Below are 53635 nucleotides of genomic sequence, written 5' to 3'. Positions count from 1 at the left end.
TTTAAGGACGGCGATTATCTGGTGCTCTGTGAATCGGATTTTACGCATGGTGATCTCCTCAGGGGACATAATCAGTATGTCAGAAGATCTCTAAAAGTGAATGGGTCGTTTTGATGGGATACTTACAAAGTATGCTCACTTATCAATCAGTCACTTGCACTCTATCGCCGACAACGCAAGTTCTGACACAAAATTGACACAGAAATTTATGCAATAAAAAAGGCACTCTGCCAAGTGCCTATAATGTACTGATTTACTGCTAGAATTTGGTGGAGCTAGGCGGGATCGAACCGCCGACCTCTTGCATGCCATGCAAGCGCTCTCCCAGCTGAGCTATAACCCCAAATATCATATGATGCGTGTCTGGTAACAACATCATCAGGACGGGCGCATAATATGAAACATCAGGGAGGTCTGTCAACGGCTAATTTGCAGAATTAATCTGAATGCTGAAAAAGAGAGCAACGCTGTGAATTTATAGACAGAAAAACACAAAAAAATCGGACTTTTTACAGTCCGACTTTCATTGTTCATCTAATAACCTTTATGCCATTAGGTTTATTATTGTTGTGATTCACGCTCAACAATAAATGCCAGTGCACGATCGATACGAGCCAAACTACGAGATTTACCCACGGCATGAACAGTTGCATCAACAGCTGGTGACTGACCGCATCCGGTTACCGCCACACGCAACGGCATCCCTACTTTACCCATACCTACTTCCAGTTCTGTAGCTGTGCCCTCAATCGCCTGATGCACATTTTCAACACTCCAGTCACTAATCGCACTTAACTTCGCTCTAACCAGTTCCAGAGGCTCTTTGGCTACAGGACGCAGATGTTTCTTCGCGGCATCGGCATCAAACTCATCAAACTCTTCATAGAAATAGCGACAAGATTCCGCCATCTCTTTCAAAGTCTTACAACGTTCACCTAACAATTGCACGATTTCTACTAACTGCGGGCCATTTTGAGTATTAAAACCTTGCTCATGGATATGCCATGATAAATGAACCGCCACATACTCTGGAGGCAAATGATTAATATAGTGATGATTTAGCCATTGTAATTTTTCAGTATTGAATGCGCTGGCTGATTTGCTAACGGCGTCCAGAGTAAATAGCTGTTTCATTTCATCAACGCTAAAAATCTCCTGATCGCCATGAGACCACCCCAGGCGAACCAGATAATTCAGCAACGCCTCAGGTAAATAACCCGCATCACGATATTGCATTACACTGGCGGCGCCATTTCGCTTAGACAGCTTTTGCCCATCATCACCCAGAATCATTGAAACGTGGGCATATTCAGGAATAGGTGCACCCAGCGCTTTTAGAATATTAATTTGGCGAGGCGTATTATTAATATGGTCTTCCCCACGGATCACATGGGTGATTTCCATATCCCAATCGTCAACCACGACACAAAAGTTATAGGTCGGAGCACCATCGGTACGACGGATAATTAAATCATCCAGTTCCTGATTGCTGATTTCAATCGGGCCACGGATTTTGTCATCAAAAATAACCGATCCTTCCTGTGGGTTCAGGAAACGCACCACATGAGGCTCATTATCCGCATGATTACATTGATCGTGACGACAATGACCGTCATAACGCGCTTTTTCACCACGAGCCATTTGTTCTTCTCGCAATGCTTCCAGACGTTCTTTAGAGCAATAACATTTATATGCAGTGCCCGCCGTCAACATTTCATCGATAACGGCATTGTAGCGATCAAAACGCTTGGTTTGAAAATAAGGGCCTTCATCCCAGTCAATACCTAACCAGTTCATGCCATCCATAATCGCATCTATCGCTTTCTGGGTTGAACGTTCCAGATCGGTATCTTCAATTCGTAGAACAAACTCACCATCCAAATGACGAGAGAACAGCCAGGAATAAAGCGCTGTACGGGCACCACCAACGTGCAAATCGCCGGTTGGACTTGGAGCAAAACGTGTTTTTATTTTCATGGACATTGAGCGTTAGCCTTGTTACAAGATTTAATCAGCAAAGATCAATTTAATATATGTCCTTCGCAATAGTGGGCACATTCTATCATTCCATGCTGAATCCTCAATGTTCAAGGCACACTGAAAACAGAGATAAATTTAAAAAGTATTTACTATACTGTCTAAAATTACGACGAACAGTCAGTTTCATTCAAAAAATCATTGACTCAGTTGGACGGTTCCCTATAATGCACCTCCACACGAGAAGGGTGATTAGCTCAGTTGGTAGAGCACCTCCTTTACACGGAGGGGGTCGGCGGTTCGAGCCCGTCATCACCCACCATTCTTTGTGTTGCGTAGTAAAAACGATGTAAAATAACTGCATGTAGTTTTGGGTGATTAGCTCAGTTGGTAGAGCACCTCCTTTACACGGAGGGGGTCGGCGGTTCGAGCCCGTCATCACCCACCATTCTTTAATGTGGTGTAGCAAAAACGCAGTAAGATAGCAGTATGTAGTCTCGGGTGATTAGCTCAGTTGGTAGAGCACCTCCTTTACACGGAGGGGGTCGGCGGTTCGAGCCCGTCATCACCCACCATTAATTGGGTCGTTAGCTCAGTCGGTAGAGCAGTTGACTTTTAATCAATTGGTCGCAGGTTCGAATCCTGCACGACCCACCAATTATGGATAGTTTGTAGTAGTATGAAATGGCGCTCAGAGCGCTTTTTTTATATAAACTTCCAGCGTGGCCCGGGTGGTGGAATCGGTAGACACAAGGGATTTAAAATCCCTCGGCGGCAACGCCGTGCGAGTTCAAGTCTCGCCCCGGGCACCATCTTCTTACAATAGATAAATCAAACATTTACCCACTATTCACGCCATCCTCTTCAATACCCCTTTTCTTCCTAAAATCACCCTTTCCTAAGATGTTCCTAACATGTTCTGTCAGTTCTGCATACCTACCCAAGCCATCCGAATATATAAAATTAAACCTATGAATAAACTTGATATATAAACGTGATAATTAAACTTCAATTTTTTTATACCCTTCTGATAACATCAGGATCCATTTTTATTATTGGCAAGGGAAAAGAAGATGAGAAAATTTTTATTGGTCTGTGCTGCAGTATTTGCCCTGGCAGCATGCGGAGACAGTTCACCAAAAATCGATACCTCTACTCCAGAGTCATATACTACTTCTGTGCAAAAAGTTAGTGCCTCACTCACTCCGGAGAAAAAGGAGGCTTTCGAAAAAGCTATTATGGCCATCGTTTGGGATGCATCAGTTAAAGCTGGAGGCGGAGAAAAGAGCGAAAAAGCGGCTATGGATGCCATCAACGGAAAGACTGCGGATGACATAATCAAAGCTGCAACTGATATCAAAAACTAATAAAAAAGGCGCACTACCTGCTTGGCGGTGCGCCCCGCAATCTACTTCATGACACTAAGGTTTGATATGGCGCTGCACTCTGTACGCCCACGATTTAAGGTTGTGTTTGAAATAGACCATTACAGAACACGTTCCTTTGAACGCCTCACATAATGAATGCTCTGTGATCGCATCACCATTCTCAGTAACGCACAAACTCACGAACGCGAAAGCATCTGTCACGTTATCAGCAATATCAACATAACCAAGCTTATCAACCACTGTATATTTATAGTTGTTTATCATTTTAATTCCCCAAATAGCCTGTCAAAGACTGCCCAGTATCTTGGCCACATCTTCACGGCTGGTAACGATGTACCCTGCTTTCTTGGTCAGATGGAAAAACGTATCCAGAGAACCGACAAGTTCATTCTTCTTCAGCACTCTGGAACTGGTAACGCCATGCTTATCGACCGTCAGCAATATCTGACACGCTGGCAAAGGGACATTAAACGAACTATCAACGCGCTCTGTTGATACTGTATCAACCGGCGTATAAACGGCCTGTTCACTATGGGTCAACTTCGGTATCAACTCATTAGTAAACCAGCGTTTAAACCTGTGTTCCAACGATCCGGTTTTGAGTACATCACGACACCGCAGAACCATAGTGTAAACGCCGGATACTGACACGATATTCATGCTCTGTATGCCGGATGTTGTAGCCAGTAAACGCTGGCGTCTTTCATCATCATCAACTCTGGCTGTGGTCTTAATCGTATCGTTCAGACGAAGCGCTTTGCATACATCATTCGCGACCAGCCAAGGCTTGCCGTCGATGTATGTCACGCGAATAGGGGTATTTTCGAAGTGGAATTGAATAACATCACTATTGGTCATAATGACCTCCTGCAATAGGATTTATTAATCATCGCAATCGCTGCTAAACAATTAACGATGAGCTGAACAGGGTTAGCAGACCAGGCACCTATTAAACCCGGCGAGCCTTTCGGCTCCCCTGTCCAGCTCGCGTGGACTGTATCATAGTGATACTGGTTTGTCAGCGGCACGGTGGCTATAAACCCCGGTTCCGAGATTAATCAGAACACTATAATTATATGAAAAATCAGTCTTTTTGTACACTTTTGGTTTGTTTGCAGACCACTTACTTATCCTCTCCTCTGCTGCCCACCGACTACCGGCACAACCTGCGTCTTACGGTCATACCTGGCGGTTTGGCTCGGCGTCTTGTGTCCTGAAATCGCCTGCTTCTCTGACAACGATCCTTCAAGGTCAGATATACCTTTCGCCTTCAGGTCATGGAATGTGAAATTAAAACTCAGCTCCGGATAAGTCATCGCTGCCACTTCCCGGGCTGTCGCCCAACTGCTATTAAATCCATCGCGGGTATACCGTTGGCCTCTCCGCTGGTGGATTACGTACATGCTGATAACGTCATTTACTAACGGCAACGTTGATGCCAATTCGATTGCCGAACGCAGCCGATCGCTCCATGCCTTAATCTGTTTCTTACCGGTCTTGCCCTGACGAATGAAAATACCTGCTTCCATTAACTGTGCCTTCGTCAGAGACAGAATATCGCCCTGCCTGGCACAGCATAGATACGATAGTTCCATAGCCACTTTGACGATGGTTGGCGCTACCGAGTAAACGGCCTGATACTCTTCATCAGTAACATACCGCTCCCTGATTGCCTCCTTGAACTGGCGGACGCCTTTACATGGATTAACCTCAAGCATGCCGAGATCAATTGCCCAACGGTAAGACCGGGATAAAAATGACTTCTCCCTGTTAGCCTGAACCTTGCTTCTAACACCGCGCAAATCAAGGTACTTCCTTATGTGGCTACGCAGGACTGAATCAGCAGACATTTTACCAAAGACCTTGTTAAGGCGTTTCGCATACTTCCGGTAATCGTCTTTCGTATCCTGTGCCAGTTCGCTAAAATCCTGTGACGCAAAGAACCCATCCATCATGCTGGCCACGCTCAGTACATCTTCCTTCTTCTCGTTGTGCTTGTGATACGCCAGCCAGATTTCTGGTACCGTCGCATCCAGAGGGCACAACGAGATAGAACCACCAGCAGGGGGATGGAATTCATACTTAGACTTGCCGCGGTACACTCTAACTGGCAAATCATTATGTGCGGGATTCTTGCGCTTTCCGGCCATGGCTCACACTCACTGAATAGCGTTAAAATTGGGTTCGTCAGAAACGGGCTTACTGACTATTCCCCTGAGAGGGATCGGGTTGGCCACGTGGTACCAAGTTGTTGAAGGAGTGCCGTCACGCCGAGGCGTGAACCAGATACCGGCTTTCGTTAACCACTCGCATTGCTGTGATGAGTAATGGCATCCGGTTAACTCAATCAGGTCATCCTTCTTCAAAATATCGTGATCTTGTTTCATTGGTTATGCCTCGATAACCGGCCAACACTATAGGAAGTTGGCCGGATGGTTTCTGATTCTAAAAAATCAATTCATGTATTCCGGACGCATATCGTCCAGCATGATTTGGAAGCTTTCCATATCGTCTGGCGTGATATTCCGCTCGGAGCGGCGCAGTAGCTCTTCAACTCGCGCAAACTCTTCTGCAGCATCTGCCAAGTCGGGTGACAGGTTATTAATAGCAACTTGCACCTTACCTGCTGCTTCAATGCTGTAGTAACGCTTAACCGCTTTATTCTTCAACTCGGTGTAAGCATCAATACTCATTGAAGATTTCAGGCTTTCAATCTCCTTACGGATATCGACTGCAGCGTTAGTTGTTGTTGCTAATCCAATAGACTCACGAATACTGGCGATACGGTCATCATCAAGAATTGATTTTTCCGTTTCAGATTTATCACTTTTGGCCATATCTGCCCGATCGCTTACTTCGGACTGGCTGGTGATATCCTTAGGTGCTCTCACCTCCTCACTCTCAAATTCTTCAGGACTATAGACGCCAAGGATCACTTCTGGACAGTACAGGCGCGCCCAGTATTTAACAGCAAGATAGGCTATCTGCTGCTTCGGGTTAGAAACCCACAACGGAGAATTCCGGGTAATTACGCCAGACAGGTATAGCTGCTCACCCCATGTGATTTCTGATTCCCCTCGTAAGATGGCACCAACCCGGATGAATAAACCATGTTCATCTTTATCATCCCAGGCACGAACACGCTCTTGCACTTTATAACTACCATTCCGGCCCATCTTTTCACGAGTCACTTCTTTGGTACCGGTGCAACGTGACCAATCACCGCCATACTCATAATGAAAACGACCTTTCACTGCATTGGAACTGGTGACAACCGCGTTAACCAACTGAGCTTCATAGCCCAAAGTACCGTTAACCAGATGCGTTTTCTGAGCCACCGCATAAGGATTCATTCCCCACTGCGCCGCCTGCATGACAACCGCCAGACAATCTGATGGTTTGCCCCGCAAATGTTCTGGTACCGTCACGGTGGAGTTAGACATGAAATCGGCAACAGCAATAACTCGGTCCATCACATCAACATTCATCATCAATGAAACGTTGCTCACCTGCTGCTCTTGGTGCTCGATAATTTCTTTCTTCATTGTTCAGTTTCCTTATGCAACGCGCAGCATTTCTAAACGGCGCAGGTCATAGTCATTCAGCCCTTCCACGATCTCCTCGGTGATCGGTGCTGGCCATTCATCAGTATCAAAAGCATGTTTGATATCGCGGGTAACTTTCTTGTATTCCAGTCGGCCAAGCTCCAGCAACTCCTCGGATGCTTCGATTACAGCCACCCAGTGATAGCCCGGTTCCTTATTCACAAACACCCAATAAAACTCGTCCAGTTCGGCAACATCACAATACATGGCTGCGCTCAAGTGATAATCGCGATCAATGATTTCCCTGTGTAACCTGGCACGTAACGAATCCTGCTTCACATTGCCAAGGCTGATTGATTTCAAATCGCTACCGATACGAATCCCACCGTTATCAATCTCCGAGTCTGGACGAACACGAAGTTCAAGGCCGGTATCTTCATCTATGCCAAAATAGCTACACTCAACGGTACGGGATGGGTGAAACAGTAACTGCATTGCTGAACCGTGATTAATAACCGCCTCACACATAGCCTTGGCTATATCCAATTGTTTTTGAGTTATCAGCTCACGATCGTCATCTTCCTTAACGTTCTGGCTGATAACATCATCAGCAAAAACAGCATCGGGTTTAATTGAGCGAACAAGCGCAGTTAGATCATCTTTGCTGCCACTGGTATTAAGCGGCTGCGGTTTTGATCTCTCTACTGCAGCAAGCTCAGGTTGTATCTTTTCCAACTGTTCAAGCAATACGTCGCGGCTGCCACTGACTTTTAGCGGCTGCGGAAGCGTGGAGTTAAACTCCTTAATACAAGCTTTCATAGCCGTAGCCGTATGCTTGCCGTCTTCTGGTATACGGCGGAACTCTTCCGGTAACTCAGAATAAATTGCACCGGTACCGGCCGAGTCCTCACTTAACGAACACGGTACCGGTAAGCCGCTGTTGTAATGCTCAAGAATGGTCTTGATTTCCTCGCTCGACATGAGCGGTTCAAGTGATGAGTTATAAGCCTCAATCACCGCCTTCATTGATGACGTAGTAGTCAGCGCATTTTCTGGGATGAATGGGGGAAGTTTGAACTCACTACCAACCTTATGAGGTTCTAAAACCATCGTGTGGAACAACGAGCCAAACGTAAGCGCGTCATTTCTTTCACGCTGGATAGTTTTGGCCACATGACGGGCATGAAAGTACATCAAGCTAATACGGGCGTCTTTCAGTTGCGTACTGCTCAGACCGTTGGCTGAGTGATAAACGGAGTTAGGAATATCAGGATACCGGCCAGGCTCGAAGTATGGTGGCTCAATACTGCCCTCATCATCCTTTGTTGCTTCTGGTACCGGAGTGGGTTCAACTGCAGCATCATTCGCAGCTGGTTCGATAATGTTCACGCTGAACTTGCCACTACCAAGATTCACAACCTCAGGCTCAGGCTCAGGCTCAGGCTCAGGCTCAGGCTCAGGCTCAGGCTCAGGCTCAGGCTCAGGCTCAGGCTCAGGCTCAGGCTCAGGCTCAGGCTCAGGCTCAGGCTCAGGCTCACCAGCATTATCTAAAACCTCCTCAACAACACCAAAGGTTTCGTCTTCTGGTTCGAACTGGCCATGTTCAGCAAGCCATAACTCAACGTGAGCACGGATATCACTGGCGATTAAATTAATATCATGAGGAGCGCTACGGATAGCACCAAAAATTGATTCCCGGGAATACTTTTTAATATCGGTAATGAATGATAATGCGTTTGACCATACTCGCCATTGCTTATCATTATCTTCAATTTTTTCACGAGCGATGCGGATCACTGATGATGGGATATTCCATGGATTAACATCACCCGGATACAGCGCACAGGCAATCTCTGTGTTAAGCGTTTCAGACGTATGTTTGAACTCCCGACAAACAATCTTATGCTCTGGTTCTTGCTCGGCGTTCGGCTCTAGATCTGTAGACTCTTCGGACTGGCCAGCGTCTTCATCATCCGGAATCATCACATTCTTCGCTGCGTCATAAGTACCTGGCGCGAACTCGTATGATTTGGTTTCATCGTTCCACTGGGCATAAACCAAAAACGCCTCGCTGAACACACCGATTTCGGGGCGCATAGCACAAAGGCTATTAACGTCCGATTCGTCCACATTATCGGGGCATGGCCAGATTTTCGGATCGAAGTATTGACCTGCGAAGTCAGGGAACGCTTCTTCAATAGCCACGAGCGCCTTCATCTTGGCCATTCGTGGTGAACTTGCTTCTACGGTGGTAGCAACCGGCTTCGCGCCTTTCTCTGCAGCTGGTGCTTTGGGTATGTGGCCTGTTACATATAGAGCCATTTTGAAACTCCTTTCTTTGTACTGATAGTCGCTGCTATACTCACCGCACTGATGAGTGATAGCTCATTGGTAATGCCTCGCGGCGGGGTGGTACCCGCCACGACATCCCCGGGATGTTAAGCCGGGTAATCAAGCCAGCCCCGAGCTGGCTTTTTTACGCTCCTCTTCTAACTTCTTATACAGTTCATCCATACAAAACTTGCCCTGAGCGATATACTTTCCAGCCTCTTCGCCTCGTCCATACTTATGTCTAACCAGATCAATGAATGTTTCTAAATCACCCAAAAAACAACCTGCAGCAATATTCACGCTACCGTTAACATAAGCAGCGAAAATTGTTCTCTTGTGTTCACCGCATTCATCTTGAAAAACCACGTTTTCAATATCGCAAGCCGAGAGAAAGAGGCTTTGTTTAACAACAAGATCATTACTCAATCGAGTGACGCGAGTGCCTAAAATATCAAGATAACCATGCACACATAAACCCGTAGGGATTTGGTCTAAAGGACACCCTTCAAAATTGGCACAACCACGAATAATTAAGTCGTTGGGTAACTTCTTCAAATGACTTTCAAACGCATGTAATGAATTACCAATCTTGGTGCCTTCGGGTATTTCTTCGATTTTGGTACGAGGCATATATAAAGACCCGGCGATGCTGAGATTATTGGGCAACACCTCAACCAAGCTTTCTGATAAAAACAAAGAACCGTATACCCTCAGGTTGTCGGGTAACAAAGTTATCTTGGTGCATCCAAGATTAAGATCGCCATGGATATCAATCGAACCATCATCCTTAATAAAGCAGGTGACATAAGGAATGGTTTTACCTTTCACCAGTTCGATAAACTCTGCTCTGATTTCTTCTTGGCTTTTCATGTTCATCTCCCTGACCTTAGATGTGGCAGTCGTAAACAGATAAAACGGTGTCATCTGGCAGTGCAGCAATCATCTCTGCGACCTTCTGATTCCATTCAGTTTCAGTCATCTCATTGCTCGATAGACCAAACCACCCCATTTCTCCACGGGCATACCACTGACCATCCATGGTGACGGCATAAGTCGTTAAGCATTGGGCTTGGCATTTCTTGACATACTCGTCAATATTTCGACCGTAATAGTCAAAACTGCACTGAAACGTAAAAGGAAGTTTCTTATCCCTTACGGCCTGTCTCACTGCTTCAACAGCTGGCTGAGAAGCATAAGCTTTGCGTAGTTCGTCAATACTTCCGGTATTTCCTAACATCATCTCTGGCCAAGTTTTCGGAAACTCCATACCAGCAATAGCATCAGCAAATGCCTGATACTCAGTTTTTGCATCTTCTGCAGCCTGAGATGTCATGCCATCAAAATCGATATCAATCTTCATGGCGCTGTCAGCAAATCCGCCATTCTTCAACTTAAAGAAATCACGCCAGCGGCCACCAAGAACAAACCAATCCCATTTGGCGTTCGGGTTAGTGCGCCGAACCACTTTCGCGACCTCCCCATCCTCATCCAATTGAATCCAACCGTACTTGTGTGCATCGTCAATATCCGGAGCCTGGCCAAACTCAACAACTGAGTAATCATTATTGTTCTTTGCAAATTCAAGAAAGGTTTCGGAGCGGTCTTCTTGACGCTCATAATCAAGCCGATACTCATCAGTAACATCAATGTCCTGAACATACTGGTCATTGATACCAGTACACTCGAATTCATGGTATGGAGCTAACTGCTGCTCAGGGTTTTGGCCAACAACTAACACAGTAAAATGACTCATAACTAATTCCTTATTGGTTGATTTCGGGCAAAGCGAAGCCCTGCCCATTACTGGCAAATAAAATCAAAAGTGTTGTTTAAATATATTTAATCGATACTGACTTTCGATTTACGGAAATAATCAATCAAGCTCACGCTCTCATCTCCACGATAAACACGGAAAGACCACTGATTCCCATCCCATATGTAAAAATAATCCTCACCACAAAAATCACTTACAATTGGTTCATCAGTAACCTTGAACCCTATATTGGACTCTCCACGATCCCGGCCATAATAGATCGTGCAACCCTCAACTGGAGACTCAAACGAATGACCTTCCGGCTTGTCAAATCGCTCATATAAGCATGAGATATCACCGTAACTAACTAGCCCTTCGGCTTTACCCTGAGTGTTATAATGGTCGAACAGAATACGACCAACGTGCTCCGGATAACCATCATAATGACAATATACAGAATGGTATTTATTGCCGACTTTTACATTAATACGTGAGCGTGTAGCCATAGCACTTTCCTTATTCCATTTCTGGACGCTTAGTTAAAGATTTGTCCCACTGAACATTATGCAAATTCAGTTTCAAGGGACACTGTGAATAGGTCGAACCATCCTGATTGAGCCAGCCATCACCCAGTAAGAAAGGTTCTTCTTCATAAAAAACCACTGCACCATCACTATCCATTGCAGCGAATTGCCAGCGGTCATCTATCAGTTCCCACACTTCCCGGGTGATATGAAGACGATCCATGTCAGCAACGATACTCATCAGTTCTTCGGCGGTGAACTCATCCAGTTGCTTCAGCGCTTGCTGCAGTGTTAAACCAGTTGGAAAACTGAGAGCCACTTTCTCGACTATCAAAGCCCTGTCGATAGCCTTCTCTTTTGTTTCAAACTGGCCAAACTCATCACCATGGATGCTGGAAACGAACCAAACCCTTTGGGCTTCGCTGCGAGTTAAGGGGATGAGGGAGCCACGAACCTGAATATCGTTTCGGTTGAAAACGCACTCAGGCGCGGTATTCATAACGGCTTCACTACCAATCCGGACAATTTCAAAGCTCATAATGCAACTCCTTATTTCAGTGCCGGATGAGAATAGATTTCATCCAGAATCAGGTTCAATTTTGGCGTTCCGAAACGCGCCTCGATGATGTCGCAGATACGCTGAGATACTTCACCCGCCTCTTCTGTTGCATCAAAAAAAACAGCACGCAGAATGTTGCATAAACCTTCGTACTGCAGATTTGCCGCTATGACTGCCAGACCGTCCCGATTTGCCATTTTCGTTACTCCAAAATTTGTTTTCCTGATATGTATATTAAACTACATGTTACTCATTAAGTAAACTTAATGTTTATATTTTTGTGTAAAAAAACCGGCACAAGGCCGGTCAAAAAATGCTTGTTACCATCTCAAGTGATCAAACTCACCATCATCATCCAGACGACTCATACAGTTACGGAAGATGCGCATGACTAAACTATTGTCGACTCTCTCCCTATCGGTAACGTACTTAATGAGGTCTTCCCCAGTACCAATAAAAACATCTTTCTCTATCTGCGTACTGGATATTACCTCTCCATCACATATCTCAAGTACCACCCGAGTTACGACAAACTCCTTCTTAACTAATTGAACGGACTTCTCTTTTTTTAAGCAAAAATCGACAACATTACTATTCATAAGTGAATCCTTTTATACAATTAGAGGAACTCACTCACTCTGAACGGGATACTTCTGTTATCTGACTGTACTCAATCTCGGCCTCCATAGACTCCTGATAGCACCACGACAACAACAGGTCATAGAACGGCTGCCATTTTCGCGACCATGTTGATTGAGATAGGCTCGGCATAAGCTTTGCAATCGACATTCGGGCGCGGCTTTTGGGTACTGGCTTTAAGCCTGTGCCACGGCATCGCTTACACTTTATCATTACCAATTTCCCGGTAACTTCGGTTTGCTCCCTGTCGCAGACTTGGCCACCGCCGCCACACCTGCATTTGGCGTTCGGCGTATCTGCAGTCCGACAAAACTCCTCAAGTACCAGTTTAGACATAAGTATCAATATTGATACACCTTTTCGCCCTGTAAGATTTCCGACATACAACCCTGATTGCGACCTGGCGAATTTGATGATTTCTTCCAGCGCCATTTGGCCAGATGAATGGTCTTTCGTGAACTTCGCATAAAGCAGACACAATCCAACCCGCTGACGTGCCTGAGTCATACCAAGAGCGGTGCAAATATCTTCCCGGGTAAGATGGCTATTGCCGGTCGTTCTGGACTGATAAGCCACTATCTGTGAAGACTTCGGGTCGCAAACTGTGAGGGCGTACTTTAATCTCATATATCCACCAGTTAAAAAATGCGGCATCCCTGCCGCTTATGGCATTAATGAACCTTACTAATAAAAAGCGAAACGGTCCGGTCAGTAAAATGAAGTGTCAGACTATCCTTCTTGGAATTATCAAGATGAACAGCGCAGGCAAACATCATCGCATCCATTATTACTTCACGGCTTTCACCTTTAGATTCCCAATCCTCAACCATTTTGGCCACTGAACTCAAAGCGTTTGATAACTTTCTATCGTTCTTACTCATCCTCATCACTCCATCCACATATCGGGCACTGATAAAATGAGTTGACACAATACGAGCAAGGAGCAACTCGAAAGCAAGTACACCCGTCATCATGAGTATGCTCCAGTCGAATAACGCCCTGGCATCCATCACGAAAACATTTATCACCCTCTTTGGTACCGAAAGTAATAACATCCTGATTGGCCATTATTGCCCCTCCGGTACCGGCGATGCAGCCACCATCACGTCATAGATATCTTCGTGGTGAACATATGTAATCTCTGCGCCGTCGATAACTTCAACACTAAGATCATTGGCTGAAACCCTGGCGGCCTGAATCATCTCCGGAGTAGATTTAATCGGTACCAGCTTCCACTTCTCAGGGTCATATACCGACCGTTTGACTTTCTGAAATCCGGCGCTGGTCATTAACGAATCAAGCGATTGCTTCATTCGTTCTGTTTCTTTAGGGGTAGCATTTTCAGTCTCCCGTTCATATTCAGCGCGGCGGTTTAACGCCGTAATTAAAGTGCTTGTCGTAACGCCTTTACGCAGCCTAAATCCCGGTTCGAGAAGAACATTGCAGGGGAGGGTTTCTGGTATTGCTGCAAGGTGCGGAAAACCGTTCGATTCAGCTTGTTGCTTTTCCAAGCGTTGCAATAACTGACCATTACCAATTGAACTATCAGGCTGTGCTGGTGATGTGGATAGAATTGCAGCGCGGTAAGCGTTCCAGCCGTCAACTCGTCCAACATCGACACCAATTTGATAGGTTCTTGGAAGCGGGCGGCGAGGGTATTTCATCTCATCCAGCACTACCGGTACAGGCGTGGATTCCAGCTCAGCAATCTTTCTCTGGTCATGCATCACCTTTTTTTCAGCGTTATCAATCCAATCACGCCAGTTAACTGCGTGTGGAATTCCTATGACTTGCAGGAAGGCAGCTAAACGAACAAGGGTTTCCTCCGCTTCATTTCTCCAGCTTTCTAAGTATTCATTCCGCTTCTGTTCTGCTTCCAGAGCATCGATAATAAGAATGATATTTCTGATGCTTGCAACATCATTCCACCCGTCAGTCATAAAGCCGCCGCTATTTCTATATTCCTGCTCCAATATCGCGGCTGTTTTCATTTCCTGCACAATTGCGTTGATATCATTACTCATGGCTAACCACCTGTTCTTCAGATATCAGTTGATTGAATCGATCCTCATCAATGACATAAATACGGTTGTAATTGACCATATACTGGGTAACAGTTTGTTTTTTATTCCACTCTGTTATAAATGCGTATAGCCCGTCATAATCGGTGATGTGGTCCTGAGCATCTTCAAACCAGTCCTGAAATTCATTTTCTAAGCAGTCCCCAATATCAATACCGCCCCAATTCTGTGAATCACAGTCATAGACATAACAAGGAAGCTCTACATCATCTTGTGCAGCTTCTTCCTCCAATTCATCAACCGTCATATAGCCTTCATTACGGCTAAAATCTTCGGAGTAGATAAAATCAGTCGTTGGTTTGGTGACTCGCTCGGCGTTGCGCAGCTTGTCTTTTTTATTTCGTTCACTGTTTACTGATCGGCAATTACTACAAACGGATTGAAAATCGTATTGAGGATCAATAATTTGATTGTTGCATTGCCGACATAAACAACAGTTTTCTGCCAGTCCTTTAATTGAGTAAATTTTTCGGCATCCAGAACAAAAATAAATACCAGTAGGCTTATTGTCTTTTGTGTATAGCTCTTCTGCTTTCATGATTATATTTCCCAGTTAATAGAGGTTGCCGCATCCCACAAAATCAGGTCGATGCATTCCAGTTTGCTCAAGCCACTACGTGACAAACCCAGTGACTTAACGATCTTCTTGAGCTGGTGCTTTTGATAATCACGAAACTGAGGGTAAACCTGAGCGATCACTTCCTCATATTTGGGATCGTCATAATCAGCAGAGCTACCGAACTCCTCGATAATGCTGCATTGAGCCTGCGTGAGAGATAGCGTTAGCTTTCCATAGCTGTAAGTCTTAACTTCTTCATTCGATGAGGTGCTAATCATGGCTTACTCCATCTTTTACAAAAGAAATCCAATGTGTATCTGAGCGCTTTCCGCTACGATGACCAACAGCTGGCTTTTGATCTGTTAATTCTAAAATCTGACTGATTGGGATTTGAGTTTCATTCCATTTGAAGATTAAAACACCATGAGACCTCAACACCCTGAATCCCTCTCTAAACCCCGCCTTTAGGTCATCTCGCCATGTTTTTTTATTGAGAACACCATACTTCTTTCCTTGCCAACCATTCGGTCCACACCGACTTAAGTGAGGTGGATCGAATACAACAAGACTGAATTGCTCATCATCGAATGGTAATTTTCGGAAATCAGCCACAATATCAGGCTTAATCTCAAGTTTGCGGCCATCACATAGAATGTGGCCTTCGCTTCTAATGTCGCTGAATACAGCGCGGGTATCTGACTTATCAAACCAGAACATGCGAGAACCGCAGCACATATCAAGAATGGTTTTACTATCAAGGTTTACGTTCATTGGTAATGCCTATTAACTTTCTTCTTCAAACAAATCACCTTGCGACCAGTCGCAGGCAAAAGCCTCACATGACTCTGAACAGGATCCAGAATCGTTACCGCCATTACCTCGGATGGTTGCAAAGATTTCATCTCTCGTATGGTCGGCATACGTTGCAATGATGCTTTCCAGAGAGTGATTGCCTCGGTACATGATTTTATTTTCCTGCTGACGGCGCTCGACAGTACGAACGCTATCGCTGTAAATAACCTCCTTAAATTCTTCAGCTAACTGGGGCTCATCCCGGGTGGCCAATGCAATCTTGTTAATGCCCTTTTTGATACAAAAAACGCAGTTTCCAAGATGCTCGGGCAATTCCAAATCGAATGGCTGAGTCTTCCACCAATTCAAAATATCTTGCTTTGAAAAATCGGATATCTCAGACAAAAGACGCTCGTTTTTCTCTTTCAGCTTCATGATGCGTTTAGCTAAATACTCGTGGTCACCGGGCATAAATGCGTATTCGGTCTGCAGATGAGATTCAATATCGGAAGGATTTTTTAAACCAACAAGATCCATAAACAGCCGGTGCATAACATCGTTATCGAAATACATTCCGAACAGCTTCAGATAAGCCTTCTCACCCCACGTCCGGCGTTGTTCATCACGACGAAGACCAATCCATGAAACGAAATCATTACCGAAGTAATCGCGGCAATAGCGGCGGAAAGGCTCAATCTTCATCGTTCTGGTGCAGAATGGACCGCCGACATATGGGGTACCGTATTTGCTGCAGATATCACGCCAAATTGACAGGTCATAGCCGATATCATCAACGCTCACATCTTTGTAACTGTTGGCTTTTTTCAGTACCGGATTGACCACCAACCGCAAACAAACAAGATCGATGTTCCAGTTCTTCGCCACGTTCCGGATGAACTCGTAAGTTTTCGGATGCTCGGCCCCGGTATCCATGAACACATAGCGAACATCTTCACCTGTAGTCTGGCGATGCTGTTCCATAATCCAAACCAGATAGGCTGATGTGCGGCCACCGGAGAAACTGACAACATTCACAGTCACGGTTAACCTCTGGCCGCAGCTTGCAACTTACACGCTTGATTCAAGAAATCTTTTGTTACGCAGATAAGCGTATAACGATTAGTCCTGTTGCTTCCTTTCGTTAACCGGCATGAGGCATGAGGACTCATATTGAGTGTGGCCATTCGGCTTTTTATCTTCGATATCGTCAAACAATGACCGGGATAGTCACGATTAAGTAAATCAAGCATTTCTCTGCATGACAGCGTTTTACCCGCAATCGCAGACAGGAAATGGCGACCGTCAAAATTGCCGTTATATGGGATGCTTTTCAGCTCCTCGGTAGAAATAATATTTCCGGAAAGCTCAATCTCACCTAACGTGCTTTTCGGTTTCTCACCGATTGTGATAGTTCGAACCTCTGCAACCTGCTCTTTTTTCGGTGGTGGTACATAACACGATTTGGTTCTTGCTCTGGCTGCAGCGTTAATCCTCCAGCTCCAAATTTTGGTAAAGTCTGTGCCATCATCGATGATGACGGTACCTGCTGCTGGTGCTTGTTCGATAAATTCTCTCATTGGTAAATGCCTCGCTATTTCACGTATCTGACGCCTGCAGCTAACTGCTGTGCTGGTGTCAATCCTTCGTGCTTTGGTGCGTCTAACGCTTTCCTGACTGGTGGTACCGAATACCCCATTCCTACTTTCTGAATCCACTTGGCCAACAACTTACCGGCCATAGAACTCAGTTCTGAATATCCCGGATTTCGGCCAATGCTCAGGCTGCGCATTTCAGTGCAAATCTGATACAGCACCGGGTGACGCCATGGAAACTGTTCTGATGTGCCATGGAGATAGCCATCGCGACGCCAGCGTTGATACTCTTCCATCACATTGGTCTGAGTCAGGCCAAATGAATTTGCGCCCGTTTCAGCCATCAGCGCCATGAACTCTGCCAAATCCGGTACCCAGCTGTTGCCTGACATACAGCGATTGACACACAGCTGTGTGACGGATTTAAGCTGCTGCTCAGTCATGCTCGATATCACCGCCACCCACATCGGGGAGGGTTCCACGCCATTCTTCGTCAGCCAGCGATCCGAATAGATTCCTACCATCACTTCCCACACCTGCAGTGGCGTTGATGCCGTGCCCTGTGGCTGCCCTGAACTTCTGCATTGCTGCTGATTCTGTGCTGCCGGTAATGATTGGTTTCGCATGATTTACCCTCGCATTAAAATTTGAATGTCCACCCCTGTCCTGCTCCTTAGCCATCCAAGTGTTAATAAATTTCTGAATTCCACGTGAGGTCTTTCGCCGTCGAGGTTCTGCCAACAACCAACCACGTTGTTTCCGTAACTCTTGGTGAATATCGACAGCGGGATACAACTCGGATAACTCAGCAACGAGCGATATCGAAACGGGAAACTCATTCCCATCGTTCAGGGGAAGTGAGATAAATATTTCGTCGTTCGTCGTTCCGGCGTGGAGATTTTTTTCTCCATGCAAGATCTCTTGATCTTTTATATTCTTCTCTTCTCTTCTCTTCTCTTCTCTGGTCCGCATTTTGTCCGCTTCCGATGCGGACGTTTTGCGCGACTCTTTTTTGCGGTTTGCCTCCTGTGCTCGGCGCTTTGCTGACTGGCCGTTATGGGCCTCAAAGTCAGGCATAGAGAGGTGTTTGCCATCAAACTCAAGCCATCCGACTGAAATCATTACCTCAGCAAAATTGTCAAAAGCGATCATTTCATTCAGAGTTTCTGGCGTGTAACCTTCCATGATTCCATCAACTGAGTGCGCTCCAAACAGACACCATGTCGCATGTAATGCACCTATTACGCGCAACCTGTCCGCTTTCAATGCGGACGCAATGCGGACAACTTTCGGATGTGTCTGGAGGTCAGTCCTCATCTTGATCCAGTCTCCAGCCATAGCTTTCCCCTTACCCTTTCCGCTTCATACGAAACAAGCGCTTCAAGGCTTGGCTACGACGAGCCCAAAAAGCAGCAACAAACTTGCGGTTAACAGGCTTTCTGTTCAGGAAATATTGATTACAAAAAGTCAGTCTATTTCTGGCCATACAGATGCCCTCTGAAACCGAGCATGGCTGGTGTAAGAACACAATTACGCTCAAGGATCCTGCTGTAGTGAATGGCAAATCTCTTCGCCCACTGCAGTACCTGATCGTCACTTGCGTTCGGGTTACTACGCTGATAGTCCGCTGCTGCGTTTGCTGCAGCATCAAGGACCTTTTGTTCATACCCGATAACGGATAACAGGCTCTTGATATAACTGATTTGGAGATAGCTCATTGGTTATGCCTCGCGTGGTTTTGAGTCGGTCGCTTTAGCGTTAAGAGCATCTCTATCGCTTCATCGACTTCACGATTGACTTCACTATCAGGGTATTCAAGCAGGCAGGCGTTAATTGCCTCTGTACACTCACGGTTTGCTTCACTAGCCATATATGCAATGGAATTGGCCGCCGTTAGTTTTGCCCGGCGTTCGGGAGGCAAAGCAGCGACGATTGCCGGGATCAACTCAGCAATCTTGATTCTCGACTTACAACTGCAGCTATCGAGCCAACGGAAGATGCGCTGCTTATTGTTGTGAGTGGCATTGTCCTCATCGACTCGCGTAAGAGGTAAATCACCGCCACCGAGTTTGAAATAGGCTTCAGTGATTTCTGCCGCTACCGTTGCCTGTTTTGTGTGCATCGCCCAGTTACGCAGTTCTGCACAAATATCCTCGTGGTTGATATTCATAAATCAGAACCGCTTCTCGTTATGACCGATAATGTCCCTGTTCGAAATTCCATCAGATGGATTAGGGTAAATATCTGGCCGTTGTTGATGTGGAGTAATTCCTGTGATTTCAAAAATAGGGATCACTTTATTTGTAGGTATCGGAACTCCCCGACGACACAAGTTCGTTAGAGATTGACGGGATACATTTAGTACCTTGGCTATATGTACCTTTTTAAAGCCTTTAACCTTGGCTCGTTCAAAAATCACACGAGCGCTTGGTGGCAAAGGGCTGACGTCCGTGGAACTCATCTTGCATGTCATTAATGTCTCCATAGATATGTTATTGGTGACTTAATTAAACCATATGATTACAACTAAGTAAACATTAGGTTTATTCTAATTTTCAACAAGATGGGTACAATGGTCATAAAAATAAACTGAGTGTTTACATCGATGACAACAGAAGATAATAAAAACAACGAGTTCAATCAGGGGCTGGTGGACAGGCTTAACCAGTTATTGGATAAAGGCATCAAAAAAGCAGAAATGAGCAGAGCTGCCGGGCTGTCTCCGCAAGCAGTTAACAACTGGTTTAAGCGCGGGCAAATAGGACAGGAAGCAGCAAAGAAGCTGGCTCTCAAGTATGATTTCTCAGTTGACTGGTTACTGAATGGTACCGATGGAATACTGACAAATGACGGTACCAAGATACTGTCACCAAAGCAGCAGCGTCTGCTCGAATTGTTCGACCGGCTGCCGGATGAAAAAGCTGATGAACTCATCAATCAGCTCGAAGAACAGAACAAATATTACGATAATCTCATCGAAACATTACTCGAAAAGCGTAAAAAAATTCAACTTTAAGTTGATAAAAGACTTGCTTGTTGAATAATTTTGCCCTAATTTGACACCCATAGTGGGATTTTAATACCCATTCACTGAAGCTCTGGTTTAATTTCCAGGGCTTTTTTTATGCCTGTCACTTCTCATTCTGGCCGCCTCTCGGCCGCTTTCATCAACATACACCCCCAAAATGGAGGGGAAACCCCGATAAGGGGGTGGATATGCGAATGGATAAATACAGCTCGCCAGCATCTTATTTTTACTCGGTGTTCATTGCCCTGTTCGGAACACTAACTTTAAACGACTGGGCGATTCTCGTCGGGATAATTACCGGCCTTGGTACCTTTCTCGTCAATTGGTACTACAAGAGAAAAGACGACAAACGGAAAGAACTTGGATTCAGGGAGCCTGAACTGTGAAAAAACTTACAGCAACAGCCGCAGCATCCTGCTCAGTTATGACCATTATCGCGATCGTCATGACCACATTTAGTGGGGATATTCGAACCAGCCAAGAAGGTTTAAAACTGATAGGCAATGCAGAGGGATGTAAAGCTCAACCTTATCTTTGCCCTGCTGGTGTGATGACCGTTGGAGTAGGAAGTACCACCGGAAACATTGAGCCAGGAAAGAAATACTCTGATGAGGAGATTGCCAAGCGCTGGGTATCCGACATCAAGGAGGCGGAGCAGTGCGTTAACCAGTTCGCCAACGGTAAAGGTTTGCCACAAGGCACTTTTGACGCATTCACATCTATTACATTCAATGTCGGATGTACTGCGATGAAGAAATCAACTCTGTTTAAATACTCGCGTTCTGGAAAGATTAAGGATGCCTGCTTTGAGTTAACCCGGTGGGTATATGCTGGTGGAAAAAAACTACCCGGACTCGTCACTCGACGTGATGGGGAACTTCATCTTTGTCTCAGGGACCTAAAATGAAATGGATATCTACTACCGCCATTCTCGCCGTAATCACAGCCCTATTAACCTGGACTGTCTCAAGCCTGATTGAGAAAAACAGAACTCTCAACGCTAACTTAAAAGCATCAGAAAGAAAGGTGGCCACACTTCGCACCTTAAATGATATGGCTGCAGAAATGGATACCAGGCACACAGGGAAACTTAAAGATGAGAAAGGTAAAAATAACCAGCTTCGCACCGATATTAATGCTGGCGTTAAGCGGGTGTACATCACAGCAAAATGCCCAAACAGTCCTACCGCCAGAACCGGCAGCGTGGGCGATGACACCTTGGTCGAACTCTCTCGAACTTCTGGATCAGCTATTCCAGATATCAGAGATGGAATCATCAGCGACCGGGCAAAAATAGATTACCTGCAGGACTACATCAAAAAGATGCGACCGTTCTGCAAAATCCCACAGTAACAATACGGGAACAACGTCATGATGAGAGTTAAAAACACCAACATCACCGGGCAGGTAACCGGTACCGCAATGAACTTCGGTGATAAGTTAACGCGCATTACCTCGCCTGATTTCGAAGGTTGGTTTTACACTGCAGACCTCGAACCAGCATAAAAAAGCCCCTCAATCGAGGGGCAAGATGTTATGTCAACTTTCTTATTGGAGCGCCAAGAGTATTCACCGGCGCTCTTTTTATTTCCATCAAACCATCTTAGATATGCGGAGTATCACGCAATGATTAATATCGACAACGCCCCAGTCTTCGGACGAGTCGCTGGTGAAAGCGGAATAGTCATTGCTGGTATGCCGGTATTCGGTACCACGAACAAGCCAGATTATTCCCCCATTGATCTGACTACAGAAAAGCTTGATGAGCGCATTCGGTTTATGTGCGCCAGTTCTCATGCGTGTTACGACAAAAACGGCCTCATATATTATGCAGGACCAGACGAGTGCCCCGTCGAATACATCAACGGTGTGGCAGTTGGTAGGCATGAGCCGGAGGCTCAGAGCACGAATTATCTGCGGTTCTCCGGGGCTTACTACACGGCATATCGTTGCTACTATCAATATAATCGGCCATCACCAGATGGACTTAACACCGCGGTTAACATCATCACCACTACAGTTAATAACGGGGCGTCTTTCTGTGATGTAGATAGCCTTGTGGGGATTGAATGCACGACTTCTATTATTGCTAAACATGTATCAGGCGCTTGCAACTGGGTTTTCAAGCAGGAAGGGTCCAGCGCCTCTGATATTATTTTCACGCCAGCAGAGAAGGCGTTTAACCGTAAAAGTAGAACATTTACACCAATTTTGTACTCGGGACATGTCCGTATGTCTCTACTTAATTACGGAACATTAGCGGTCGAGGACACGGCGTGCTCTTTTCACCGGCAGATGGAGCAAGGGAAAATTGCAACATCTCCGATAAAAGAGAGCACGGTATTTACAACGCGAGGTGCGTCATTCTTACTTGTCGAAATGCAGGGAGCAGCAGGTATCCGAGTCAGATACACAACAGGCGACTATGACGAATATCCAGCGAATGGCGAAGAATGGTTCCCTCTTCCGTGGTCAAAGAAAAATTGGGGCACCAGGTACATCCCAACAATTGAGTACATACAATAATGCAAAATTATCTGAGATTCACTGATGAAGAGACGGCGAAACGGTGCTGTCCCGAATGGCTGGATGGTGATAACTGGATGCAGCCAACACTACATACTGAAATAGCGGTTCGTGGGACTCTCTACAATGATGATGGAGAATATGACGAGGAAGGAAACACAATCAAAGAACCGACCCAAAAAGTCGGTTTTTTTGTAGACGTTATTCGTGGCGAGATACCATCAGCAGCCCGACAGTATATCGTCCACCCAACAACACCAGACTTCATACTGGGGTAATCATGGCTTCAAAAACATTAAAGAAAGGTACTTGGTACACGGCAACTGATGGTACTCAGTCGGTAATGGTTCAGTTCATTTATGGACGGACAGCTTTCTTTTTGGGAGCGGCACCACCGGATAGCATCCTTGATACCAACGTACCAACCAAAACGGAATTCATCAAATTTGTTCCGCCAGCAATACTTCAACTAACAGCGTTTGATGATGAGTCTCGCGTGGTGATTACACCACTTGATGAATAAAACAAAGCCACCGATAACCTCCTATCCGTTCACCCTCAATTGAACACGGTTACGGTGGCTTTTCTCATATCAGAACAGGGAAAAGTTATTCGATTTCTCCGGTGAATATTCTTCAACTTTATGGCCAAGATTTTCCTCGAACCATTCGGCGATCAGTCTACGGTGACAAAACTCACCAGGCTTTTCCCAACATAACAAGAAAGGTTCAGCACCTCCGGCCAACGTATGAAGATGTTCCCACGTCTGCTGTGGGTTTAATACCCCAAGGATTTCCGTCTTATACAGCTCAATGTATCTCTTCTCACTGACGCTGTTGAACCATGAGCCTGGTGCCAGGGGCTGAAACATGCGAAAGCCTGCTGGTGTGTTGCGGGGTGCGTAACGAGCAATACAAATTCTGCCCTCGCCTTTGTATGTAAAGAATGATGCGGTTTTCATGATTACTCCTCTGTTGTTAATCATGATGATTATAGCATATTTTCCCTTTTATATCATAAGGTTAAGTGATGTTTATTGGCTCCTTACCAAAGAAATTAATCACTCAGATTTTGAATAATATCAAGCTTAAAGACCGGGTATACGTCGGTTGTTCTGGCTCATTCAAAACTGAACACGCCATCAAAACCGTGATGCCTGAAAAGTTCGTAAGCGGCAACGATGTATCTCTGCTTTCCTGCAGTGTCGGGAAGCTGCTGGTGGGTGAACGTCTTGACGTCAAATTCACTGGTCGCATTGAACCGCTTAACGACTTACTCGGTGATGCTATCGATAACGTGGCCGCAGTATGCTTGTCTACCACGCTGGCCAGATTCAAAGGCAACAATCAATACTGTCACTCTCACTTCGACCACATCATTAGAAATCTGCGTGATTACCATCGTACAGAACGCGAGAAAATAAACCGGTACATAGACGGCTTCACCATTGATGATTTCTTCCAGGGTGACTTCAGACAGCAGATTGTCAGAGCGAAGGAAAACGACGGTACCATCATGATGTTTGCTCCTACCTACAAAGGAGGGTATGAGCAAATTTATAAATTCATTTCTGAAAACTCAGAATGGATACAGCCACACTACGACATATGGGATCCCGATAATGTCGAAGCGCTGATCGAAGAACTCATCATCGATAAACAAGATTTCGCCATCGTTGCTGATAAGCGCCTGAACAACATAGAACCCCGCATAATGTTCGCTGGTGGTAACAAGCCTATTTATCTCTACGCTCATGAAGCCCGGTCATCAATTCGTATTGAAGCCAAGAAGTCACAGCCGTTCAAATACAAGCCTATCGACCCTGACAAAATAACTGAGGATTCGAAGATAGAAATAAAAATCCTGAACGGTCAACAGCTCAACTTCCTGAAAGACGTCTATCTGGCCAAAGGCATTAACCACAAAACCGGCATGATTAACTTTGCTGTCTTCATCGACGGAATGCTGGCCGGTGCTTTCATATTCTCTTACGCCCAGTTTGGCGACAAGCTCAAAGAGATTTACATGCTCAGTGACTTTTCAACATCACGGCACAGGAAGATATCAAAGCTTATTCCCATGTTGGCCACCAGCCGGTCAGTCATCGACTTAATCAACCGCAAGTACATGATTGCGATCGAATCGGTATACACCACGGCATTCACCGACAAACCGGTTTCAATGAAATACCGAGGGATATTTGACCTGGCAAAACGCGGCGAAGGTTTCCTTAACTATTCGTCAAAAGTCCGAGAGGCTACGCCTCAGGAAGTATTCAAAATCTGGTACCAGAAATATGGCCATTGAAACCGAAGTCAAAAAAGTAAATCTCAGAGAACTACGAATCCTTGAGAAAAACGCTCACTTCATGGAACCGGCCATGTTTGCACGGCTGGTAGATAACATTAAGCGCGACGGTAAACTGACCAGCTTTCCTGTCGTGTACCAAAATGAAGTGCTTTCAGGTAACCATCGCACTCAGGCAGCAATCAAAGCCGGTATTGAAGAAGACTACATCATCAACATCACTTCAGAACTCACCGAAGATGAAAAGCTGGCCATTCAATTGAGCCATAACTCCATCAACGGGAAAGACGACAACAACATTCTGAAAGAGCTGTACAACAGCATCAACAGTATGGACATGAAACTCTACTCAGGCTTAACGGACGACTCTTTCAAGATGGAAGAAATCAACGTCGAATCGCTTTCATTCGTACAGCCGTCTTATGAAGACATGCTGATTGCCTTCTTACCTGAAGACCGCATTGCCTTCATGGAAGGTATCGAGAAGATAACGAAAAAGGCAAAGGACAAACTCGTCATGACTGCCAACATCTCTGACTTTGACCTTATCTACAAAGCAGTCATCACAACCAAAAGTAAATTGAACATTCTCAATACGGCCGAGGCGTTCAAAGCGATGGCTACTCTGGCTCTGCAAAAGCTGGAAGAGGAGGAAAAGGAAGATGGCGAGGCCACCACTTAACATCGATTTGGTTCAGGTCAAAGACCTTGCGTCACGAGGATTGACCGACGAACAAATAGCCTTAGCACTCGGTATCTCAATCTCAACGATCACCCGCAGGAAGAAAGATAATGACGAGTTTTGCGCAGCCATTAAAAAAGGCAAGGCTCTCGGGATAGCAACAGTAGCAAACGCCCTCTTCAAAAATGCGACTGAAGGGAATACCACTGCACAGATTTTCTTTCTTAAAAACCGCGACCCCAACAACTGGAATGACCGACAGCAGGTTGAACACACCGGTAAGGATGGCGGAGCTATTCAGGTCAACTACACACCAGCTGACTACAAAGCGGCAGCCAAGAAAATCGACGACATACTGGATGATGACGACTAATGAGAAAGCTGCTCGAATGGGAGGAGCTGACCTTTCCTGAGAGAGCAGCAATCAAATCGCGGTCGACGAAATCCTTCCTTAATTTTACAAAGCTCTGGTTTGAGCTGATTCAGGGAGATCGTCTGTTGGTGAATTGGCACCACCGGATGATGGCTTCAAAAGTTGATGACCTGATTGACCGCAAGATTGGCAACCTGATTATTAACATTCCGCCTGGCGGTACCAAAACCGAATTCTTTTCGATTCACTTGCCGGCCTATGTGAACACGCTGGTTCAAGAGGAGAGATTACGCCGGTTCAGAAACTTAAACGTTTCGTTCTCTGAATCGCTCGTTAACCGTAACAGTCGCCGTACCCGGGATATCATATCAAGCCAGGAATACCAGTCTCTATGGCCCTGTGGCTTTGGCGTAAACAAGGCAGATGAATGGGAGATACTGAACCGTTCCGGTCGAAGTATCGGTCAGACGGTTTCGCGTTCCAGTGGTGGTCAAATCACAGGTGGCCGAGGTGGTTATCACGGGCCGGAGTTCTCTGGTCTGGTCATGCTGGACGACTTCAACAAACCTCTGGACATGTTCAGTGAGACACAACGAGCAAAGCAAAACACGCTGTTAACCAACACCGTACGCTCTCGTCGTGGCGACAAGTCCAAAAGCCACCCTACCCCTATAGTGTCCATTCAGCAGCGTCTTCACGTTGAGGATGCGACCGGATTCATGCTGTCTGGTGGCATGGGGATGCAGTTCGATCACCTGGCAATACCGGCGCTGATTGATGAAAGGTACCTCGACGGCTTGCCTGAACCATGGCGCTCACTGTGCTGGAAGTCCATCAAAGACTCTGACTCTGTAACCAAAGGCGGGATCCAATACTGGTCATACTGGCCTGAAATGGAATACATCGGCGACCTCATGGAGTTATGGGAGTACGACCGGTACACATTCCTCAGTCAGTACATGCAAGCCCCCGAAGCACTCACAGGCGGCCTGATTGATGGCTCTTGGTTTCGTACCTACGAAAGGCTACCGCAGCTTACTCATCGTGCTATCTACGTTGATACCAACTCAGGCAAGGTCGAGGACTACAACGACTTTACTGTTTTCACGCTTGTTGGTATGGGCATCGACGGGAACATGTACGTCATCGACGTTGAGCGTGGACGTTGGGATCCTGAAGACCTGCTGCAAAAAGCGATTGAAGTATGGGACAGATGGCAGCCTGGCGACCGCAGTATTTACGCCCCTATTCGATATATGGCCATCGAAGATGCTCAGGCTGGTCAAGGTCTTATCACAACACTGGTGAAGCGTAGAGCTATGCCAGTTCATCCAATCCCACGAGGCTCTGGCCAAAACAAATTGGTTCGATGCCTCAACGTTATTCCTCAGATTAAAACAGGAAAAGTATTCATTCCTGCAACTCACACAGAGGAAGGCGAAAAAATCACACATGTCGTTTACAGCGATGGCTCCTATGCAGGCTCTACCTCATGGGTCGTCACTGCTGTCAGCGAGTGCGTAGCATTCAGCGCTGATGACAGCCATCCCAACGACGACATTCTCGATACGTGGATGGATGCCATAGACGACAACCTCATCAACGTTCAACGTGGATTCTTCGACGTATGAGTATTTTCGATTGGTTTAAAAAGAAACCTGAGCCACCTCAGGAACAAAAGAAGCCCGATTTATCATCGGGTTTTTTTACGACTGATATTGAGCTGGACTCACACGATCAGGTAGCACTGAACGAGGTAATCAGTAAGTCGATACAACAACCATTACCGACGACAGCAAAAGGTGTCGGGATGGACTCTGCAGGTATGAGTTCATACTACGAACAATGTGGCGTTCCGGATGCTCAGTTTGCGTGGTACAACTCTCAGGGGTTTATCGGGTACCAAACCTGCGCGATTTTACTGCAGCATTGGCTTATCGATAAAGCCTGCACCATGCCAGGCCGTGACGCCATAAGAAACGGTTACGAAATCAAGGTGAATGGAAAGGTAGAAGTTAATCCGGAAATTATTGCTGAAATGGACGACCTTGATAAAAAGTTCAAACTCAATGAACACATGCTGCAGTTGGTTCGCCTTGGTCGAGGCTTCGGTATTCGTCATGCTCTATTCATCGTTGATTCAGACGACCCGTTCTACTACACAAAACCGTTTAATCCGGATGGCGTAAAGCCAGGCTCTTACAAAGGCATCTCTCAAATCGACCCTTACTGGCTTGCTCCGGTTCTTAACGCAAAGGCAGTGAGCAAACCGGAAGACCCTTACTTCTACGAGCCGACTTACTGGCAGGTTTCAGGCGGTAAGAAAATCCACCGTAGCCACTTCGTCATCATGAGAACAAATGAAGTACCTGACATTCTGAAGCCAACGTATCTCTATGGCGGTATCTCGGTACCACAGAAGATATATGAGCGGGTTTATGCTGCCGAACGCACCGCAAATGAGGCTCCTCAACTGGCAATGACCAAGCGCTCAACGGTGATACATACCGATGTATCCAGAGCGCTGGCCAACCAACGTGACTTTGAGAAGCGCATGAGCCTCTGGTCTTACATTCGTGACAACTATGGCATCAAGGTTCTCGATAAACAGGAAACGGTAGAACAGTTTGATACGTCTCTAAATGACCTGGACGCCACTATCATGACTCAGTATCAGTTAGTTGCTGCAGCGGCACATGTTCCTGCAACCAAACTAATTGAAACGACTCCGAAGGGCTTTAACGCAACAGGTGAGTACGAGGAGTCCAGCTATCACGAAGAACTGGAATCCATCCAAGAGCATGACCTTTCACCGCTTCTGGACAGGCATCACCTGCTGTGCAACCTCTCCATTATCAAGCCCAAATACGGAGTGGAGTTTGACACTTACGTCAGTTGGAAGCCGGTCGATAGCCCTACCGCTTCAGAGCTGGCTGAAATCAATCTGAAGAAATCTCAGACTGATAAATACCTGTCTGACGTGGGCGGCATTGACGGTGACATGGTTCTCAACCGAGTCGTCAACGACCCTGATAGCGGGTACAGCGGAGTAAAACCAATCCCAACCCCGGAGGATACCGATGGCGAAGAAATCCCGCCTGAAGAAGTCTCGGGCGAAGTCTAACGAAAAGGTTATAAGAGGTTCCCCGCTAAACTACAACGCAGTGCAAGGGGCAAGGTATCAGACGGCAATCCTCCAGTTGATCAAACAGATGACTGCAGAAGTTGAAAAGGAGGTTGAAAAACTATTCTCATCAGAAACAGGCACAGAGTTCTTTTCTCAGGACGCCAGCATAGCCAGTCAATCAAGAATACTGCTCGACAAACTCGAAAAGAAATTTCTTAACCTTTTCTCTCGCAGGGCTAAAGCAATCACTGAGAGCATGATCAATGGCTCACTAAAAAGCAGTTCATCATCACTCAGATCAAGCCTGTCAGAGATGTCAGGCGGACTGTCACTGAAGACAAACGCCTTTACTTCAACGCTCAAAGAAAAGCTCACCGCCATCGTGAATGGGAATGTTGGCCTGATAACCACAATCCCGTCAACGTATTTGGGGGGCGTAAAGGATGCTGTGTCGCGCTCTATCACCAGCGGAAACGGTCTGCAAGATTTGGTTCCTTACATGCAGCAGCATAAGCAAATCACTGAGAGACACGCCCGTAACGTAGCGCTCGACCAAACCAGAAAGGCATACAACACCATCAACGCGGAGCGTATGCAGTCTGTCGGCGTTAAGCGTTTCGAGTGGCTTCACTCTGGCGGTGGTCAGCATCCTCGACCTGACCATGTTGCGATGAGCGGGAATATCTATTCATTCGATGATCTCCCCATCATCGACAAGCGAACTGGGGAACGAGGAATACCCGGTCAGGCTATCAACTGCAAATGCCGGATGATCCCGGTCATTGAATTCGACGGACAAGAGCAATGAGTGAACGAGTATACGACTTCAACAACTGGTACGAAGTTCTCAAGAACCCCATCTCAAAAGTTGGGGTTTTTCCATATTTAGGGGCCAGCATCGGTGCACCTGACCAGTCAAAAATCTATCAAGTTCTGAGGCCGGAAGAAGAACTATCTGACCCGGAATGCATGAAATCCTTTCGGCTTCTTCCGTGGATCGACGAGCACACCATGCTGGGTGACGACGACGATGAAGAGAACGGAAACGTAACCCCGCCTGAAGAGGTGGGTATTCAGGGCGTCATTGGCGAAAACATCATTTATGAAGGAGGAACGCTATACGCAAATATCAAGGTTTTCTCTAAGCGTCTGGCTGAACTGATAGCCAAAGGCAAGAGAGAACTCTCGTGCGGGTACCGTTGTGTGTACGTCCATAAACCCGGCACTTGGAACGGCAAGCCTTATGAGTATGTACAGAAAAACCTGAGGGGCAACCACCTTGCCCTAGTTGAGGAAGGTCGAATGGGGCCGGATGTTGCGGTACTCGACCATTTCAAATTTACAGTCGATTCAGCGGAGTTGATCAAAGTGGAAAACGCAGAAAAGAAAACAACAGACGAAGGTACCGAAGGCGATATGACTCTCGCTCAGGTAGCCGCAGCCATCAAGTCAATCTTGCCTATTGTTGAGCAACTAAAGCCGCTCATCACTGCAGGTACAGAACCTGGCCAACTTGATGAAGAACCAGAACCATCAGAGAAAACACCCACTGATGAAGAAGAGATCGTCACTGACGAAGAGGAAGGAAAAGACGACGTGCCAACGAACGGCGAGAAACCGGCAACCGGAACCGATGCCACAGAAATTAAGCGTCTGAAGGCTCAAATGAAAAGCCTTCAAGCAACGGTAGATGGCTACGAGAAGAACGGAATGAAAAAGCTGGTCGGTCAGATTTCCGCTCGTGACCAGTTGGCCAACCGTCTGTCGGTTCACATTGGCGCTTTCGATCACAGTGAAAAAACACTCGACGAAGTCGTTAAATACGGCGTTGCCAAACTTGGCATCAAATGCGCTAAGGGGCAGGAACACGGTGCCCTTAACGGATATCTTCTGGCCCTCGATTCAATCGACATTGAAGACACCACCGTACCTCGCTTCGCTGCTGATGCTGGCATCGGTAACGACGACGCTGTTAATAAATACCTGAGCGGAGAATAAGCATGCCTTTCCAAAAAACAATCAACCGAGAGCTGGCTATTGGTATTCCTGGCGAAGTCGCCAATAACGGCCCTCGCAGAGCTGTAACCGCAACGTTGAATTCAACGGATGCGAAAAATAACGTGTTCGGCCGTGTATTCACTTACACCGCAGATCATGAAGTCGCAGCCGGTAAAGGTAATGGCGGCGCAATCGCTGGCATTCTGTCAAACCCTAAAGCCTATGCGCTATACGGCACTGACGGTAACACCGTAGGGCCAAGCATGGCACTGCCTAACGGCGGCGATGCTGAATTCACCTACATGGCCGAAATGTACGTCGTTCTGCCTCGTGCTGCAGCTATCGGTGACAAAGTCATTTACGACGAAACAACTGGCGAAATCGACACAGTGGCCAGAGCAGCAACCGACCCGGGCGCGGGGAAAGCATTTCTCCCTAATGCCTATGTTTCCAACTTCTACACTACCGGTAACTCTATCGGTGTTATCACCTTGACCAACTGAGGTAAAAGATAAATGTCTCAACAATCAACTCAATATTCTTCCCTTGGCCCTCGTGATGTACGAGCGTTAATGCTGAAGGATGCAAAAGCATACCGAAGCCTTGGTCGAATCGGTATCCATATCGGCGGCGATAATCTCCGTCGAATGATGAACGGTATCGGTATGGATGCCTTGCCAAACATGGTGACTACGCCAAGTATTGCCACACCTGAACAGTTCCTTCAGAACTGGTTACCAGGCTTCGTGGCCGCATTAACCACGCCTCGTGAAATCGATAATCTCATCGGTATTGCCACCGTTGGTGAGTGGGAAGACGAAGAGGTTATTCAGGGTATTCTGGAAATGACGGGTAATGCCCGGGTTTACGCTGACTATACCAATATCCCGATGTCATCATGGAACCTGAACTTTGAGCGCCGTACCGTCGTCCGCTTTGAAGAAGGCATGGGCGTTGGCGTTCTGGAAGAAAAGCGTGCCGCCAGAGTACGAATGAACAGTGCGGCAACCAAACGCAGTGCTGCGTCAACATCTCTTGAAATCAACCGCAACAAGGTTGGTTTTTACGGCTACAACAACGGTACTAACCGCACTTATGGCATGATGAATGAACCGTCATTATTTCCATACATCACCCTACCAGCTGGTCTTAGTGGTGATACTAAGTGGAAAAGTAAGACCTACCTTGAAATCACCGCTGACATTCGCTTTATGTTCTCAACCCTGCGTCAGCAATCAAAGAACACTATTAAAGTGGAAAAACATCAAACGACCATGTGTGTTTCCATTGCCTCGATCGACTATCTGAGCGTGACCTCCGAGACAGGAAAGAGCGTCAGAGAGTGGTTGAAAGAAACCTATCCTAACTGCCGCATCGAATGTGCTGATGAGTTCGACGGCGCAAACGGCGGGGAAGATGTGGTTTATCTATACGCAGAAGTTGTCGAAGGCGCTGATGGCTCAACGGATGATAATCGCGTGTGGGTTCAAATCGTACCTTCTAAATTTCAGGTTATTGGCGTAGAGCAAAAAGCAAAAGGCTACGCTGAGGATTACAGTAACGCTACCGCAGGGGCAATGTTAAAACGCCCGTATGCTGTCGCCCGTTTCACAGGACAATAAGACATGCCATATATTTACTCGACCTTAACAGCACCTCAGAGCTATTCACTTTATGGTAAAGGTGGCGGCGATATTCCTGTTCTTTTATCCAAAATCACCGTTGCTGGTGGTGCTGGCGTGGCAAATAAGCACTTCATTACACCTGAAGGTTCTGTCACTAACGTTACCGTTGAGGAGTTAAAACTTCTACGGGAAAACCCTGTATTCAAGCGTCATCTGCAGGCAGGGTTCATCAAGGTTCAATCTGATAAGAAAGAAACCGAAAAAGCTGTATCCGATATGAATAAGCGTGATGGCTCTGCACCACTGCAGGATAACGACTTCATTGCTGATGGACAGGAACCACCAACCACCGGTACTGGTACCAGCAATAAGAAAGGCGGAAAGAAAAAAGAAACGGAGGAATAATCAATCATGCCGGCGACAATCACATTTGACGCCATCCTCTTCCGAAAACGATTCACTGTATTCTCCGACCCAGACAAATACCCAACCGAAACCCTGCAAGACTTTTGGGATCAGGCTACCGATTACATTAGCTCTGAGGATTACGGCTGGCTGTCTGGTGGGAAGAGGAAGTCGGCTATCAACATGATGACCGCCCACCTGTTAGCCCTCAACGATATCCTGACTACCGGAGAAAGTGAGGGCATCGGTACCGGGGGCATCACCACCAGCGCAACGATAGATAAAGTATCAGTTACACAAGCACCACCACCACCAGCAAGTGATGAATGGCAATACTGGCTTTCTCAGACACCGTATGGCTTGGAGTTATTAGCCTTATTACAGGTTCATTCTGTTGGTGGTTTCTACATCGGAGGACTTCCGGAGCGTTCGGCATTCCGTAAAGTTGGGGGGGTATTCTAATGGCGAGACTGGTCCGGATATCCGGGCCTGCTCGTCAAACGCTTGAGAATGCTATTAAGGATTTGAAAAGCAAACGAGCACGCGCCGGATGGTTTGAAACAGCCAAATATGAAGATGGTACCCCTGTGGCAAGCGTTGCAGCTGGTAACGAATATGGTTCCCCTGACACACCTCCACGGCCATTCATGCGACCTACAGTCGCTGAGAAAAAGCCGGGATGGGCAGCCATCTCCAGACAGGTAGCAAAAAACGTGGTCAACGGGGCGCAAACAGCGACTCAGATGATGGACTTGTTAGGAATGAAGGTTTCCGGCGACATCGCCAAAACCATCACGCAGTTAACATCTCCACCTCTTAAACCCGCAACCATACGTAACAGACTCCGTAAAAGAGCGAACCAACATACTGTTGGATCTCTGGATAAGCCTCTTGTCGATAGCGGGATCATGCTTGGTACCCTATCTCACGATGTGGAGGATATCTAATGTTAGTACCTGGCGGTAACCTTCTTAAATCCGCTCGTCGCGTTATCAGATTCCAGACAGTCAATCACTACGCATTTGCTGGAACATTGACGAACGAAGCCGGATTGAAAGTAACGCAATACTCTTCACCTGCCCCAATGAAAGGAAGCTTTCAGCCGGTACCACGAGCGCTCTATGAGCAGTTGGGGCTTAACCTTCAAAAGTCATACTGGAATTTCTACGTTCCGGGTGAAGTCCTCGATATCGATCGGGACGTTTCCGGTGACCAGATTGAGTTCAATAATGTTCGGTATCAGTGCCAATCTATAACTGAATGGGGAGTAATTGACGGCTGGAATGCGGTCTTGTGCATAAGGTGCAGCTGATGAAAGAAAATGAATTAAAGATTCTATTTCGCCGTGTATTGCTTAGTGGGCTGGCAGCGAAAAATATCATTGCTGACGTTGAACAAGGATATCAACCTACTCAACAAGGCATAAACCCACAGCCAACGATATTTTTCTACCTCATCCACAATCATCGATACGGCTCACCTAAACGAACGGATAAGTACGATCGTGATAACAACGTCATTATCCATACAGAAACGCAGTGGTGGGAATCACAGTTCCAGATAAGCGCCATCTCTCACCAAGACCCGCAAGATATTACGTCATTAACTGCAGGTGATCTGGTATCTGCAGCATCAACGATCTTGCAGAGCGAAAGAGGATTGGCCGAGTTAAAGGAAGGTGGTGCCGGAATATACCGAATCACCGATGTTAAGACCCCTTATTTCAAAAACGACAGGGACCAATCGGAGCAGTTACCAATGTTCGATATAACCCTTACTCACAAAGACATTCATGTAACGGAAACCCCAACCGTTGAGAGCTACAGCCTCAATATAACCGGAGTGTAAAATGACTATCAGTTTCAAAAAATACGTGGACATAACGTCCGGCGTAGGCGCTGGCGCGAGTGTAAGAACACGCGACCTGATCGGGAGAATTTACACATCAAACCCTGCTCTCCCGGTAGGAACCTACATCGATTCAATCAGCATCGAAGACGTAGGTGCTGTTTTTGGCATTGATTCAGAAGAGTACAAAAGAGCCACTCTGTATCTGGGATGGATAAGCAAACTGATATCAAAAGCCAAAATGATCAGCTTTGCTCGCTGGACACCAGAAGCAGCAGCGCCGGTAATCATCGGAAGCAAAGTATCCATCAATCTGAACGATTGGGTACACACCACTGATGGTACCTTAACGCTGGTGGCTAACGGCGTGGCGTCAAACATAACGGCCTTAAACTTCTCATCAGTGCAAAGCTATACCGAAGTTGCTCAAACGCTGCAGACGGCTATTCAGGCTCTCACTGATGACATGTATAAAACCGCTACTGTTGTGTGGGACCCGGTTAATCAGAAATTCACGTTAACTGGCGGAGTCGCTGGCAAAGGAACGCTAACCGTTTCATCTTCCGGATTAAATACCGATATCTCACAGGTAATCGGCTGGAGTAACCCAACGTACAGCGATGGCGCAGAAGCCGAATCACCTGTAGCAGCACTAACCAATTCAACGAACACCTCCAATAACTTTGGCTCATTCCTGTTTATGGATGCGCTCGAATGGGAAGACGTCGTTAATGTTGCGAAGTGGAACCATGCACAAAACATCACGTTTATGTACACGATTTGCGTCAAAGCATCTGATGCTGAACTGGCGTATGAAGACCTGAAAAATTACTCAGGTACCGCAGTGGCATTGATTGGTAAAGATGGTGAGTTTCACGAAATGCCACCAATGATTATCCAGGCTGCAACGGACTACACCAAACTCAACGTTTCTCAAAACTATATGTACCAGCAATTTCCGCTGACACCAACAGTGACAGAAACGATGATTTCAAACGATCTGGATAGTAAGCGAATCAACTACTACGGAAGAACTCAGACCGCTGGCCAGAATCTCGATTTCTATCAGCGTGGCGTGCTCATGGGGGATGCGAAAGCCCCGGTAGATATGACCACCTATTCAAATGAGCAATGGTTAAAGGATGCTGCAGGTTCAGAAATCATGACGCTGCTTTTAGCTCTGGCCAAAGTTTCTGCAAATGCCAACGGTCGCAGTCAGTTAATTACAACGCTCCAGTCCGTTGCTGAAGATGCTATCGATAACGGTACCATCAGCATCGGCAAAGAGCTCACTACGACTCAGAAGCTCTACATCACTGACCAAACTAACGATTCGTTAGCCTGGCACCAAGTTCAAAACACGGGGTATTGGCTCAACTGCGTTATGCGGGCTGAAACCATGCAAGATGGCCGAGTCGAATACAAAGCCGTCTACACCCTTCTCTACAGTAAAGATGATGTTGTGAGAAAAGTCGAAGGCACTCACACCCTTATCTAATCCAACCAACACACACCAGCCGGGTTAATCCCGGCTTTTTTGTATCCAAAATTCAAGGTGAAAACGATGGAAGATATTTCTGGCTTTGGGTCAGTCATTGACCTTAAGGCGACTAAAACATTCCCGTCAGGCTTTTCTATTACTCAGTTTGCTGATGACGCTGACCCATTCGATGTGCCAAGCATCCAGATCGCAGACAAAGGAATGGGCGTAAATGGTGATCTGGTTGTCTGGAGCAAACCAGCCGCAATCACTGTGGCCGTTAACGTTGTACCTGGCGGGGAAGATGATAAAAATCTGGCCACCCTTCTCGATGCCAACCGGGTATCAAAAGGAAAGAACAGCGTTCGGGACGTTATCACTATGACGCAGGTTTATCCTGATGGTTCAACCATCACACTTAGCAAAGGGAAGATCACCGATGGCATGCCTGTTAAAAGCATTTCCAGTGCTGGTCGTCTGAAAACTCCTTCTTATTTATTCGTCTTTGAAAACGTTACCCGGAGCAATTCATGATTGAGCCAAAAGAAATCACCATAGTAAGTGGTGATGGTACCGAGTACACCTTTACTATCCACAAATTCCCTGCAATTGAAGGCCGGGAAATCGTCTGCAAATACCCTATCTCGGCTATCCCAAAAGTTGGGGATTACAGCGCCAACGAAGAAACCATGATTAAACTCATGGCTTATGTAGGCGTGAACACTGGCGACCAGTTAATCATGCTTAAAACCAAAGCCCTGATTAACAACCACGTACCCGACTGGGAAATTCTGGCCAAGATTGAAATGGCAGTCATGGAGTACAACGTGAGTTTTTTCGCCAAAGGGCGGAGCTGGATTTCCTCAGGAACTTTAAAAGCGAAAGCCCTAGCGTTGACTTCAGAAATCTTGACGGCTTTATCGGAACTATCATCGCCGAAGGAAAAGCCACGCTCCAAGAAATGAAAACTATCTACAGCCTTGAAGATGCTTTCTTGTTGTGGGAGTCCATCGTTGTACCTAAATACAACGAGTACCTTTCCATGAAGTATCAACAACAACTCAACGGACGTTAATTATGAGCGGCATTCTCGAAACCTTCCTGCTCCTTTTTGAATCTGATGCCGATGACGTAAGGCGTGGAACCGATGAGGCTAACAATTCAGCCGAACAACTCGACGAAACGCTTCAACAAATCGATGAAGACACAAAAAAAATCAACGCATCAACAGACACCATGATAAAGATGGCTCTCGGTGCGCTGGGAGCCTTTCTTTCTGTTGGCGCGGCACTATCAAGCATTAACGCCAGTGCAGAGCTTGCTGATGGCTTAGGGAAAGCCGCTGACGCCATTGGTGAAAATGTTGAAGACCTTCACGCATGGGCTGAGACCGTAGCGCGTTCGGGAGGAACTGTAGAAGGATTTATTGGTACCTTAAAAAACTTCAACACCTCTGTTGTTGCGTTGGCAACAACCGGAAAAGGACAGCTTGAACCTTTCTTCAAACAACTTGGGATCTCGGCAAAGGACTCAAACGGAAAAATAAAAGGCACTCTCCAACTTCTTCCTGAACTGGCGGATAAGTTTGCAAAAATGGACAGCGCTAAATCTGCAGGTCTTGGCCAAAAGCTGGGGCTTGACCCTGGCACTATCGCCCTTCTTCAAAGTGGACGAAGAGCAACAGAGGACGCTATTCGCAGGCAAAAGGAGTTCGGCGTTGTTACCAAAGAACAGGCTGAAATAGCCGGGAAGTATAACGACACGGTTGATGATACAAAGCAAATTATGCAATCCCTATCCATGTCATTTGCTACGTCAGTACTGCCAGCGCTGACAAAAGGATTCGAGTGGCTACAGATAGGCTTGCTGTGGGTTAAAGACAATCAGCGGTTTATCATCACCTTCTTCAGTGCCATTGCTGCAGTCGTTACCGCAATATACTTACCGGCCATGCTATCCGCTGCTGCAGCAACTATTGCGGCAACCTGGCCAATCCTGGCTATCATCGCAGCATGCGCCCTTCTTGCTCTCGTTATCGATGATGTTATCGCCTTCATTAATGGTGAAAACTCGGCTCTCGGCGAACTTATCAAGCAGTATCCGCTGCTGGGTGAAGCCATTGATTTTGTCGTTAGCCAATTTAGGGTGATGATTCGTACTGGCCAGGCTGTTATTCAATTCTTCAAAGACCTCTGGAATGATCCTGAGAATGCAGTCAAAAACTTTAGCAACACGCTCGGTAAAATTTGGGATGATTTTCTTGCCAGCAATCCACGCCTTCAGGCGGCAATGAAATCAATAACAGATGCCTTTTCTAAAGTCGGTGATGCAATCAAGGGCATTTGGGATTCGGTCAAGCAATATTTTATCGATATGCTAAACGGGTTGCTAGGACCATTAAACAGCCTACTTACACGCCTTGGGAAAGAAAAAATAGAGTTTGGTGGTACATCACCTACCAACGAGTCAGGAAAACCAATCTCCAACGCCGATGCATTATCACGCCTGCAGGATGGCGTAGCAAAAGGCCAATCGATGATATCCCAGGCTTCTAATAACCCACTGGCAGCGCAGTCCTCCAACAGCATTGCCAACAGCCAAAGCCAGCAGGTATCAAAAACTATCAGTGTCAATACTGGTGATATCAACGTATCAACTCAGGCAACAGATCCAATGGGCGTGGCGAACGCCACCCGGGATATGTTAATGAGTAGCTTTGGCCAAGGTATCGACCAAATGGACGACGGAGTAGCGGGATGAGTCTATTACCATTATCCGGATTAAGTACCACCACAACCTCTATCGGTCTTGTGGCCATCTATAACAAAAGCTTTCGCAAGCTTTTTGATGATGCCATTCCAATGAAAGCCACCGTAAAAGAAACATCAAAGCTGATGAGTCACCCACTTGAAAACGGGGCTGACATTTCCGATCACCGCGTCATATTACAGACCGAGATTGAGATCGATATGTTGCTGCAGGGTGGACAGTACCGGAGTGTCTACCAGCAGATTAAACAGGCGTTTCTTACCGGAGAAAAGCTGACTGTAACAACTAAAACAGACACCTACAACGACATGATTATTGAATCAATGCCGCACGAAGAAACGTCTGAATTTTACGATGCTATTCCGCTATTCCTGAAACTCAAAGAGGCTCAGTTTGTTACGCCTCAATACGAAGAGGCTCCAATCTCTCAGCCATCTAATAAATCTGATGGCAAGACAAAGGATCGCGGACAACAGCAGCCTAACGATGCAACCAAAGAAGAGGAGGAAAAAGGCTCTACTATTTACAAGGCGGGGAAGAAAGCGAAAAAGAAAATTGAGGATATTTTTAAATGAAGAAAATCAACCTGGCAGTAACACCAAACCAATCTTTCAGCATTCTTCTTGATGGCCATAACTACGAAATCACACTGAAAGAAACTCGCGGAGTTATGTCATGTACCATCATTCGTGATGAAATCACGATCCTTTCCGGTTGCCGTATCGTCGCCGGGTATCCACTAATTCCGTATGAATACCTTGAGACAGGAAACTTTATTTTCCTGACCGACAATGATGAGCTGCCAAATTGGGAGAAATTCAGCACACAGACTCTGCTCTATGCATCTCAGGCTGAATTGGAGGTAATTACAAATGTCTGAACTTGATCCACGCGTGGTCATAGTCGGTATTGAAACTAACGGGATGATAAAGAAGTATGAAGGGTTGCACATTGTTGCTCGTGGTACCAAGTTCGGAAACGCCAACCAGAACGAATGTGAAATCAAAATAGCTAACCTTGACAAAGATACCCGCGATTACCTAATCACCGAAACCTCGCCGTTTAATAAGAACAAATCACCGAAACGCATTTATCTGTATGTTGGCCGGCAGTCCACTGGCGCACGATTATTTTACGTTGGAGATATTACCCGTGCCACCCCGACACAGCCGCCAGACATTGAACTATCAATCAAGGCAATGACTGGAAACCACCAGAAAGGCTCTGTGATTGCACGGAATCATTCAGCCAAAACACCACTCTCAGAGATAGCCAGCCAAGTGGCCGGTGACCTCAATATGAAGCTGGTGTTTGAAGCTACCGACAAGAACATCGGAAACTATTCGTTCACCGGCTCGGCATTACGACAAGTTGAAAAACTGGCTGATACCGGAAACCTAAACGTCTACATCGATGATGACAAGATCGTCGTGAAAGACTACGGCGTCCCGATGAAAAACTCAGTCAGAGTGCTCAATCTTGAAACCGGTCTGGTGGGAATACCTGAACTAACCGACGTCGGTATCAAAGTGAAATACCTCATTGACCAGGCAACATCGGTCGGTGGATTACTCCGCGTTGAAAGCAAATTAAATCCAGCAGCGAACGGCAATTACACTATTCACAAACTCTCGTTTGAGATAGCCAGCCGTGACACTCCCTTCTATTTTATTGCAGAGGCTACCCGAGCATGAGTGAACAAGCAAAGCCCTCAAGGGACCCCGCAAATGACGGCAGTATGGTAGGAATGCTTCAACAGGTCTTCGATAAATTACTGCAGAAGATCGATGATATGTTACCAGCGGTTGTCATGTCATATGACCGAGATTCAAATATGGCCACCGTCCACCCGCTGGTATCTGTCGTTACCACTGAAGGTGAGCCAGTATCAAGGGCACAGCTTACCAGTGTACCGGCAATGCAGTTCGGCGGTGGCGGGTTTGTGCTCAACTTTCCATTAAAGGCTGGTGATCTTGGATGGATTAAAGCCAACGACCGTGATATCTCGCTCTACTTACAAAGCTTTGGTGAGTCTATGCCAAATACAAAGCGAAAGCATAGCTTTGAAGATGGCGTTTTTATTCCAAATGTTCTGCGTGATTTTATTATAAACGCAGAGGATAAAGAGAATGCGGTACTCCAGTCCCTCGATGGATCAGTCCGTATTTCTCTGTTTCCTGACAAAATCAAACTCACCGCAGCAACAGTTGAAGTTGACGGCAATTTTAAAGTAACCGGTACTTCTGAACTTGCTGGCCAAGTTACAGCAACCGCAGGCGCAACTATAGCGGGAATTGAATTCCGAACTCATAAGCATACTGGTGTTGATACTGGTACTGGTACCTCCGGAGGGCCAACATCATGACAACCACCCTATCGGTAAATAGCAATAACGATATCTTTATTGCTAATAATGGACGATTGGCCATATCAAATGATCTCGCCGCTGTCATGACAATTGCAGAGCAAGCAGTAAAAGCCCAGGCCGGAGAAATGATCTACGCGACAGATAAAGGTATGCCCACTTTGTCACTCATCTGGACAGGAACACCAAACTTACAGATGTATGAAGGATATCTTCGCTCAACGCTTATGAGCGTTAAAGGGGTAAGCAAGGTTCTCAGTGTATCAATGGGGATACAAGACGGAACGCTGTCTTACTCGGCGCAAATAGAAACCATCTACGGGAGCGAGATACTCAATGGAGAATTATAAGTATATCGATTCTACCGGTGTCATTATTCCCGATACTGGAGACATAAAAACAGAAGTTCAGAATGAGTTCCGGGCAGTATTTGGCGATGACTTAGACGTAAGTGATAGCACTCCTCAGGGCTTGCTAATTGCTGCAGAAACCAATGCCAGAGCAAACGTTGTAAGAAATAACGCAGCGCTGGCCAACCAGATCAACCCCAACATATCAGGTGGGATTTTTCTTGATGCTATCTGGTCACTGACTGGGGGAGAACGAGACAAAGCTACTCGCTCACAAGTCATGGCTACTCTTATCGGTTCGCCAGGCACAAACATTCGTGCCAGAGTTCGAGCAAGAACAACTGCAGGTGATACCTTCGAATCAGTCTCATCAGCCAAAATCGATAACACCGGAAAGGTAAACGTTCTCTTCCAGTCTCTTGAGTTTGGCCCGGTGCCCTGTGGAACTGGATCATTAACTGAAATCGTAACTTCTGACGCTATTCTTGGATGGGATGGCATAACAAACGATTCACCTGCAGTCATAGGGACGCTTTCACAATCTGACCTGTCAGTCAGAAACCTACGAAGAAGAACCCTTGCACTGCAAGCTGTCAGCATGCCAGAGGCCATTATATCCAGGCTTTATACTGTCGATGGAGTTCGTAGTCTGTCGTTTCGTGAAAACATTAGCAACCAAACCCAAACCATCGACGGGATCGAAATGAAACCACATTCGATTTTTGTTTGTGTATACGGAGGAACTGACGACGATGTGGCCAGAACATTACTCAACACAAAATCTGGAGGATGCGCATATAACGGAAATACTAACGTAAGCGTCGTTGAGCCAATCAGCGGCCAAACTTACGAAGTAACATTTGAGCGCCCGGAGATTATCAATCTGCTGATAAAAGTATATATCCGAAAGGGATCGCTAAACACCACAGGTATAACCACGCAGGCACAAACAGCGATCATGATGTATGCCAACGGAGAAATTGAGGGCGAATCAGGCTTCGCTGTTGGTGAGGATATATCCCCCTTCGAAATAGCTGGCGGGGTGAATGAAGTTTATCCTGAACTGTTCGTCTCAAAGGTAGAAATAGCTAAGGAAAGCGATGGCGTTTTCTCTACTAACGAGATCCCGATCGCTCTCGATGAAGTCGCAGCAATCACCATCAGTGCGATAACAGTCATTATTCAATAGGGGTAAGCAATGCGTATTCAGGAGTTCGACTTTTCAGTCGACCTGATGCGTGTACTTTTATGGGAATATAACGATGCCGAGAACCTACAGGCATTGCTGCAGAAAAAACAAAACTGGTACAACGGAAATCAAACCACGTTCTGGAATGACTGGTATACCAACGTTTTCAATCTCAATACCGCCAATGCTTTTGGGTTATCGGTATGGGCAATCATTCTAAATATTCCCCTTTCTGTCACACCATCAGATCAACCATCACAGCACATATTCGGTCTTGGCCAATATAACGAAAACTTTAACAACGGTACCTTTCAATCCATTGATTCAGAGCAAATCACTCTCTCAGAGGAACAAACCAGGCTCCTTTTAAAGCTCCGTTACTACCAACTGACCTCACGCGGAACAATCCCTGAAATGAACCATATTATTGCCGATATTTTTGGTGATACAGGCGGTGGCTATGCCTCAGACAGTTACGACATGAACTTAGTCACGATCTTTCTTAACTCAACAATTAGCCAGCAATACAGATTCGTTCTGGAAAAGTTCGATATCTTTCCCCGACCTGCTGGTGTTGGTATCCAATTTAAGAGAGCAATCACCGGAAATGTGTGGGGGTTAGGCAGCGAGCGCGAAAACTTCGGACACGGTAATCTGTACAGAGGTAATGATTAAATGAAATACATCAATACGCCATTTGCACTATCAGGCGACAAAAAAGAGATACCAGACACCGAGGCTGGAACTGTTACCGGAGAAGTGAACTTCGACAAAGGATATGGTCCGGATTATGAAAAAGACCTGGCAACATCTGCAGACGCAAAAGTAATTGAGCGTGACTATCTTAACTATCTTTTCTACCTACTAACAAGTGAGTTGCAACGCTATCAACGCAACGGCGTTCCGGATTATGTGTCTGCAGCGGATAACGGTGGAAGCGCTGTGGCATACCCACTAGCGGCAATGGTTAGATATGATGCTGGTAGCGGGGTTGATATCTATTACTCAATAAAAAACAACAATACTTCAACACCTAGCGATACAGCAGCGTGGAAACGGCTACCTTATAAAAATCTGACAGAATTTGGAAGCGGTTTGATATCCTCTAATGACGCTCCTGCCGCAAGATCGTTGCTTGGTTTGGGGGATGCATCAACCAAAAACATTGGGCAATTATCGGGTAACGTTATGTCTGTGGGGGCCTTTGGTCTTGGGGCTATCCCTCCAGAAACCAATAGCATTGCTGGCCAGACGGGTTTTACTCAAGGGTTGGGCTTAAACGGCATTGATAACCATAATACATATATCTATATCCCCCATACAGATACACGTTATTCAACAACTCTTGCTATTTGTTTTTCTGGTTCAACGTTTGGGCGAGTTTTGGCAAAAGTTACCGACACAACAAGAACTGTTTACGTTACGATGCGGACAGATTTAAATACAACTGTTGATTCCAATGGTTTTATCAAACAAGCCTCGCCTGTTGTGAAACTTTTCGGCAATGGGAGCAACGAAGTTAACGACGAAGCTAAAGGGGTACTCACCTCCCGGATATCGGAGGGGGTATATATAGTATCGGGTGCAGCTATGGGGTTTAATTCTGATACTGCATGGCATATTGAAATACCGTGTGACGAGAATAAGCAGCCGCTCATATGGGTTGATTACGTTGTGGAAGGTTCCGGCGATATCGTTATCAAATCTTATCATCGCACACACCCTGCCTCCCCAAATTTTGCTCAAAACATCAAGACGGGCGTTAACGATGGTGATCCTATTGATATCCCTAAAGGGCGCTGGGTAGACCTGCGCGTTCAAACCTACCCTGTATCTGATTAAAAGGAAATTAGGCATGCGATATATAAAAACACCTTTCGCTAACTCCGGTGACAAAATTGCAGTACCCGTTCAGCAGCAGTCGTCAGGTCTGGTGAGTATGGAAGCTGGATATACCTATGACTATGAACGCGACAAAGATACTGACCCTGATGCCAAACCCATCGAACGGCAAAAAATGAACTACCTTCTAAATCTGGTAATGGAGTGCATCCAGCAGTATCAGCAAAATGGAGTTCCGGATTATATTCAGCCTGAAGATAATGGTGGGGTAGCATTTTCATACTCTGTCTATGCGAGAGTACGCTATACAGACGGTGAAATTTATCAATCAATGAAAGATAACAACACCGATCTACCAACAGTGAAGCCCTCATGGCGTCTTGATCGAGGAGTGGATTATGACCAAATCTATCCAATCGGGATCGCTATTTTCTTTGCTTCTAATATAGATCCTAACACCGCATTCCCTGGCACTGAGTGGAGATATACCGGAGAAAATAAAACAGTTCGGCTTGCAAAATACGACGGTTCCGATGTTTCAACAACGGGAGGCTCAGACTCTGTGGCATTAAGCACTACAAACTTACCTTCTCATAACCACAGTTTTTCAGCCGGTACCACGGCATTTGATTACGGCACAAGAGCAGTAAGCTCATTTGACCACGGAACTAAGGCCACCAATACAACAGGTAATCATACTCACCCTATAGCTGGTGGATACTGTACGCTACAGGGAGGCTCTGCCAGTTGGGTGGATGGTCACTTCATGACAAATCTATTTCACAGTACCGATGCTTCTGGAATGCACAGTCATACCGTTGGTATCGGAGCGCATAACCATACAGTTGGTATAGGGGCGCATTCTCACAGTGTATCCGGCACAACTTCCAGTGCGGGATCTGGTTCAGCATTCTCAGTGACAAACTCGTACATTAAACTAATGTGCTGGTACCGCTCCGCATAAACTGAATTTTTATTCAAAATCATTTCCTAACATGACAGGTTTAAACTCACATAACCCCGGGCTTCTTCGTGGTTTTCGTCCTGTTCATGTTAGGAACTATCTCTGTAACCATTTGATATTTAACAATCATGAAAGGGATTTAAAATCCCTCGGCGGCAACGCCGTGCGAGTTCAAGTCTCGCCCCGGGCACCATTTCAAATTTGATCTTCCCTGCTCTCTTCATTCCATTACTAATCTCAAATAAAAAGCTCAAAAAAAGAGCCTGAATATATCAGACTCTCTTAGCCATTCTATCCGCGTTTTAATGGCCGGATAACGTTATCCAGCCCTTCTATCTTTAACGCTAACGTCAGTTCCATCAATTGCCCTAATGAACCCGCAGGAAAACCCTTTTTAGAAAACCATAATAGATACTCATCGGGTAAATCGACCAACATCCTACCCTTATATTTACCAAACGGCATTGGCGTATTAGCAATCTGAAGCAAATGCTCTTTCTCTATCATTCCATCAATATCCTGTTTATCCGTCATGCACCAAGTAAGCGAATCATCTCCGCCTCATCGATCACCGGAATATCCAACTCTTGAGCTTTAGCCAGTTTTGAACCTGCAGCTTCACCAGCAATCACCATATCGGTTTTTTTAGATACGCTACCGCTAACCTTTGCCCCCAAAGCAATTAGCCGGGCTTTAGCATCATCCCTGGACATTTGACTAAGAGAACCGGTAAGCACCACGGTTTTTCCTGCAAAGGGGCTGTCTATTTCCTCAGGGATAATCACTATCGGCGCAGGCCAATGTATACTAATTTCCGGGCCAGTTAATTCGCTGATGATTTTCTGGTTATGCTCTTCCCGCAGGAAATTAAAGGTATGTTTAGCCACAACCTCGCCAACATCCTGCACCGTTTTAAGCGTCTCCATATCCGCAGCTTGTAAAGCCTCAAGAGAACCAAAATGGCTGGCAAGATTCGCAGCAGTCGTTTCCCCAACTTCGCGGATACCTAAAGCAAACAGAAAACGGGCAAAAGTGGTATTTTTGGATTTTTCCAGCGCCTCAACCAAATTTTGAGCAGACTTTGGTCCCATACGTTCAAGACGACTCAAAATACCAATTGATAAGCGATATAAATCGGCAGGTGTATGGACATACTCTTTATCCACTAACTGCTCAATGATCTTATCTCCCATCCCTTCCACATCCATGGCCCGACGAGATACGAAATGCTTTAGCGCCTCTTTTCTTTGTGCAGCACAAACCAGACCTCCACTACAACGAGCAACAGCTTCCCCTTCTATCTTTTCAATACTCGAACCACAGACGGGACACTCGGTCGGAAAAACGATTTCTTTTGCATCTGAGGGGCGCTCTGAGGCGATAACCCCCACTACCTGAGGAATCACATCACCGGCACGACGAATTACCACCTTATCGCCAATACAAAGCCCTAAACGAGCAATTTCATCAGCATTATGTAACGTGGCATTACTAACAGTAACGCCAGCAACGGTAACCGGCTCCAGACGAGCAACCGGAGTTATTGCACCGGTACGTCCAACCTGAAACTCAACATCACGCAATACCGTCATCTGTTCCTGAGCAGGAAATTTAAATGCCGTTGCCCAACGGGGCGCTTTCGCCACAAACCCCAACTCTTCCTGCAGGGCTAAATCATCCACCTTGATAACAACACCATCAATATCAAAACCAAGGTTAGGACGCTGTTCCTGAACATGATGATAAAAATCCAGTACCTGCTGACTACCTTTGCATAACCGTATACGATCGCTGACAGGCAATCCCCAACGCTTAAATTGCATCAGACGTTCCCAGTGACTATCGGGAAGCTCCCCACCATCAATCAGACCAACACCATAACAAAAGAAAGTTAGTGGCCTTTTAGCAGTAATACGCGGATCCAACTGTCTCAGAGACCCTGCTGCGGCGTTGCGTGGGTTAGCAAATACTTTTTCATGATTACGCCGGGCATGCTCATTTAGTTGTTCAAAACCAGATTGAGGCATAAAGACTTCTCCGCGAACCTCAAGGCGGCGTGGAATATTTTCGCCAGTCAGGCGCAAAGGAATAGCACCAATTGTGCGCACATTTGAGGTGATGTTTTCTCCGGTCGTACCATCACCCCGGGTGGCACCCTGCACCAAACGACCGTCTTCATACAATAAGCTAACGGCCAGGCCATCCAGCTTAAGTTCACAACAAAACGTTATCTCTTCATCACTCTTTAAACGGTCATGCAGACGTTTATCAAAAGCTAAATAGCTATGTTCATCAAAAACATTATCCAGCGATAGCATGGGAACTTCATGAATGACCTGCTCAAACGCAGACAAAGGAGCGGCCCCAACCCGTTGTGTTGGTGAATCATCGGTTATCCACTCAGGATGAGCAGTTTCAATATCACGCAACTCTCGCATCAAACGATCGTATTCAGCATCAGGAATTTCTGGTGCATCAAGAACATGGTACAGATATTCGTGATGACGCAGTTGTTCACAGAGTTCAATTAAACGTTGCTTAAGGGATTCCATAACTCACTCACTGATAATGATAAAAAACCCCCGGCTGGCGGAGGTTTTTTGGATAAACAGATAATTAACTGACAGCCCTATTCATTCTTACTTAGGCATATTCTCAAGTACTTCTCTGATTTGGGCTTTATAAGTTTCAAGCTTTTGCGGAGTTATCATGTGGCGGGCATCATCTAAAACCACACCACCAACATCATCAGCAATACGCTGCGCTGACTGAAGCATCAGCTTAAAGTTCTGATGAGCATTACCATAAGATGGCACCATCATAAACATCGAAATACCTGGCGTTAAAAAATCAGCCATATTTTCCGGATCAAACGAACCCGGTTTTACCATGTTCGCCAGACTAAACAACACCGGACCGCTTCCCGCAGGATCAACATGGCGATGGAAGATACCCATCGCACCAAATTTAAATCCTGCATGCAAAATACTTTGTAGCAATACATCGCCAGCAATACTACCGCCGTTCAGTGCAGAAACATGTAATACAATAACCAGCTCCTGTGGTTTATCAGTCAGCTGAGCTTTTGTTTCTTCCTGTACCTGCTCCGAAGCAGTAATAACCTCAACCATATCTTGTTCTGCTGGCTCAGGCTCTTTTGGGAAAGCAAGAACATCATCAAAGGACATCTGAATTGGCGAAACTTCATCATCCTCAGGTTCCAGCTCCAGCTTAGACTCTGGTTGTTTTAACTCATTAGATACTAATGAGAACTCTGGCAGTGGTTCACTTTCTACAACCGGTTCCTGGGCAGATAACGGATCGGTTCGGGATACTGAAACTGGACGAACACGAACCTCTCCAACCCCCTCTTCTAAAGAATCAAAGGGTTTTGAGTTTTCTTGTGTTATTCCACGCTTCAGTGGTTTATCCCGAAAAATTGACGAGCGCTCTCTACGGCTGATCCATAAACCGTGTATTAACAACGCTAAAATTGCTATAGCTCCAACAACTATCAATACTAGACGCAAATTCTGCATCATCGCTATCTCTGCTCTTCTAATACATGCCACCGCGGCAAACATTCACCCTACTAATCTATTTGTCCGCGTATCCAAGTGCAAGCCTGTGCTTGATTATATTATCGATAAATACACTTTTTTTACTTTTTTGCTTACTTTTTGGTCTTCACAAAGTTCGCAATGTATTTATCATAGAATATGATAACCTGATTTGCGTTTATAACTGGAACTTTTAATGCATGACAATACAATCTAATCAATATGGGCAAACCGCTAAAAGTGGTTTTCACTATATCACACAAGGCTTTAAGCTTGTTACTCTTCCTGGTATCAAACGCTTTGTTATTCTCCCTCTATTAATCAATATTTTGTTAATCGGTGGGGCGTTCTGGTGGTTATACAATCAGTTAGGTGAGTGGATCCCCACTATCATGAGCTATGTTCCGAACTGGCTACAGTGGCTGAGTTATTTACTCTGGCCTGTGGCAGTGCTCACAATTCTGCTCATTTTTGGTTATATCTTTAGTACTATTGCCAACTGGATCGCTGCACCATTTAACGGTCTGCTGGCAGAAAAGCTTGAAGCAAAGCTAACGGGCAAGCTGCTACCTGATACCAGCATTATTAAAGACATTCCACGTATAATGAAGCGGGAATGGCTAAAACTGGTCTATTACCTGCCCCGTGCTCTACTGTTGTTAATTCTTTATTTCATCCCAGGCGTTGGCCAAATATTATTTCCGGTTTTGTGGTTTTTATTCAGTGCATGGATGCTTTCTATCCAGTACAACGACTACCCTTTCGATAACCACAAAATCAGTTTTAGAGATATGAAACTAACGTTGAGTCAGGAAAAAGTCCGCAATATCCAGTTTGGCGCAATTGTCAGCCTGTTTACTATGATACCGTTTCTTAACTTATTTATTATGCCGGTTGCCGTGTGTGGTGCGACGGCGATGTGGGTTGAGAGGTATCGGGGGAAGTTGGTTGGGGATTGAATCTATATAAAGGCCATATAATATTTTATGGCCTCAGATTTACTTGCGAAAGTACTATTGGAGAAGTAGGGAGAGTATTAGTTCCGTCTTTTGTTTCATTAATTCTATATTCCCTCTAGATTCAACATTCAAGCGTACTACGGGTTCAGTATTTGAAGTACGTAAATTAAAACGCCACTCTTCGAATTCAAGGCTAATACCATCAGTTTCATCAAGATGTAAAGCCTCATTCTCAAAAGCTGCTCGTATAATAGAAATACTCTTTCCAGGATCACTCAGCTTACAGTTGATCTCACCCGATGCAGGATAGGCTAACATTCGTTCGCAAACCAATTCCCCTAATGTTTTTCTTTTTACACAGAGAAGTTCAGTCACTAGTAACCAAGGTATCATTCCACTATCGCAATATGCAAAATCACGAAAATAGTGATGAGCACTCATTTCACCACCATAAACCGCATCCTCTGTCCGCATTTTTTCTTTAATGAAAGCATGCCCTGTTTTGGACAGAACCGGTATTCCCCCAGCCTTATATACAGTATCAATAGTATTCCAAGTTAACCGTGGGTCATGGATTATTTTAGCCCCTGAGTTTTTTTGTAAGAATGCCTCGGCTAATAATCCAACAATATAATATCCTTCAATAAAAGAACCGTTTTCATCAAAAAAAAAGCAACGGTCAAAATCACCATCAAACGCTATCCCCATATCGGCATTATATTTTAAAATAGCATTTGTTGTATCTTGGCGACATTCCGGTAACAATGGATTAGGAATACCATTAGGAAACTCACCATCAGCTTCATGATGAATCTTAATAATATCAATTGGTATAGACAATCTTTGGAAACATAACTCAATTGCATCAATTACGTGTCCTGCAGCGCCATTTCCTGAATTAATGACCAATCTCTTTGATACAAAATTCTCCGGATTAAAATACAAACTAAGATGCTTAATATAAGCATCCAAAATTGATATTTTATTATAGCTACCTCGACAATCATCTTTGACAGGTAAAAATTGATTTCTCTCAGCCAGCCTTTGAATATCACGCAATCCTGAGTCACCACTAATTGGACGAGCACCAGCTTTAACTAATTTCATTCCATTGTAATCCAAAGGATTATGACTAGCGGTCACCTCAATCCCACCATCAATACCAAGATGAAATGTAGCAAAATAGATTTCTTCCGTACCACTTAAACCTATATCAAGAACATTGCATCCTGAATCTCTCAACCCTTCAGCTAATGCTGATTTTAAAGATTCGCTGGTTAAACGAACATCACCACCAACAACCACTGTCTGGGGATTTAAATATTCACCATAAGCCCTCCCAATGCGATAAGCAATATCTTCATTTAATTCATCTCCCAAACGACCGCGTATATCATAAGCTTTAAAACACGATAAATTACTCATAAAAACTCTCGATTAAATATAACTTATTTAAATTAGGAACGCCCATATCTATCATCAAAACGAACGATATCATCCTCTCCTAAATAAGCCCCTGATTGAACTTCAATAAGTTCTAATGGTATTTTTCCTGGATTCTCTAATGCATGTATTGTTCCTAAAGGGATATAAATAGATTGGTTTTCAGTCAATAATTGTATTTTATCCCCAAGGTAAACATTCGCTGTGCCTGAAACCACAATCCAATGTTCTGCGCGATGATGATGCATTTGAATTGATAATTTTTCTCCTGAGTTGACAGTTATTCTTTTTACCTGATAACGTTTTCCTGAATCAATAGCATCATATTTCCCCCAAGGTCTATAAACCTCTCGATGAATACGATATTCATTTCTTTCTAATATTTTCAATTGCTCAACAATTTTTTTTACATCTTGAACACTGTCTTTATCAGCAACTAACACTGCATCTTTAGTTTGAACGACTATCGTATTATTAACCCCAACAGTAGTAACCAATCCTGTTTCTGCATATACATAATTATTAGAGCTTTCATAAGACAGTACATCACCTTTATGAACATTAAAGTTATCGTCTTTTATTGAGATATCCCATAAAGAGGACCAAGAACCAATGTCACTCCAACCAGCATCCATAGGCACAACTACAGCATCTTCTGTTTTCTCCATTACGGCATAATCAATTGAATCACTAGGACAGGAATTAAAAATATCTTTATTTATACGAATAAAATCATTGTCACAATTTATTTCAGACAAAGCATCCTGACAGCACATTAGAATCTTTGGACTAAACTTGCCGAGTTCCTCGATATAGCGGCTAGCCTTAAACAAAAACATGCCACTATTCCAATAATAGTCACCACTTGAAACATATTTTTCCGCCGTCTTAAAATCAGGCTTCTCAACAAATCTTTTGACAAAAAAGCCATTATCAGATGCGGCACCACCTTGTTGAATATAGCCATAACCTGTTTCAGCATAATGGGCCAATATACCAAAGGTTACAAGCTTATTATCTTCAGCCAACGAGATAGCATTATTTATTGCTGAAAC

67 protein-coding genes and 6 tRNA genes (1 of these 73 only partly in view) are annotated in these 53635 nt (G+C 45.5%); 42 read left to right on the top strand and 31 right to left on the bottom strand.

The genetic code is table 11. The annotated features are described in order from the left end of the window. Positions 1-267 precede the first annotated feature (267 nt). Together LPW36_RS02220 and gltX are read right to left on the bottom strand one after the other, a co-directional pair. Positions 268-343, bottom strand: a tRNA-Ala gene (locus LPW36_RS02220). Positions 344-561: 218 nt separating this feature from the next. Then, positions 562-1977 (bottom strand): glutamate--tRNA ligase, encoded by a 1416-nt coding sequence (gltX, locus tag LPW36_RS02215; RefSeq protein ID WP_230607875.1) that lies wholly within the window; start codon positions 1975-1977, stop codon positions 562-564. 246 nt (positions 1978-2223) lie between these two features. Between gltX and LPW36_RS02210 the strand changes: the two genes are divergently transcribed. The 6 genes from LPW36_RS02210 to LPW36_RS02185 all read left to right on the top strand — a co-directional run bounded on the left by LPW36_RS02210 (position 2224) and on the right by LPW36_RS02185 (position 3344). After that, positions 2224-2299: transfer RNA gene (locus tag LPW36_RS02210), tRNA-Val, on the top strand. Positions 2300-2349: 50 nt separating this feature from the next. Then, positions 2350-2425, top strand: a tRNA-Val gene (locus tag LPW36_RS02205). Positions 2426-2476: 51 nt separating this feature from the next. After that, positions 2477-2552: transfer RNA gene (locus tag LPW36_RS02200), tRNA-Val, on the top strand. Between the two features lie 6 nt (positions 2553-2558). Next, a tRNA-Lys gene (locus LPW36_RS02195) sits at positions 2559-2634 on the top strand. A gap of 68 nt (positions 2635-2702) precedes the next feature. After that, positions 2703-2789 (top strand) — tRNA-Leu (locus LPW36_RS02190). A 261-nt stretch (positions 2790-3050) separates the two neighbouring features. Further along, positions 3051-3344: a DUF6694 family lipoprotein gene (locus tag LPW36_RS02185; protein WP_230607862.1), complete on the top strand. Its 294-nt coding sequence runs from the start codon at positions 3051-3053 to the stop codon at positions 3342-3344. A 306-nt stretch (positions 3345-3650) separates the two neighbouring features. Here LPW36_RS02185 and LPW36_RS02180 read toward each other — a convergent pair whose 3' ends face one another. The 23 genes from LPW36_RS02180 to LPW36_RS02075 form a co-directional block, all read right to left on the bottom strand. Further along, the gene (locus LPW36_RS02180) at positions 3651-4223 is read right to left on the bottom strand and encodes a BRO-N domain-containing protein (protein ID WP_230607861.1); all 573 of its coding nucleotides are present in this window, start codon (positions 4221-4223) and stop codon (positions 3651-3653) included. Positions 4224-4492: 269 nt separating this feature from the next. Next, positions 4493-5515: a tyrosine-type recombinase/integrase gene (locus LPW36_RS02175; RefSeq protein ID WP_230607860.1), complete on the bottom strand. Its 1023-nt coding sequence runs from the start codon at positions 5513-5515 to the stop codon at positions 4493-4495. 9 nt (positions 5516-5524) lie between these two features. Then, a complete protein-coding gene (locus LPW36_RS02170) occupies positions 5525-5752 on the bottom strand; it encodes a DUF4224 domain-containing protein (protein ID WP_230607859.1) in 228 nt (75 codons plus the stop codon). A gap of 66 nt (positions 5753-5818) precedes the next feature. Next, positions 5819-6910 carry a RecT family recombinase gene (locus LPW36_RS02165; RefSeq protein WP_230607858.1) on the bottom strand — a complete coding sequence of 364 codons (1092 nt, stop codon included), beginning with the start codon at positions 6908-6910 and terminating at the stop codon, positions 5819-5821. A 12-nt stretch (positions 6911-6922) separates the two neighbouring features. Then, positions 6923-9127, bottom strand: a complete 2205-nt coding sequence (locus LPW36_RS02160) for a PD-(D/E)XK nuclease-like domain-containing protein (protein ID WP_230607857.1) — start codon at positions 9125-9127, stop codon at positions 6923-6925. 234 nt (positions 9128-9361) lie between these two features. Continuing rightward, a complete protein-coding gene (locus LPW36_RS02155) occupies positions 9362-10111 on the bottom strand; it encodes a hypothetical protein (protein WP_230607856.1) in 750 nt (249 codons plus the stop codon). A 16-nt stretch (positions 10112-10127) separates the two neighbouring features. Then, complete coding sequence (locus LPW36_RS02150; protein ID WP_230607855.1) at positions 10128-10994, bottom strand: hypothetical protein; 867 nt, start codon at positions 10992-10994, stop codon at positions 10128-10130. An 86-nt stretch (positions 10995-11080) separates the two neighbouring features. Beyond that, positions 11081-11500, bottom strand: a complete 420-nt coding sequence (locus tag LPW36_RS02145; protein WP_230607854.1) for a hypothetical protein — start codon at positions 11498-11500, stop codon at positions 11081-11083. Positions 11501-11510: 10 nt separating this feature from the next. Continuing rightward, entirely contained in the window at positions 11511-12056 is a 546-nt protein-coding gene (locus tag LPW36_RS02140) for a hypothetical protein (RefSeq protein ID WP_230607853.1), read from the bottom strand. An 11-nt stretch (positions 12057-12067) separates the two neighbouring features. Then, complete coding sequence (locus tag LPW36_RS02135) at positions 12068-12274, bottom strand: hypothetical protein (RefSeq protein ID WP_230607852.1); 207 nt, start codon at positions 12272-12274, stop codon at positions 12068-12070. Positions 12275-12397: 123 nt separating this feature from the next. Then, a complete protein-coding gene (locus LPW36_RS02130) occupies positions 12398-12676 on the bottom strand; it encodes a hypothetical protein (protein ID WP_230607851.1) in 279 nt (92 codons plus the stop codon). A gap of 34 nt (positions 12677-12710) precedes the next feature. Continuing rightward, positions 12711-13052 (bottom strand): antitermination protein Q, encoded by a 342-nt coding sequence (locus LPW36_RS17915; RefSeq protein ID WP_420844700.1) that lies wholly within the window; start codon positions 13050-13052, stop codon positions 12711-12713. A 335-nt stretch (positions 13053-13387) separates the two neighbouring features. Continuing rightward, positions 13388-13597, bottom strand: a complete 210-nt coding sequence (locus LPW36_RS02125; RefSeq protein WP_230607850.1) for a hypothetical protein — start codon at positions 13595-13597, stop codon at positions 13388-13390. Positions 13598-13783: 186 nt separating this feature from the next. Next, a complete protein-coding gene (locus LPW36_RS02120; protein ID WP_230607849.1) occupies positions 13784-14740 on the bottom strand; it encodes a hypothetical protein in 957 nt (318 codons plus the stop codon). Further along, a complete protein-coding gene (locus LPW36_RS02115; RefSeq protein WP_230607848.1) occupies positions 14733-15335 on the bottom strand; it encodes a hypothetical protein in 603 nt (200 codons plus the stop codon). Before LPW36_RS02115 ends, LPW36_RS02120 begins: the two co-directional genes overlap by 8 nt. A gap of 2 nt (positions 15336-15337) precedes the next feature. Beyond that, positions 15338-15634 (bottom strand): hypothetical protein, encoded by a 297-nt coding sequence (locus LPW36_RS02110; RefSeq protein WP_230607847.1) that lies wholly within the window; start codon positions 15632-15634, stop codon positions 15338-15340. Further along, positions 15627-16127: a class I SAM-dependent methyltransferase gene (locus LPW36_RS02105; RefSeq protein WP_230607846.1), complete on the bottom strand. Its 501-nt coding sequence runs from the start codon at positions 16125-16127 to the stop codon at positions 15627-15629. The genes LPW36_RS02110 and LPW36_RS02105 overlap by 8 nt, the downstream gene beginning before the upstream one ends. 12 nt (positions 16128-16139) lie before the next feature. Continuing rightward, positions 16140-17189, bottom strand: coding sequence for a phosphoadenosine phosphosulfate reductase domain-containing protein (locus tag LPW36_RS02100; RefSeq protein WP_420844698.1), 1050 nt, complete (start codon positions 17187-17189; stop codon positions 16140-16142). A gap of 2 nt (positions 17190-17191) precedes the next feature. After that, positions 17192-17725: a hypothetical protein gene (locus tag LPW36_RS02095; protein ID WP_230607844.1), complete on the bottom strand. Its 534-nt coding sequence runs from the start codon at positions 17723-17725 to the stop codon at positions 17192-17194. 14 nt (positions 17726-17739) lie between these two features. Beyond that, on the bottom strand, positions 17740-18183 hold the full coding sequence (locus tag LPW36_RS02090) for a replication protein P (RefSeq protein WP_230607843.1): 444 nt from the start codon (positions 18181-18183) through the stop codon (positions 17740-17742). Beyond that, the gene (locus LPW36_RS02085) at positions 18176-19078 is read right to left on the bottom strand and encodes a hypothetical protein (protein ID WP_230607842.1); all 903 of its coding nucleotides are present in this window, start codon (positions 19076-19078) and stop codon (positions 18176-18178) included. Before LPW36_RS02085 ends, LPW36_RS02090 begins: the two co-directional genes overlap by 8 nt. A 134-nt stretch (positions 19079-19212) precedes the next feature. Beyond that, a complete protein-coding gene (locus LPW36_RS02080) occupies positions 19213-19458 on the bottom strand; it encodes a hypothetical protein (protein ID WP_230607841.1) in 246 nt (81 codons plus the stop codon). Beyond that, positions 19455-19862 (bottom strand): toxin YdaT family protein, encoded by a 408-nt coding sequence (locus LPW36_RS02075; protein WP_230607840.1) that lies wholly within the window; start codon positions 19860-19862, stop codon positions 19455-19457. Before LPW36_RS02075 ends, LPW36_RS02080 begins: the two co-directional genes overlap by 4 nt. Before the next feature lie 483 nt (positions 19863-20345). On the opposite strand from LPW36_RS02075, the gene LPW36_RS02070 reads away from it, so the two are divergent. From LPW36_RS02070 to LPW36_RS02040, 8 genes are all read left to right on the top strand, one after another. Further along, on the top strand, positions 20346-20756 hold the full coding sequence (locus LPW36_RS02070) for a helix-turn-helix domain-containing protein (RefSeq protein ID WP_230607839.1): 411 nt from the start codon (positions 20346-20348) through the stop codon (positions 20754-20756). A gap of 200 nt (positions 20757-20956) precedes the next feature. Next, positions 20957-21154: a phage holin family protein gene (locus LPW36_RS02065; RefSeq protein WP_230607838.1), complete on the top strand. Its 198-nt coding sequence runs from the start codon at positions 20957-20959 to the stop codon at positions 21152-21154. 38 nt (positions 21155-21192) lie between these two features. Beyond that, positions 21193-21675 carry a lysozyme gene (locus LPW36_RS02060; RefSeq protein WP_230607874.1) on the top strand — a complete coding sequence of 161 codons (483 nt, stop codon included), beginning with the start codon at positions 21193-21195 and terminating at the stop codon, positions 21673-21675. Then, positions 21672-22121 carry a lysis system i-spanin subunit Rz gene (locus LPW36_RS02055; RefSeq protein ID WP_230607837.1) on the top strand — a complete coding sequence of 150 codons (450 nt, stop codon included), beginning with the start codon at positions 21672-21674 and terminating at the stop codon, positions 22119-22121. Before LPW36_RS02060 ends, LPW36_RS02055 begins: the two co-directional genes overlap by 4 nt. Before the next feature lie 18 nt (positions 22122-22139). Next, a complete protein-coding gene (locus LPW36_RS17735; protein WP_268991447.1) occupies positions 22140-22274 on the top strand; it encodes a hypothetical protein in 135 nt (44 codons plus the stop codon). Positions 22275-22304: 30 nt separating this feature from the next. Next, complete coding sequence (locus LPW36_RS02050) at positions 22305-23294, top strand: phage head spike fiber domain-containing protein (RefSeq protein ID WP_230607836.1); 990 nt, start codon at positions 22305-22307, stop codon at positions 23292-23294. Then, positions 23294-23572 carry a hypothetical protein gene (locus tag LPW36_RS02045; protein WP_230607835.1) on the top strand — a complete coding sequence of 93 codons (279 nt, stop codon included), beginning with the start codon at positions 23294-23296 and terminating at the stop codon, positions 23570-23572. Before LPW36_RS02050 ends, LPW36_RS02045 begins: the two co-directional genes overlap by 1 nt. 2 nt (positions 23573-23574) lie before the next feature. Then, a complete protein-coding gene (locus LPW36_RS02040) occupies positions 23575-23817 on the top strand; it encodes a hypothetical protein (RefSeq protein ID WP_230607834.1) in 243 nt (80 codons plus the stop codon). Positions 23818-23886: 69 nt separating this feature from the next. Here the strand turns inward: LPW36_RS02040 and LPW36_RS02035 are convergent, their stop codons facing one another. After that, positions 23887-24255, bottom strand: a complete 369-nt coding sequence (locus tag LPW36_RS02035; protein ID WP_230607833.1) for a DUF488 domain-containing protein — start codon at positions 24253-24255, stop codon at positions 23887-23889. 68 nt (positions 24256-24323) lie between these two features. Here LPW36_RS02035 and LPW36_RS02030 point away from each other — a divergent pair, with 68 nt between their 5' ends. The 27 genes from LPW36_RS02030 to LPW36_RS01905 all read left to right on the top strand — a co-directional run bounded on the left by LPW36_RS02030 (position 24324) and on the right by LPW36_RS01905 (position 46618). Next, entirely contained in the window at positions 24324-25601 is a 1278-nt protein-coding gene (locus LPW36_RS02030) for a putative antirestriction adenine methyltransferase (protein WP_230607832.1), read from the top strand. Further along, entirely contained in the window at positions 25591-26283 is a 693-nt protein-coding gene (locus LPW36_RS02025) for a ParB N-terminal domain-containing protein (RefSeq protein WP_230607831.1), read from the top strand. The genes LPW36_RS02030 and LPW36_RS02025 overlap by 11 nt, the downstream gene beginning before the upstream one ends. Continuing rightward, entirely contained in the window at positions 26264-26656 is a 393-nt protein-coding gene (locus LPW36_RS02020) for a helix-turn-helix domain-containing protein (protein WP_230607830.1), read from the top strand. The genes LPW36_RS02025 and LPW36_RS02020 overlap by 20 nt, the downstream gene beginning before the upstream one ends. Beyond that, positions 26656-28287: a terminase gene (locus LPW36_RS02015; RefSeq protein ID WP_230607829.1), complete on the top strand. Its 1632-nt coding sequence runs from the start codon at positions 26656-26658 to the stop codon at positions 28285-28287. Before LPW36_RS02020 ends, LPW36_RS02015 begins: the two co-directional genes overlap by 1 nt. Continuing rightward, positions 28284-29780 carry a phage portal protein gene (locus LPW36_RS02010; protein WP_230607828.1) on the top strand — a complete coding sequence of 499 codons (1497 nt, stop codon included), beginning with the start codon at positions 28284-28286 and terminating at the stop codon, positions 29778-29780. Before LPW36_RS02015 ends, LPW36_RS02010 begins: the two co-directional genes overlap by 4 nt. Continuing rightward, entirely contained in the window at positions 29737-30591 is an 855-nt protein-coding gene (locus LPW36_RS02005; protein WP_230607827.1) for a phage head morphogenesis protein, read from the top strand. Before LPW36_RS02010 ends, LPW36_RS02005 begins: the two co-directional genes overlap by 44 nt. Next, the gene (locus tag LPW36_RS02000; protein ID WP_230607826.1) at positions 30588-31781 is read left to right on the top strand and encodes a DUF2213 domain-containing protein; all 1194 of its coding nucleotides are present in this window, start codon (positions 30588-30590) and stop codon (positions 31779-31781) included. Before LPW36_RS02005 ends, LPW36_RS02000 begins: the two co-directional genes overlap by 4 nt. A gap of 2 nt (positions 31782-31783) precedes the next feature. Further along, a complete protein-coding gene (locus LPW36_RS01995) occupies positions 31784-32284 on the top strand; it encodes a structural cement protein Gp24 (protein WP_230607825.1) in 501 nt (166 codons plus the stop codon). A gap of 12 nt (positions 32285-32296) precedes the next feature. Further along, the gene (locus LPW36_RS01990) at positions 32297-33403 is read left to right on the top strand and encodes a major capsid family protein (protein ID WP_230607824.1); all 1107 of its coding nucleotides are present in this window, start codon (positions 32297-32299) and stop codon (positions 33401-33403) included. Positions 33404-33406: 3 nt separating this feature from the next. Then, on the top strand, positions 33407-33811 hold the full coding sequence (locus LPW36_RS01985; protein ID WP_230607823.1) for a hypothetical protein: 405 nt from the start codon (positions 33407-33409) through the stop codon (positions 33809-33811). 6 nt (positions 33812-33817) lie between these two features. Further along, the gene (locus tag LPW36_RS01980; protein WP_230607822.1) at positions 33818-34273 is read left to right on the top strand and encodes a DUF4054 domain-containing protein; all 456 of its coding nucleotides are present in this window, start codon (positions 33818-33820) and stop codon (positions 34271-34273) included. A gap of 185 nt (positions 34274-34458) precedes the next feature. Beyond that, on the top strand, positions 34459-34758 hold the full coding sequence (locus LPW36_RS01975) for a hypothetical protein (RefSeq protein WP_230607821.1): 300 nt from the start codon (positions 34459-34461) through the stop codon (positions 34756-34758). Further along, positions 34758-35123, top strand: a complete 366-nt coding sequence (locus LPW36_RS17910) for a phage collar protein (protein WP_420844697.1) — start codon at positions 34758-34760, stop codon at positions 35121-35123. Before LPW36_RS01975 ends, LPW36_RS17910 begins: the two co-directional genes overlap by 1 nt. Further along, positions 35123-35659, top strand: coding sequence for a phage gateway protein (locus tag LPW36_RS01970; RefSeq protein ID WP_230607820.1), 537 nt, complete (start codon positions 35123-35125; stop codon positions 35657-35659). The genes LPW36_RS17910 and LPW36_RS01970 overlap by 1 nt, the downstream gene beginning before the upstream one ends. 1 nt (position 35660) lies before the next feature. Next, complete coding sequence (locus tag LPW36_RS01965; protein WP_230607819.1) at positions 35661-37157, top strand: DUF3383 domain-containing protein; 1497 nt, start codon at positions 35661-35663, stop codon at positions 37155-37157. 66 nt (positions 37158-37223) lie between these two features. Then, on the top strand, positions 37224-37673 hold the full coding sequence (locus tag LPW36_RS01960) for a phage tail fiber protein (protein ID WP_230607818.1): 450 nt from the start codon (positions 37224-37226) through the stop codon (positions 37671-37673). Beyond that, positions 37670-38104 carry a hypothetical protein gene (locus LPW36_RS01955; protein WP_230607817.1) on the top strand — a complete coding sequence of 145 codons (435 nt, stop codon included), beginning with the start codon at positions 37670-37672 and terminating at the stop codon, positions 38102-38104. The genes LPW36_RS01960 and LPW36_RS01955 overlap by 4 nt, the downstream gene beginning before the upstream one ends. Positions 38105-38216: 112 nt before the next feature. Then, positions 38217-39899, top strand: a complete 1683-nt coding sequence (locus LPW36_RS01950) for a phage tail tape measure protein (protein WP_230607816.1) — start codon at positions 38217-38219, stop codon at positions 39897-39899. After that, positions 39896-40483 (top strand): phage baseplate protein, encoded by a 588-nt coding sequence (locus tag LPW36_RS01945; RefSeq protein WP_230607815.1) that lies wholly within the window; start codon positions 39896-39898, stop codon positions 40481-40483. The genes LPW36_RS01950 and LPW36_RS01945 overlap by 4 nt, the downstream gene beginning before the upstream one ends. Next, a complete protein-coding gene (locus LPW36_RS01940; RefSeq protein ID WP_230607814.1) occupies positions 40480-40788 on the top strand; it encodes a phage baseplate plug family protein in 309 nt (102 codons plus the stop codon). The genes LPW36_RS01945 and LPW36_RS01940 overlap by 4 nt, the downstream gene beginning before the upstream one ends. Then, positions 40781-41602 (top strand): baseplate hub protein, encoded by an 822-nt coding sequence (locus LPW36_RS01935; RefSeq protein ID WP_230607813.1) that lies wholly within the window; start codon positions 40781-40783, stop codon positions 41600-41602. Before LPW36_RS01940 ends, LPW36_RS01935 begins: the two co-directional genes overlap by 8 nt. Further along, positions 41599-42273, top strand: coding sequence for a Gp138 family membrane-puncturing spike protein (locus LPW36_RS01930; protein WP_230607812.1), 675 nt, complete (start codon positions 41599-41601; stop codon positions 42271-42273). Before LPW36_RS01935 ends, LPW36_RS01930 begins: the two co-directional genes overlap by 4 nt. Continuing rightward, positions 42270-42623, top strand: a complete 354-nt coding sequence (locus LPW36_RS01925; RefSeq protein WP_230607811.1) for a hypothetical protein — start codon at positions 42270-42272, stop codon at positions 42621-42623. The genes LPW36_RS01930 and LPW36_RS01925 overlap by 4 nt, the downstream gene beginning before the upstream one ends. Beyond that, positions 42610-43812 carry a baseplate J/gp47 family protein gene (locus LPW36_RS01920; RefSeq protein WP_230607810.1) on the top strand — a complete coding sequence of 401 codons (1203 nt, stop codon included), beginning with the start codon at positions 42610-42612 and terminating at the stop codon, positions 43810-43812. Before LPW36_RS01925 ends, LPW36_RS01920 begins: the two co-directional genes overlap by 14 nt. Before the next feature lie 9 nt (positions 43813-43821). Continuing rightward, on the top strand, positions 43822-44487 hold the full coding sequence (locus LPW36_RS01915) for a baseplate wedge 1 family protein (RefSeq protein WP_230607809.1): 666 nt from the start codon (positions 43822-43824) through the stop codon (positions 44485-44487). After that, positions 44488-45654 (top strand): phage tail fiber protein, encoded by a 1167-nt coding sequence (locus tag LPW36_RS01910; protein ID WP_230607808.1) that lies wholly within the window; start codon positions 44488-44490, stop codon positions 45652-45654. A 13-nt stretch (positions 45655-45667) separates the two neighbouring features. Further along, a complete protein-coding gene (locus LPW36_RS01905) occupies positions 45668-46618 on the top strand; it encodes a phage baseplate protein (RefSeq protein WP_230607807.1) in 951 nt (316 codons plus the stop codon). A gap of 291 nt (positions 46619-46909) precedes the next feature. Here LPW36_RS01905 and LPW36_RS01900 read toward each other — a convergent pair whose 3' ends face one another. The 3 genes from LPW36_RS01900 to zipA all read right to left on the bottom strand — a co-directional run bounded on the left by LPW36_RS01900 (position 46910) and on the right by zipA (position 50160). After that, entirely contained in the window at positions 46910-47125 is a 216-nt protein-coding gene (locus LPW36_RS01900) for a DUF3820 family protein (RefSeq protein WP_230607873.1), read from the bottom strand. Positions 47126-47148: 23 nt separating this feature from the next. Continuing rightward, a complete protein-coding gene (gene ligA / locus LPW36_RS01895; RefSeq protein WP_230607806.1) occupies positions 47149-49170 on the bottom strand; it encodes an NAD-dependent DNA ligase LigA in 2022 nt (673 codons plus the stop codon). An 87-nt stretch (positions 49171-49257) separates the two neighbouring features. Next, positions 49258-50160, bottom strand: coding sequence for a cell division protein ZipA (gene zipA, locus LPW36_RS01890; protein WP_230607805.1), 903 nt, complete (start codon positions 50158-50160; stop codon positions 49258-49260). A 218-nt stretch (positions 50161-50378) separates the two neighbouring features. On the opposite strand from zipA, the gene cysZ reads away from it, so the two are divergent. Then, positions 50379-51137, top strand: a complete 759-nt coding sequence (cysZ, locus tag LPW36_RS01885) for a sulfate transporter CysZ (RefSeq protein ID WP_230607804.1) — start codon at positions 50379-50381, stop codon at positions 51135-51137. Between the two features lie 54 nt (positions 51138-51191). Here cysZ and cpsG read toward each other — a convergent pair whose 3' ends face one another. Together cpsG and LPW36_RS01875 are read right to left on the bottom strand one after the other, a co-directional pair. Next, on the bottom strand, positions 51192-52562 hold the full coding sequence (cpsG, locus tag LPW36_RS01880) for a phosphomannomutase CpsG (RefSeq protein ID WP_230607803.1): 1371 nt from the start codon (positions 52560-52562) through the stop codon (positions 51192-51194). Positions 52563-52594: 32 nt separating this feature from the next. Then, positions 52595-53635, bottom strand: the 3' portion of a protein-coding gene (locus tag LPW36_RS01875) for a mannose-1-phosphate guanylyltransferase/mannose-6-phosphate isomerase (protein WP_230607802.1). It continues 375 nt past the right edge of the window; only the last 1041 of its 1416 coding nucleotides appear in the window; its start codon lies beyond the right edge, outside the window; it ends in the stop codon at positions 52595-52597.

Source organism: Limnobaculum eriocheiris (genome assembly GCF_021010575.1).
GTDB classification, from domain to species: domain Bacteria; phylum Pseudomonadota; class Gammaproteobacteria; order Enterobacterales; family Enterobacteriaceae; genus Limnobaculum; species Limnobaculum eriocheiris.
Note: the sequence above shows the minus strand (reverse complement) of the source record. Positions and strands in the feature narration are given on the sequence as shown.

Bases quoted from the DNA above. Each gene is read 5' to 3' on its own strand.
- LPW36_RS01990 (WP_230607824.1), top strand. From the start codon at position 32,297: ATGTCTCAACAATCAACTCAATATTCTTCCCTTGGCCCTCGTGATGTA.
- LPW36_RS01965 (WP_230607819.1), top strand. From the start codon at position 35,661: ATGACTATCAGTTTCAAAAAATACGTGGACATAACGTCCGGCGTAGGC.
- LPW36_RS01900 (WP_230607873.1), bottom strand. From the start codon at position 47,125: ATGATAGAGAAAGAGCATTTGCTTCAGATTGCTAATACGCCAATGCCG.
- LPW36_RS02155 (WP_230607856.1), bottom strand. From the start codon at position 10,111: ATGAAAAGCCAAGAAGAAATCAGAGCAGAGTTTATCGAACTGGTGAAA.
- LPW36_RS02160 (WP_230607857.1), bottom strand. From the start codon at position 9,127: ATGAAGGCGCTCGTGGCTATTGAAGAAGCGTTCCCTGACTTCGCAGGT.
- LPW36_RS01910 (WP_230607808.1), top strand. From the start codon at position 44,488: ATGAAATACATCAATACGCCATTTGCACTATCAGGCGACAAAAAAGAG.
- LPW36_RS01960 (WP_230607818.1), top strand. From the start codon at position 37,224: ATGGAAGATATTTCTGGCTTTGGGTCAGTCATTGACCTTAAGGCGACT.
- LPW36_RS02015 (WP_230607829.1), top strand. From the start codon at position 26,656: ATGAGAAAGCTGCTCGAATGGGAGGAGCTGACCTTTCCTGAGAGAGCA.
- LPW36_RS02040 (WP_230607834.1), top strand. From the start codon at position 23,575: ATGGCTTCAAAAACATTAAAGAAAGGTACTTGGTACACGGCAACTGAT.
- LPW36_RS02070 (WP_230607839.1), top strand. From the start codon at position 20,346: ATGACAACAGAAGATAATAAAAACAACGAGTTCAATCAGGGGCTGGTG.
- LPW36_RS02180 (WP_230607861.1), bottom strand. From the start codon at position 4,223: ATGACCAATAGTGATGTTATTCAATTCCACTTCGAAAATACCCCTATT.
- LPW36_RS01995 (WP_230607825.1), top strand. From the start codon at position 31,784: ATGCCTTTCCAAAAAACAATCAACCGAGAGCTGGCTATTGGTATTCCT.
- LPW36_RS02150 (WP_230607855.1), bottom strand. From the start codon at position 10,994: ATGAGTCATTTTACTGTGTTAGTTGTTGGCCAAAACCCTGAGCAGCAG.
- LPW36_RS01945 (WP_230607815.1), top strand. From the start codon at position 39,896: ATGAGTCTATTACCATTATCCGGATTAAGTACCACCACAACCTCTATC.
- LPW36_RS01930 (WP_230607812.1), top strand. From the start codon at position 41,599: ATGAGTGAACAAGCAAAGCCCTCAAGGGACCCCGCAAATGACGGCAGT.
- zipA (WP_230607805.1), bottom strand. From the start codon at position 50,160: ATGATGCAGAATTTGCGTCTAGTATTGATAGTTGTTGGAGCTATAGCA.
- LPW36_RS01955 (WP_230607817.1), top strand. From the start codon at position 37,670: ATGATTGAGCCAAAAGAAATCACCATAGTAAGTGGTGATGGTACCGAG.
- LPW36_RS02130 (WP_230607851.1), bottom strand. From the start codon at position 12,676: ATGAATAGTAATGTTGTCGATTTTTGCTTAAAAAAAGAGAAGTCCGTT.
- LPW36_RS02080 (WP_230607841.1), bottom strand. From the start codon at position 19,458: ATGAGCTATCTCCAAATCAGTTATATCAAGAGCCTGTTATCCGTTATC.
- gltX (WP_230607875.1), bottom strand. From the start codon at position 1,977: ATGAAAATAAAAACACGTTTTGCTCCAAGTCCAACCGGCGATTTGCAC.
- LPW36_RS02030 (WP_230607832.1), top strand. From the start codon at position 24,324: ATGTTTATTGGCTCCTTACCAAAGAAATTAATCACTCAGATTTTGAAT.
- LPW36_RS02075 (WP_230607840.1), bottom strand. From the start codon at position 19,862: ATGCACACAAAACAGGCAACGGTAGCGGCAGAAATCACTGAAGCCTAT.
- LPW36_RS02145 (WP_230607854.1), bottom strand. From the start codon at position 11,500: ATGGCTACACGCTCACGTATTAATGTAAAAGTCGGCAATAAATACCAT.
- LPW36_RS02020 (WP_230607830.1), top strand. From the start codon at position 26,264: ATGGCGAGGCCACCACTTAACATCGATTTGGTTCAGGTCAAAGACCTT.
- LPW36_RS02140 (WP_230607853.1), bottom strand. From the start codon at position 12,056: ATGAGCTTTGAAATTGTCCGGATTGGTAGTGAAGCCGTTATGAATACC.
- LPW36_RS02120 (WP_230607849.1), bottom strand. From the start codon at position 14,740: ATGAGTAATGATATCAACGCAATTGTGCAGGAAATGAAAACAGCCGCG.
- LPW36_RS17915 (WP_420844700.1), bottom strand. From the start codon at position 13,052: ATGTCTAAACTGGTACTTGAGGAGTTTTGTCGGACTGCAGATACGCCG.
- LPW36_RS02175 (WP_230607860.1), bottom strand. From the start codon at position 5,515: ATGGCCGGAAAGCGCAAGAATCCCGCACATAATGATTTGCCAGTTAGA.
- LPW36_RS01925 (WP_230607811.1), top strand. From the start codon at position 42,270: ATGACAACCACCCTATCGGTAAATAGCAATAACGATATCTTTATTGCT.
- LPW36_RS02045 (WP_230607835.1), top strand. From the start codon at position 23,294: ATGCAAAATTATCTGAGATTCACTGATGAAGAGACGGCGAAACGGTGC.
- LPW36_RS01975 (WP_230607821.1), top strand. From the start codon at position 34,459: ATGCGACCTACAGTCGCTGAGAAAAAGCCGGGATGGGCAGCCATCTCC.
- LPW36_RS01970 (WP_230607820.1), top strand. From the start codon at position 35,123: ATGAAAGAAAATGAATTAAAGATTCTATTTCGCCGTGTATTGCTTAGT.
- LPW36_RS02050 (WP_230607836.1), top strand. From the start codon at position 22,305: ATGTCAACTTTCTTATTGGAGCGCCAAGAGTATTCACCGGCGCTCTTT.
- ligA (WP_230607806.1), bottom strand. From the start codon at position 49,170: ATGGAATCCCTTAAGCAACGTTTAATTGAACTCTGTGAACAACTGCGT.
- LPW36_RS01915 (WP_230607809.1), top strand. From the start codon at position 43,822: ATGCGTATTCAGGAGTTCGACTTTTCAGTCGACCTGATGCGTGTACTT.
- LPW36_RS02110 (WP_230607847.1), bottom strand. From the start codon at position 15,634: ATGATTAGCACCTCATCGAATGAAGAAGTTAAGACTTACAGCTATGGA.
- LPW36_RS02095 (WP_230607844.1), bottom strand. From the start codon at position 17,725: ATGAGAGAATTTATCGAACAAGCACCAGCAGCAGGTACCGTCATCATC.
- LPW36_RS02085 (WP_230607842.1), bottom strand. From the start codon at position 19,078: ATGGCTGGAGACTGGATCAAGATGAGGACTGACCTCCAGACACATCCG.
- LPW36_RS02065 (WP_230607838.1), top strand. From the start codon at position 20,957: ATGCGAATGGATAAATACAGCTCGCCAGCATCTTATTTTTACTCGGTG.
- LPW36_RS17910 (WP_420844697.1), top strand. From the start codon at position 34,758: ATGTTAGTACCTGGCGGTAACCTTCTTAAATCCGCTCGTCGCGTTATC.
- LPW36_RS01940 (WP_230607814.1), top strand. From the start codon at position 40,480: ATGAAGAAAATCAACCTGGCAGTAACACCAAACCAATCTTTCAGCATT.
- LPW36_RS02185 (WP_230607862.1), top strand. From the start codon at position 3,051: ATGAGAAAATTTTTATTGGTCTGTGCTGCAGTATTTGCCCTGGCAGCA.
- LPW36_RS02090 (WP_230607843.1), bottom strand. From the start codon at position 18,183: ATGACTGAGCAGCAGCTTAAATCCGTCACACAGCTGTGTGTCAATCGC.
- LPW36_RS02035 (WP_230607833.1), bottom strand. From the start codon at position 24,255: ATGAAAACCGCATCATTCTTTACATACAAAGGCGAGGGCAGAATTTGT.
- LPW36_RS02025 (WP_230607831.1), top strand. From the start codon at position 25,591: ATGGCCATTGAAACCGAAGTCAAAAAAGTAAATCTCAGAGAACTACGA.
- LPW36_RS02005 (WP_230607827.1), top strand. From the start codon at position 29,737: ATGGCGAAGAAATCCCGCCTGAAGAAGTCTCGGGCGAAGTCTAACGAA.
- LPW36_RS02105 (WP_230607846.1), bottom strand. From the start codon at position 16,127: ATGAACGTAAACCTTGATAGTAAAACCATTCTTGATATGTGCTGCGGT.
- cpsG (WP_230607803.1), bottom strand. From the start codon at position 52,562: ATGAGTAATTTATCGTGTTTTAAAGCTTATGATATACGCGGTCGTTTG.
- LPW36_RS01935 (WP_230607813.1), top strand. From the start codon at position 40,781: ATGTCTGAACTTGATCCACGCGTGGTCATAGTCGGTATTGAAACTAAC.
- LPW36_RS01920 (WP_230607810.1), top strand. From the start codon at position 42,610: ATGGAGAATTATAAGTATATCGATTCTACCGGTGTCATTATTCCCGAT.
- LPW36_RS02000 (WP_230607826.1), top strand. From the start codon at position 30,588: ATGAGTGAACGAGTATACGACTTCAACAACTGGTACGAAGTTCTCAAG.
- LPW36_RS01980 (WP_230607822.1), top strand. From the start codon at position 33,818: ATGCCGGCGACAATCACATTTGACGCCATCCTCTTCCGAAAACGATTC.
- LPW36_RS02010 (WP_230607828.1), top strand. From the start codon at position 28,284: ATGAGTATTTTCGATTGGTTTAAAAAGAAACCTGAGCCACCTCAGGAA.
- LPW36_RS01985 (WP_230607823.1), top strand. From the start codon at position 33,407: ATGCCATATATTTACTCGACCTTAACAGCACCTCAGAGCTATTCACTT.
- LPW36_RS02055 (WP_230607837.1), top strand. From the start codon at position 21,672: ATGAAATGGATATCTACTACCGCCATTCTCGCCGTAATCACAGCCCTA.
- LPW36_RS02170 (WP_230607859.1), bottom strand. From the start codon at position 5,752: ATGAAACAAGATCACGATATTTTGAAGAAGGATGACCTGATTGAGTTA.
- LPW36_RS02135 (WP_230607852.1), bottom strand. From the start codon at position 12,274: ATGGCAAATCGGGACGGTCTGGCAGTCATAGCGGCAAATCTGCAGTAC.
- LPW36_RS01905 (WP_230607807.1), top strand. From the start codon at position 45,668: ATGCGATATATAAAAACACCTTTCGCTAACTCCGGTGACAAAATTGCA.
- cysZ (WP_230607804.1), top strand. From the start codon at position 50,379: ATGACAATACAATCTAATCAATATGGGCAAACCGCTAAAAGTGGTTTT.
- LPW36_RS02165 (WP_230607858.1), bottom strand. From the start codon at position 6,910: ATGAAGAAAGAAATTATCGAGCACCAAGAGCAGCAGGTGAGCAACGTT.
- LPW36_RS01950 (WP_230607816.1), top strand. From the start codon at position 38,217: ATGAGCGGCATTCTCGAAACCTTCCTGCTCCTTTTTGAATCTGATGCC.
- LPW36_RS02060 (WP_230607874.1), top strand. From the start codon at position 21,193: ATGACCATTATCGCGATCGTCATGACCACATTTAGTGGGGATATTCGA.
- LPW36_RS02125 (WP_230607850.1), bottom strand. From the start codon at position 13,597: ATGAGTAAGAACGATAGAAAGTTATCAAACGCTTTGAGTTCAGTGGCC.
- LPW36_RS17735 (WP_268991447.1), top strand. From the start codon at position 22,140: ATGATGAGAGTTAAAAACACCAACATCACCGGGCAGGTAACCGGTACC.
- LPW36_RS02115 (WP_230607848.1), bottom strand. From the start codon at position 15,335: ATGAAAGCAGAAGAGCTATACACAAAAGACAATAAGCCTACTGGTATT.